Genomic DNA, 53,500 nt, shown 5'->3' on the forward strand with positions numbered 1-53,500 from the left:
TGCCCAAGGCCTCGCTGCACGCGCGCACGGCCGACCTGCGGGTCGTGGTCGTCGCGGGACGGGCCACCCATGCCGTCGTCCGCACCAACCGCTCCCCTCTGACGAACCTTCACCTCGGCGGCGCCCGCGGCGACCTGGCCGCCGCCGTCGAGGCGGCGGGCGACCGGTGGGCCCGGGCCCTGGAGATCTGCGAGCAGGCCGCCGCCTGCTTCCCCCGCACGCTCTGCGTGGGCGTCGACCTCCTGCCGGCCGTCGGCTGGCGGCGGTTCGCCGTCGGCGAGGTCAACGCCTTCGGCGATCTGCTGCCGGGACTCACGGGCCTGCCGGGCAGCGGGGCCGAGGGGCAGGACACATACGGGGCGCAGGTCGCGGCCTCTATTAGGAAACGGGCCCCTCGGGACCCGTCAGCACCACCGATCAAGGAACACGCATGAAGCAGCCTGACCCGTACGGCCCCGCGGAATCCGCCGATCCGCCCGGACCCGACCTCGGCGCGGACGGCCCCGACATGAACGAGGTCGTGGGCCGCGACGACATTCTGCTGCTCACCCTCGACACGCTCCGCCACGACATCGCCGTCGAGCTGGCCGCCGCGGGCCGGCTGCCGAATCTGGCCCGTCATCTCCCGGGCGGGCGCTGGGAGAAGCGGCACGCGCCCGGCAGTTTCACCTATGCCTCGCACCAGGCGATGTTCGCGGGGTTCCTGCCCACTCCCGCGGCGCCGGGGCCGCACCCGCGGCTGTTCGCCGCGCGGTTCGCGGGCAGTGAGACGACCGCGGGGCGCACGTTCGTCTTCGACACCCCCGACCTCGTGTCGGGGCTGGCCGCGGCGGGCCACCGCACGGTGTGCATCGGCGGTGTCGGCTTCTTCAACAAGCAGGGGGCGCTCGGCGGTGTGCTGCCGGGGCTGTTCCAGGAGAGCCACTGGGAGCCGGAGTTCGGGGTGGCGTCACCGGTCTCGTTCGAGGCGCAGGTCGAGCGCGCGGAGAAGGTGATCGCCGGGCTCCCGCACGAGCAGCGGCTGTTCCTGTTCGTCAACGCGTCCGCACTGCACCAGCCCAACTGGTTCCATCTGCCGGGTGCGACCCGCGAGGCGGGCGACAGCCGCGAGACGCACGCGGCGGCCCTGGAGTACATCGACCGGCACCTGCCGCGGCTGTTCACTGCGGTGAGCTCGCGGCGGCGCTGCTTCGCCGTCGTCTGTTCCGACCACGGCACGGCCTACGGCGACGACGGCTACACCGGCCACCGCATCGGCCACGAGGCCGTGTGGACGGTGCCCTACGCCCACTTCTTCCTGGAGCCGTCCGCATGAGCGCGCCCCGCCCGTATCAGAGTTACGTCTACGCGTACCCGCACAAGACGGCCTACCGCCCCCTCGACGACCGCCCCGCTCTGGAAGCCCTGTGGGAGCGGGAGCCGAAGGACGCCCTCTCGCTCTATCTCCACATACCGTTCTGCGAGGTGCGCTGCGGGTTCTGCAACCTCTTCACCCGCATCGGCGCGCCCGACGAGCTGACCGGCCGCTATCTGGACGCGCTCGACCGGCAGGCGACTGCCGTCCGTGACGCGCTCGGGGACGCGGCGCCCGTGCGCTTCGCCAATGCGGCGTTCGGCGGGGGCACGCCCACCTTTCTGGAGGCGGCCGAGCTGGAGCGGCTCTGCGACATCGCGGAGAAGCGGATGGGCGCGGAGCTGAGCGCGATACCGCTGTCCGTCGAGGCCTCCCCCGCGACCGCCACCGCCGACCGGCTCGCCGTCCTCGCCGGGCGGGGCGCGACGCGGCTGAGTCTGGGCGTGCAGAGCTTCGTCGACGCGGAGGCGCGCGCGGCCGTGCGCCCGCAGCGGCGCGCGGACGTCGAGGCGGCGCTGGGCCGGATCCGCGACGCCCGCATCCCGGTCCTCAACATCGACCTCATCTACGGCATCGACGGCCAGACCGCGGCCAGTTGGCGCCTCTCCCTGGACGCGGCGCTCGCCTGGCGTCCTGAGGAGGTCTACCTCTATCCGCTGTACGTACGACCGCTGACGGGCCTGGGCCGGCACGCGGATTCCTCCGCGTGCGCGGAGCGCGCCTGGGACGAGCAGCGTCTGCGGCTGTACCGGCAGGGCCGCGACCACCTCCTCGCGCACGGCTACGAGCAGGTGTCCATGCGGATGTTCCGCCGCTCGGACGCGCCGGCGCAGGGTCCCGACGACTACGCCTGTCAGACCGACGGCATGATCGGCCTCGGCTGCGGCGCCCGCTCCTACACCTCGGCGCTGCACTATTCCTTCGACTACGCGGTCGACATGCGCGAGATCCGCACGATCATCGACGACTACACCGCCACGGAGGACTTCACGCGCGCCGCGCACGGCCGGTACGTCGACGAGGACGAGGCCCGCCGCCGTCATCTGCTGCAGTCGCTGCTCCAGGCGGAGGGCATGCCGCTGGAGGACTACCGGCTGCGCTTCGGCACCGACCCGTACGGGGACTTCGCCGCCGAGCTCGACACCTTCGCGGCCCACGGCTGGCTCGCCGACGGCCCGTCCGGGCGGCTGCGGCTGTCCCCCGAGGGCCTCGCGCACTCGGACGCGCTCGGCCCCGCGCTGTTCTCCCCCGGGGTGCGGGCCGCGATGGCCGCGTACGAGTCGAGGTGAGCGCGCCGATGGACCTGACGATCCTCTACCGCGGGCCGCTCGCGTCCTGCGACTACGACTGTCCGTACTGCCCGTTCGCGAAGCGGCGGGACAGCACGGAGCGGCTGCGGGCCGACCGGGCGGCGCTCGAACGGTTCACGGGCTGGGCCGGGCGGCAGAGCGGTGACCGCCTCTCCGTCCTGTTCACCCCGTGGGGCGAGGGGCTGGTGCGCTCCTGGTACCGCGGCGCGCTCGTCGCGCTGTCGCATCAGCCGCACGTCGGGCGCGTGGCGATCCAGACCAATCTCAGCTGCCGCACGGACTGGCTGGCGGACGCCGACCTCGGCACGGTCGCCCTGTGGTGCACCTACCACCCGGGGCAGACCCCCTATGAGCGCTTCCTGGCGAAGGCGCACCGGCTCGCCGGTCTGGGCGTGCGATTCAGCGTCGGGATCGTCGGCCTCCCCGAGCACCTGGACGACGCGCGGCGGCTGCGCGCGGCCCTACCCGGCCACGTCTATCTGTGGGTGAACGCGGCCGAGGGCCGTACGTACACGGACGAGGAGGCCGGCCTCTGGACCGCGCTCGACCCGCTGTTCCCGTACAGCCGCCATCCCCACCGCTCGGCCGGGCTGCCGTGCCGCACCGGGGAGTCCGTCATCTCCGTGGACGGGGACGGCACGGTGCGCCGCTGCCACTTCGTCCGTGCCGAACTGGGCAATCTGTACGACGGGTCCTACCGTGCCGCCCTGTCGCCCCGCCCGTGTCCGCTGGCCGTGTGCGACTGCCACATCGGCTATGTGCATCTGGAGACGCTGCCGCTGTACGACGTGTTCGCGGGCGGGGTCCTGGAGCGCGTTCCCGCGGCGGCGTCCGGCTCAGGAGGCCTCGGCCGGGCGGGAGGCCTCCGGTAGGGGATCGGCGCGGCGGGCCAGGTCGAGGAGGGTGCGCAGGGGCCGCTCGGCGAGGCCGAGGCGGGGGTGCCACTGGGCGACGATGCTGACGGGGCGGGTGGGTTCGGCGAGCCGGAGTTCGACGAGTTCGCCCTCCTCCAGCTCCCGTGCGACCGCCAGTTCCGGCAGACCCTGCCGCTCACCTTCCCGGTGTGCGTGATGCCCTTCTTCACCGGCCGGCTGGTGGCCCGCCACGGTGCCCGCCCGGTGCTGCTGGCCGGGATGGGCGCATCGGTGGTGGCCGGAGTGCTGCTGGCGTCGTGCGCCGGCGGGCATCCGCCGCTCGCGCTGGTCGTCGCGGCCGAGCTCGCGCTCGCGGCCACGGGCACCCTCTCCATCCCGGGCGCCGCAGCGGAGATGGCGGCCTCCACCCCGCCGGAACTGGCCGCCACCGGGCAGGGCGCGCTCAACGGCGTCCGCCAGGCGGGCTCGGCGCTGGGCGTCGCGGTGCTCGGCACGCTGGGCTCGCTGCCGGGCGCGGGCGGAGTGCTGATCGTCATCGGGCTGATGGCGTTCGCGGCCGTCCTCGCCACCGGGACGAGGGGCGGGCGTTGAGGGTGCGGGGTCACGTCCGTCGGCGCTCCCCCGCCGGGGAAAGGCACCTGCGCGACTCTGCTACGGTGATCGGCATGAAGCGCGCTGCCATGATGACGACGACGCCGGAGAGTGTCCCGGCGCGCTGACTGTTGTCTTGAGTCCGAAGCCCCGGGGCGAGTGCCCCGGGGCTTCTGCTTGCGGTCACTCGCCCGTTACCCGCGAGGAGACCGACATGCACGACCACCGCAAGCTCGGCCGTGAGCTGGGCCTGTTCGACACCGACCCGCTGATCGGCGCGGGGCTGCCGTACTGGCTGCCCGACGGCGCGGCCGTGCGGCACGCCCTGGAGGAGTACATCCGCGCCGCCGAGCGGCGGGCGGGCTACCGGCACGTGTACTCGCCGGTGCTCGGCAAGCGGGAGCTGTACGAGATCTCGGGGCACTGGTCGCACTACAGCGACGACATGTTCCCCCCGATGGATCTCGGCGGCGAGCAGGTCGTGCTGCGGCCGAGCCTGTGTCCCCACCACGCGGTGATCTACCGGTCCCGTTCCCACAGCTACCGCGAGCTGCCCCTGCGCATGGCCGAGCTGGGCGGCATGTACCGCTCCGAGCTCTCGGGCGTGCTCGGCGGGCTGACCCGCGTACGGGCGATCCAGCTCAACGACGCGCACATCTTCTGCACCCTCGACCAGGTCGAGCAGGAGGCGGGGGCCGCCCTGGAGATGATCCGCCGGGCGTACGAGGCACTCGGCATCAGCCCGGCCCGCTACCGCCTCTCCCTCCCGGGTCCTGGCGGGAAGTACGTGGCCGCCCCCGAGATGTGGCAGCGCTCGACCGCCCTGCTGACCGATGTCCTCGACCGCTCGGGGCTGCCGTACGAGCGGGCGGAGGGAGAGGCCGCGTTCTACGGGCCGAAGATCGACGTCCAGGTCGCCGACGGTGCCGGGCGGGAGTCCACCCTGTCGACCGTCCAGGTCGACTTCCACCAGCCCGAGCGGTTCGATCTGCACTACATCGGCGCGGACGGCGCGAAGCACCGGCCGGTGATGGTCCACCGCAGCATCATCGGCAGTGTGGAGCGGGCCGTCGCCCACCTCGTCGAGAAGCACGGCGGCGCCTTCCCCGCCTGGCTCGCCCCCACCCAGCTGGTGGCGCTCCCGGTCTCGGAGGCCGAGGTGCCGGATGCCGTCGACTTCGCCCGGCGATGCGCCGAACTCGGGCTGCGGGCCGAGGTCGCGGGGCCGGAGCGCGGCAGTCTGGGCGCCCGTATCCGCCAGGCCCGGCTGGTCCCGTACCAAGCCGTCATAGGCGCTGCGGAGGCCGTCGACGGCCGCGTCGCCCTGCGGCTGCGGGACGGGCGGCGCCCGGCCCCGCTGCCCGCCGGCGAGGTCCTCACCCGCGTCGGCGCCCTCGTCGACGCGCACAGCACCGACCTGTGGGACCGCGCCGCCTCGTAGCGGCACGGCCTTTCCGCCACAGAAGGTGACGAAGGTCACGGGCGCCGGGGACGGCAGTGGATGCCTGCCGCACACGGGCAGGCGGGGTTCCCGGCGGCCGAATGACCTGCTCAACGCACATAAGGTGGGTGATCTGTCTTTGGTCACCCCGCAGTAGAACGGACAGCACAGCATGGATTTGAGCGCGGCCAACCGCAAAGGCCTCAGTCTCTTCGCCCTGATCATGATCGGGCTGGGGTCCATCTTCGGTTCGGGCTGGCTCTTCGGGGCCGGTCAGGCCGCCCAGGTCGCCGGCCCCGCCGCTCTGGTCGCCTGGGTGATCGGGGCCGTCTTCATCGGCCTGATCGCGATGTCGTACGCCGAGGTGGGCGCCGCCTACCCGATGCCGGGTGCCATGGCCAGGTTCGGCAGCATCTCGCACGGGCCGGTCCTGGGCTTCGTCAGCGGATGGGCGGTGTGGATCGCCACGGCCTCCCTGATCCCCATCGAGTCCATAGCCGGTACCCAGTACATGGCCTCCTGGAGCTTCGGCTGGGCCCAGGGGCTGGTCTCCGACGGCGCCCTGACCGGCACCGGCATGGCGATGGCCCTGCTCCTGACCGTCGTCCTGTGGCTGGCCTGCTACTGGTCGGTCGCACTGCTGGCCCGCGCGAACAACGTGCTGACGCTGGTGAAGTTCGCCATCCCGGTCCTCGCGGTCGCCGCGTTCATCGCCTCCGGCTTCCACACCGAGAACTTCACCAGCCACGGCGGGTTCGCCCCCAACGGCTGGTCCGCGGTCCTCACCGCCGTCACCGCCTCCGGTGTCGTCTTCGCCTTCAACGGCTTCCAGGCCGTCGTCAACCTCGGCGGCGCCGCCAAGAACCCGGGCCGCGCCATCCCGCTCGCCCTCGTCGGCGCGCTCTGCCTCGGCCTGGTCATCTACCTCGCCCTCCAGATCGCCTTCCTCGGCTCGGTCCCGCCGGAGCGCCTCGCGGAGGCAGGCGGCTGGAGCGGCATCAACTTCGCGTCGCCCTTCGCCGACCTCGCCAAGCTGCTGATGCTGCACTGGGTCGTCACGATGCTGCAGTTCGGCGCCTTCATCTCCCCCTCCGGCGCCAACATCGGCAACGTCGCCTCGGCCGCGTACCTGGCCCAGAACCTCGCCGAGACCGGCTTCTTCCCCAAGAAGATCGCCGAGGTGCACCCCCGCTACGGCACCGCCCGCCCGGCCATGTGGCTGAACCTGGGCTTCTCCGTCCTGCTGCTGCTCACCGTCGGCCACAGCTGGGAGGCCCTGGCCAGCGTCGTCTCGGCCGCCATGGTCGTCTCCTACCTCATCGGGCCGATCGCGGTAGGCGTCTTCCGGCAGACCAAGCCGCACCTGCCGCGCCCCTTCCGCCTCCCCGCCGCGAAGGTGCTCTGTCCGCTCACCTTCGCCTTCGCCGCCTGCGCCCTGTACTGGTCGAAGTGGCCCAACACCGGCAAGGTCGCCCTGCTCACGCTCCTCTCGGTGCCGATCGCCGCCGTCGTGCTGCGCCGCCGGGGCGAGACGAGCCTGCGCCGGCAGTTCGCGCCCGCCTGGTGGATGGCCGGATTCCTGCTGTGGCTGGCGCTGCTGTCCGCCCTGGGCAGCACCGAGTTCGGGGGCCACGGAGTGATCCCCGGCGGCCTCGACATCGCCCTGGTCGCCGTGTCCTCGACGGGCTTCTACTTCTGGGGCGTGCGCGCCGGTGTCAACGCCCACCGCGCCGGGCTCCCGGGCCCCGACCCCGTGCTCGACGCGGCACAGGTCCCCGCGCCCACGCGCGAGCCGCAGGACGCGCGGACGGCCGAGCCGGCCGTCTCCTGACGGCCTGACCGTACGCGCGCGGTACGCCGCCGCGGCGCTGCCCGGTCAGCCGGCCGGAACCGGTCCGCTCACGCGGACAGCAGCGCCGCGAAGCGCGCGAGATCGACGTTGCTACCGCTGACGATCACGCCGACCCGCTTCCCGCGCAGCCGGTCGGCCACGCGCCGCAGGGCGGCGAACCCCAGGCAGCCCGTGGGCTCGACCACCATCTTCATGACGGAGGCGAAGGTCCTCATGGCCTCGACGAGCTCGTCGTCGGTGGCGGTGAGGACCTCGGGGCGCTCGCGGTGGAGGACGGCGAACGTGAGCGCGCCGAGATGCTGGGTCTGCGCCCCGTCGGCGATGGTCCTGGGGACGTCGATGTGGACGACGCGGCCCTCGCGCAGCGACCGCCGGGCGTCGTCGCCCGCCTCCGGCTCGACACCGAACAGCTCACAGTCCGGGGACAGCGCCCGGGCCGCGAGCGCCGTACCGGACAGCAGCCCGCCGCCGCCCAGCGGCACGAAGAGGGCGTCGAGCTCCCCCGCCTCCTCGAAGAGCTCCGTCGCCGCGGTGCCCTGCCCGGCGATCACGTGGGCGTGGTCGTAGGGCGGGATCAGCGTGAGCCCGCGCTCGGCGGCCAGCGCACGGACGATCTCCTCCCGGTCCTCGGTGTAGCGGTCGTACGCGACGATCCGGCCGCCGTACCCCTCGGTGGCGGCCCGCTTCGCGGCCGGGGCGTCGTGCGGCATGAGGATCGTGGCCGGGGTGCCCAGCAGGCGGGCCGCCAGCGCGACCGCCTGGGCGTGATTGCCCGAGGAGTAGGCGACGACACCGGCCCGCCGCTGTTCGGGCGAGAACTGCGCCAGGGCGTTGTACGCGCCACGGAACTTGAAGGCGCCCATGCGCTGGAAGTTCTCGCACTTGAACACCACCCGCGCCCCGGTGCTCTCGTCGATCAGCCGGGAGCGCAGCACCGGGGTCCGGTGCGCGTGGCCCGCGAGGCGGTCCGCGGCGGCCAGGACGTCGTCGTAGGTCGGAAGCTCGGGCATCGCATGATCCTTTTCGACTGGGGCCACGGCACGGCGACGATGTCCGGTGCGGCCCGTGCCCCCCGGAATCGGTCGTTCGCCCTTGGCCTGGACGGAGCGGTCGTTGGCGCGTTCGGGAGGTCCGTCGGCGCCATGCGCCGGCCCTCGCGCCCGCCACTCACCGCCGATCTTCAACTCAGTCCAAACCCATCAGCGTTTACCTGCCATGTCAAGATCACATTCGCTGTTGACCTTCGATCCATGCGCCATCGGTGGCGTGAAACGCAACGCGTTCTCGCTTCCGCCGGGCGGCTGTTGATAGGCAGGAGGCACCGCGGCAGGAGGGGATTCCCGGGCATACCGCCGCGCACGGACACACCTCGGCCCTTAGGACGCACCCATGCTTCGGACCCGGTCAGGAAGAACTCTCGTCGGCAGCGACCCACTGCCCGCGGCCATCGTGGCGCTGACGGTCGTGGGCGGCATGGTGGACGCCATCAGCTTCCTGGGGCTCGGGAAGGTCTTCATCGGGATGATGACCGGCAATGTCATCGTGCTCGGCTTCGCCTTCGGCGGTGTGCCGGGCTTCTCCGAGCCGGGCCCGCTGGTGGCCATCGTCGGCTTCGTGGCGGGCATACTCCTGGCCGGGTGCGGCGAGCGGATGACGTCGCGGCGGGGGCGGCGGCACTGGTTCCGCCACGCCCTGGTCGTCGAGGTCGTCTTCCTCGTCGCCACCACCGCGCTCGCCTGGCTCGCCCCCGGCACCTCGCCGCTCGCCCGGGACACCATCACGGCTCTGCTCGCGACGGCGATGGGGGTGCGGTGCGCCACGATCCGCGGGCTCGCCGTGCCGGACCTCGTCGTGACGTTCGGCCTCACCGGCGCCCTGATCGGCCTGGTCCAGGACTCCGGCACCGCCGCGGGCCGGCAGTCGGCCCGGCGGCTGGGGGTCGTCCTGGCCCTGGGCCTCGGGGCCGCCTTCGGCGCGCTCCTCATGGAACACGCCGGCCTTCGCTGGTCCCTGCTGTCCGCCACTGCCATGGTGGGCGCCATCGCCGTCGCGGTCCGCGGCTCCGAGCTCCCGTGAACGCCGAAGGGCGGCGGCACCGTGTGGTGCCGCCGCCCTTCGGGCGCGTGAGGTTCCCGCCGTGCGTCAGTACGCGGAGTTGACGTTGTCCATCGAGCCGTACGTCTTGGCGGCGTAGTTGCAGGAGGCGACGATGTTGGCGACCGGGTCGTAGATGTCCCAGGACGTGCCCTCGACGTGGAACGCCTTGAACGTCGGGTCGATGATCTGCAGCAGGCCCTTCGACGGGATACCGGCGACGGCGTTGGAGTCCCAGTTGTTGATGGCCTGGGGGTTGCCGGTGGACTCGCGCATGATGTTGCGCTTGAGGCCGTCGTACGAGCCGGGGATGCCCTTGGCCTGCATGATGTCCAGGGCCTGGTTGATCCAGCCGTCGAGGTTGTCGCCGTAGGCCTTCGCCGGGGCGGGAGCGGCCTGGACGGGCTTGCGCTCCTCCGAGCGGCTCGCGGCCTGCGTGCCACGCTCGGTCTTCGTCTTCGCGGCCTCGGCGTCGGCCTTGGCCAGGGCGACCCCGGCGTGCTCGGCCTGCTGCGTCTCACCGGAGTCGTCGGAGGCGGTGGTGCTCCACGCGACGGGCTTCACGGCCACCGACTGGGTGTCGGAGGAGGCGGCGAAGGCGTTCGGGACGACGGCGAACGTCAGGACGGCGGCACCGGCCGCGGCGATGCCGACGGCGGAGAGCTTGTGGGCCTTGGGCAGACGGGTATAGCCGGAGATGGTGGAGCGCATGATGAGCTGAACCTCTTCCAATCGCGTGAGTCGCAGTGGCCCGGATCGGCGCGAACGAAAAGCGCCGCGTCTCGATCGACGGCGCCGTGCGACTCCGCAATTGTTAGCGGCGGCGGAACGCGCTGGCAAAGGTGTGACCTACTACCGCGCTTCATAGCGAGGGGGTCACCACAGGCGAAAGAAATGCCCGATTTAACCGCCTATGGAACCCACTAGCGGCGATCGTAAGTGATCTGGGTCCTATGCGGGGCCTCACACGGGAGGGCCGTCGCGCTCACCTGGAGTGAGCGCGCGTGTACGCGCCGGCCGGCGGGTGCGTGACGAAGGTGCCCAAGGGGCTGCCGGGACTCTGGTGTCCCATCGGGCCGTCCGCTACGTTCGCCTCGCGTACCGCGTCGCTTCACTCCGGCGACACCCGCCCCTCGCCGGCACTCGCTGCTCTTGGATCACACCGCAGGCTCCGTCCCACTCACCCCAAGGGGTCCCTGTCTCATGTCCGAACTCAATCGGCGGCGCTTTCTCCAGATCGCCGGCGCGACCGCCGGTTTCGCGGCCCTGTCGAGCAGCATCGAGCGCGCCGCCGCCATCCCCGCCAGGCGCCGCTCCGGCACGATCGAGGACGTCGAGCACATCGTCGTCCTGATGCAGGAGAACCGGTCCTTCGACCACTACTTCGGTTCGATGAAGGGGGTGCGCGGGTTCGGCGACCCCCGCCCGGCCTCGCCCTCCGGCGGCAGGTCGGTCTGGCACCAGTCGGACGGCACCAAGGACGTGCTGCCCTACCGCCCGGACGCCAAGGACCTCGGGATGCAGTTCATCGCGGGCCTCAACCACGACTGGGCGGGCGGTCACCAGGCGTGGAACGGGGGCAGGTACGACCAGTGGATCCCGGCCAAGGGCACGGGCACGATGGCGTACCTGACGCGCGAGGACATCCCCTTCCACTACGCGCTCGCCGACGCGTTCACCGTGTGCGACGCGTATCACTGCTCCTTCATCGGGGCCACCGACCCCAACCGCTACTACATGTGGACGGGTCACACCGGCAACGACGGCAAGGGCAGCGGCCCCGTCCTGGGCAACGAGGAGGCCGGTTACGACTGGACGACCTACCCGGAGCGGCTGGAGCAGGCCGGGGTCTCCTGGAAGGTCTACCAGGACACCGGTGACGGCCTGGACAAGGCCGGCTCCTGGGGCTGGCTCGACGACGCCTACCGCGGCAACTACGGCGACAACTCCCTCCTCTACTTCAACCGCTTCCGCGACGCCAAGCCCGGCGACCCGCTCTTCGAGAAGGCGCGCACCGGCACCAGCGTCAAGAAGGGCGACGGCTACTTCGACGTCCTGCGGGCCGACGTCAAGGCCGGGAAGCTGCCGAAGATCTCCTGGATAGCCGCCCCGGAGGCGTTCTCCGAGCACCCCAACTGGCCCGCGAACTACGGCGCCTGGTACATCTCCCAGGTCCTGGACGCCCTCACGTCGAACCCCGAGGTGTGGAGCAAGACGGCCCTGTTCATCACCTACGACGAGAACGACGGCTACTTCGACCACGTGCCGCCGCCGTTCCCGCCCGCCTCCGCCGCCCGCGGCGCCTCCACCGTGGACACCGCGCTCGACCTCTTCGCGGGCAACGCCCACTACGCCGCCGGCCCCTACGGCCTCGGCCAGCGCGTGCCGATGCTCGTGGTCTCCCCCTGGAGCACGGGCGGCTTCGTGTGCTCCGAGGTCTTCGACCACACCTCGATCATCCGGTTCATGGAGCGCCGCTTCGGTGTGCACGAGCCCCATGTCTCCCCCTGGCGGCGGGCCATCTGCGGCGACCTCACCTCGGCCTTCGACTTCCGGCTCCGGCACGCCGCGCCCGCGTCACTGCCGGACACGCGCGCCTACGCCCCGCAGGACCGGCTCCGGCACCCCAGCTATGTGCCGAAGCCGCCCGCCCACCCCTCGCTGCCGAAGCAGGAGGCGGGCTCGCGTCCCGCGCGCCCGCTGCCGTACGCCCCGGTGGTGGACGCGGCCGTCGCGCCCTCGACCGGGCGCGTCACGCTCACGTTCAGCGGGGGCCCGGCGGCGGGTGTGTGCTTCACCGTCACGTCCGCGAACCGCACGGACGGCCCGTGGACGTACACCGCCGCGGCCGGCGCCAAGCTCTCCGACACCTGGAACACGGCGTATTCCAAGGGCGCCTACGACCTGTCGGCGCACGGCCCGAACGGCTTCCTGCGCACCTTCAAGGGCTCCGGCAGCACCGCGGGCCCGGAGGTGACCGCCCGCCACGACGCCCACGGCGGCCGGATCGAGCTGACCTTCACGAACTCCGGCAAGGCGGACTGCCACCTGACCGTCACCAACGCGTACGGCGGGAAGAGCGAGAAGGTCCGGGTGCGCGCGGGCAAGCGGGTGGTGCGCAAACTGGATCTGCGGCACAGCGCGCGCTGGTACGACCTGTCCGTGGTCTGTGACACGGACAGCGCCTTCCTGCGCCGGTTCGCGGGGCACGTCGAGAACGGCGAGCCGGGCGTGAGCGACCCGGCGATCATCACGGTCTGACGCCCGGCGTCACCGAGCGGGGTCCGGCGCTGCGCCGGGCCCCGCTCGTGTCGGCACCGGCGGGAACCGGCCTCCGGCAACCGCCCCCATCGCAACGTGAGTTGCCGCGATCGTCCGGACGGAGCCCCTGCCACCACCGGGTCCTGCCATCGGCCCGGTCCGGTGGCGTACGCGGTCTCCCGTCGGAGGGCCGACCGCGGCTCGGGCACATCCGTCCGGGACACCTCCGAGGAACAGCGGCCGGACGTCGACGTTCCGCCCGTCGGGGCTCGCCGACGGGACCGTGCCGGACGGCGATGACGGCCTGAACCGGACCTGGACGCCGGGCCGTTCGCACCGGTCCGTGCACGCGGCCGCCTTCCGGGTCCGGCGCGGCCATCGACCGGAAAGCACCGTTCCGGCCCCGGCGCATCCGGCTCCCGGGTGGCGGAGAACCATGGCACGGACGACCGCGGCCAGTGGTTCGCCTCCCGGCCCATGCGGAGCCTCCGGTTCACCACCGAGAGCGGAATGTGCCGGTCCGAGCCGTGCCGGGCCCGGCCGGGCCGGCGGGACCCCCGGCTCGCCACCACCGACGTACGGGCGGGGCAAGGGCGTCTTCCGGCTGCCCGGTCCCCGCCCGCGCACCGGCCTGAAACGGCACTGTCCGCCGCGCCCCGTGCCGATGAGACTCCAGCGGTGCAAGCACATGAAGCGATCCGGTTCAAGAGAGGAGTGTGTCAATGTACGCAAGACTCACGGAGCTGGGCAGCCGGGTGCTCGGGCTGTTCGTGCCCGAGGTCGACGCGGCCGCGCTGGAGATTCTCTCCTGCGGCAACTACCCGGCCTGCTGGCAGTGCAGCGGGAAGTGCGGCTACAACGCCCCCTGCTGGGCCTGCTGCAACTCCAATGGCTGTCCGACCATCGTCTGCCAGTGCTGACAGCCACGGCATCGGTCGGGAGACGCCGCCGCTGAAGACCGCCCTGCCCGGGATCACCTGATCCGGGACCGGCGCTCCCCGACCCGTACGACCGCCCCGACCGGGAACACCGCTGAAGGAGGAATCCAGGTGGGCTTTCTGGCACTCGGGCTCCGCGCTCTGATCGGCGTGGTGTTCCTCGCCTCGTTCGTCGGCAAGGTGACGGGACGAGGAGCGTTCGACCGGTTCGTGTCCTCGGTACGGGACATGCGGGTGCTGCCCGCCCGGTCGGCCCGGTCGGTGGCGCTGTCCGTGGTGGGTGCCGAAGCCGCCGTGTGCATCATGCTCGCGACGCCGGTGCGGGCCGTCGCCGCAGGGGGATTCGTGCTCTCGGCAGTTCTCCTGACGGTGTTCGCCACCGGGATCCTGCTCTCCCTGCGCCGAGGCGTGCGGACGCCGTGCCGATGTTTCGGCGCGTCCGTGAGCCCGCTCGGCCCGGGACACGTCGCACGGAACCTCACCCTGACCGCCGCGGCAGTCGTCGGCGCGGTCGCCGTGCCCGCGGCCGGCGCGACCGCCCCGGGCGGGGCGGCCCTGTCGGTGCTCACGGGCCTGCTCCTGGGCGGGCTGGTGACCGCCCTCGACGACATTCTCGATCTGTTCCGGCCCGTCGACCGCGCTCCGGGCCTCGCCCGCGGCCGGTGAAGCCGGCCGGTGAAGCCAGAGGAGACGACTCCATGCCCGTCCTGATCGCGGCAGTGGTACTGGTGGGATCGCTCTGTACGTTGGACCTGCTCCTCACGCTCGGTGTGATCAAGCGGCTCAAGGAGCACACCGCGCTGTTGTCCAAGATGGCCGCCGACTCACCCGGCAGACCGCCCGTCGTCCCCGTGGGCCGGGAAGTGGGCGACTTCACCGCCGTCGCCGTCGGCGGCGAGGTCCTGACGCGTGAATCACTCGGCGGCGAAACGCTGGTGGCCTTCTTCTCGCCCAGCTGCGAGCCCTGCCACGAGATGCTGCCCAGGTTCGTGGAGCACGCGCGGACCGTGAGCGGCGGCCGGGACCGGGTTCTGGCCGTGGTGGTCGGCACCCCCGACCGCGCCGAGGAACAGGTCGCCGAACTGGCCCCGGTGGCCCGGGTCGTGGTCGAGAGCGGCAGCGATGCCAAGGTGTCCGACGCGTTCGGCATCAAGGGCTTCCCCACGCTGCTGGAGATCGCACGGAACGAGGACGGCCACCAGGTCGTCGCCGGGAACCAGGTGGACCTGGACTCCACCGCAGTCGTGGCATGAGCGGGCGGGAGCACCCCCCGAGCGGCCCGGGGCCGTCGGCGGCACAGCACGCGCCGCCGACCGCCGAGGGCCCCCCGGCACCGGATGCGGTCGGCGACTCCCCCGCGCCGACCGCCCGGTGCGCGGACGAGGCCGACCGGGCGCCCGTCCGGTCCACCGGCGCGACGGCCGTGCTGCGCCGGGTCGCGGCCGCCGGCGCGATGGTGGCCCGAGCGGCGCCCGGCGTCCTCGGCGGCTACGCGGTGCTCACGCTCACGGTCGGCGCGCTCCCCGTGGTCACCGCCTGGCTGACCAAGCTGCTGCTCGACGGGCTGAGCACCGGCGCCCCGGCGGCCCGGCTGATCGGCCTGGGCGCTGGGCTCGCCGCGTCGGGCGTGGTGGTCGGTGTGCTGCCGCAGGTCAGCCGGTATCTGCGGACGGAGCTCGACCGCAGGGTCGGACTGCTCGCCGAGGACCGGCTGTTCACCGCCGTGGAGGGCTTCGCGGGCCTGGGACGGTTCGAGAACCCCCGGTTCCTGGACCGGCTGCGGCTCGCGCAGAGTTCGGGCGGAGGCACACCCAACCAGGCCGTCGACGGGGCGATCGGGATCACCCGGTCGGCCATCACGATCGGGGGCTTCCTCGGTTCGCTGTCCCTGCTCAATCCGTTGCTGACCGCCCTGGTGCTGGGGGCCGCGGTCCCCACGCTGCTGTCCGAGGTCGCGCTGGCACGGCGGAAGGCGCGGACGCTCTGGGAGATCGGCCCGGTCGAGCGCAGGCAGATGTTCTACCGCGAGCTGCTGTCCAGCGTGGAGGCCGCCAAGGAGATCCGGCTGTTCGGCACCGGCGCCTTTCTCCGCGGGCGGATGCTGACGGACCTGCGGACCGCCAACGCGGCGAAACGGGCGGTGGACCGGAGGGAGGCCACCGTCCAGACGGGACTCGGCCTGCTGTCCGCGCTCGTCTCCGGTGGCGGCCTGATATGGGCGGTGAGCGCCGCTCGTTCCGGCGCCCTGTCCACCGGCGGTGTCGTCCTGTTCGTGGCGGCGGTGGCCGGGGTGCAGAGCGCTCTGGCCACGCTGGCCAGTGAAGTGGCCCGCGCGCACCAGGCGTTGCTGATGTTCGACCACTATCTCGTGGTCGCGCGGGCCGGGCCCGACCTGCCCGTTCCCGCGCTCCCCGGCGGACTGCCGCCCCTGTCGCGGGGCATCGAACTGCGCAACGTGTGGTTCCGGTACTCCGCGGACCACCCCTGGGTGCTGCGCGGCGTCGACCTCCACATCCGCCACGGTCGGGCCCTGGCGCTGGTCGGGCTCAACGGCGCGGGAAAATCGACGCTGGTGAAGCTGCTGTGCCGGTTCTACGACCCCGACCGCGGTGCGATCCTGTGGGACGGCGTGGACATCCGCGAGGTGGACGTCGCGGAGCTGCGGCGCCGGATCGGCGCGGTGTTCCAGGACTACATGCACTACGACATGACCGCGGCGGAGAACATCGCCCTCGGCGACCTGACCGCCCTCGACGACCATCCGCGGCTGCGGGCCGCCGCGGAGCGCGCCGGGATCCACGCGAGGCTCGCCGCGCTTCCGTACGGCTACGGCACACTGCTGTCGCGGAGGTTCTTCATGGAGTCCGACAAGGACAACCCCGAGACCGGTGTGGTGCTCTCCGGCGGCCAGCGCCAACGGCTCGCGCTCGCCCGCGCGTTCCTCCGGGACCGGCGCGACCTGATGATCCTCGACGAGCCGTCGGCCGGTCTGGACGCCGAGGCGGAGCACGAGATCCACACCGCGCTGCGCAAGCACCGCGGCGAGCGCACCAGCCTGCTCATCTCGCACCGGCTCGGGGCGGTGCGCGACGCCGACCTCATCGCCGTCCTGGAGGAGGGGCGCGTCGTGGAACAGGGCTCGCACACCGAGCTGATCGGGACCGGCGGCCGGTACGCGCGGCTCTTCACCCTGCAGGCCGAGGGCTACCGCGCCGGCGCGTTCACCGGAGACCCCTGATGACCTCGGGGTGGGCGGCGCTCGCCCTCGCGGCGCTGTCGCGCAAGCTGGTCGTGGTCACCGTCCGCGGTTCGAGCATGTCGCCGGCCTTCCACGACGGCGATCGCGTGCTGGTGCGGCGCGGTTCGCCGCCCGCCGTGGGGCAGGTGGTGGTGGCCGAGCGGCCGGTGCGAGGCGGTATGTGGCCGGGCGATCCCGTACGGTCCGCGGCCGGCGTACGGGGGCGGCAGTGGCTGATCAAGCGGGTGGAGGCGGTCCCCGGTGACCGGGTGCCGCACGCTCTGGCCCCGATGCCGCAGGAGCGCGTGCCCCCGGGCAGGCTGGTGCTCCTCGGGGACAACCGGGCGGTCAGCGTCGACTCGCGGGAGTTGGGGTACTTCCCGGCCGACCGGGTGCTGGGGGTGGTCCTGAGCCGGCCGGGTGCGGGGCCTCGGGGCTACCCGACGGAGTCGCGCGGGCGGTCCGCCGCCTCCCGTTCACCGGCGGTCGACAGCCAGAAGTAGAGCGGCGGCAGGGCGAGTTCGATGGCCATGAGGACCAGCTGGAACCAGTTCGGGCGGCCGACGTCGGCCCAGGACACGAGCCTGCTTGCGCCGCCGAGGAAGAGGATCCCGGCGAGCAGGCGCACCGCCTTCGACGGGATCGGCGACTGCCGGGCCACCCAGATCCAGGCCAGGCCGTAACCGAGGAAGATCGCGCCGAAGAAGCGCACCAGACTGTCGACGGTCGCACCGCCCGAGTCCCCGTCGGGCACCGGGGCCATGCCGGAGACGATGTGGACGGCGCCGATCGCCGCACAGGCGATTCCCATGATCCATGAAAGCCACTTGAGGAGCCCGGTCATGTCGAGTGGTCACCCCTTCGCCTTAGTAGGCAGGCGTCTACTAAGGCGAAGGTAGGAGCATTACTGGACACGCGTCAAGTAATCTGGGCCGCGTGACGACACGCCGCAGGCTCGACCCCGGTGAGCGCCGCGACCAGTTGCTCGACACCGGAGCCCGCCTGTTCGCGGCGAAGCCGTACCACGACGTGCTGATGGAGGACGTCGCCGAGCGGGCCGGGGTCTCCCGGGCCCTCCTCTACCGCTACTTCCCCAACAAGCGCGAGCTGTTCGCCGCGATCTACCGGCAGGCCGCGGACCGGCTGCTGACCGACACCCGGATCGATCCTTCGGGCCCCCTGCTGGAGCAGCTTTCCGCGGGGCTCGACATCCACTTCGACTACTTCGCCGCAAACCGGAACACGGTGCTCGCAGCGAACAGGGAGCTCGTGGGCGACCCCGTGATCCAGGCCGTCATCACCGACGAGCTGGCCGAGCTGAGACAGCGCGTGCTCGACGCCACCGGGCTCGACGGCAGGCCCAGGGACACGGTCTCCGCCGCGCTGACGAGCTGGCTGGTGTTCGTCCGCGCGCTGTGCGTGGAGTGGCTCACGAACGAGGCGTTCTCCCGCGCCGAGTTGCACGCCATGTCCGTCGGCGCCCTGCGCGGCGCGCTGGCCGCGGTCACGGACGTCGACCGGCTCCTGGGCGACACCGGCGCCTGACGGTTACTCAGGGCAGGCACCCCCTCACCGCACCTCTCAATTCCCGCCATTCTCGGCGGCGGTACGGGCATGCCGCGCCGCATCGGGAGGAGCCGGTGGCGGGAACTTCGACACCTACAGCCCGATATGCACCGTTCGAAGGCACCCATGGCCGTTGACGGCGTCCCGTCTTGATCCACTCTGTCGTCACCCCAGGTCAACGCCGCGCCTACGCACGGGTGGACATGATGTTGATCAAGACCGTCCGCCGGATCCCACGAGGAGAACTGACGTCATGTCACAGCAGCCCGGGAACACCGTCCTCCGCCGCGAGCTCAGCCCGGTGGAGCGCTGGTACTGGACGGCCGACCGGACCTCGCCGCTCAGCGGCCTCGTCCGCACCCGCGTCCACGGGTCCCTGCCGCTGCCGCTGCTGCGCCGCGCGCTGGACGTCCTCCAGGCCCGGCACCCGCTGCTGCGCGTCGCGATCACCTGTGACGAGAACGGCGAGCGGCCCGCCTTCCACCCGGTGGACGCACCGGTTCCGCTGCGCCATGTCGAGGTGGCGCCCGGGGACCCCGAGGGCGACACCCGGTGGGAACGCGAGGCGAACGAGTACGAGTTGACGGAGCGCATCGACTGGCGCACCGGTCCGCTGCTGCGCGCCGCGGTCATCACGCGGCCGGCGGGCGCCGGGCAGCCGGAGGACGTCCACGACCTGATCCTCACCGCTTCCCACTGCGTCGCCGACGGCATGACGGGCCTGTCCGTGCTCAGGGAGTGGCTGGAGACCACCGCCCGGCTGGCGGCGGGCGAGGAGCCGGACCGTACGCCGCGCCCGGCGCTGCCCGCCGCGGAGGACCTGCTCCCCCGCCGGCACCGGGGCGCCGAGGGCGCCCTCGCGCTCAAGGAGCTGATGGAGCGCGACGGACAGGAAGCCGAGCGACTGCGGCCGCGGCGGGTCCTGCCCAGCCGGGCGGTCCCCTTCGCGCAGCGGCGCACCCGGATGGTGCACCGGTCGCTGAGCGCGGAGCAGGTAGGGCTGCTCCAGCGGGCCTGCAAGCAGCACGGCACCACCGTCCACGGGGCCCTCGCCGCCGCGATGGTGGCCGCCGTCGCGCTGGAGGCGGGGACGGTGGAGCCCGCGTACTTCTCGATCGGCTCCCCGGTCGACTTCCGCCACGAGCTGGAGACGGCCGTCTCCTACGGCGACGCCGGGAGCTACGCCTCCACCCTCCCTTCCCGCGTCCGCTACGAGCCCGGCGCGGACCTGTGGTCCATGGCCCGCGCCGTGAGCCAGGACCTGACGGGCCGCCGGGGGCGCGAGGAGCACCTGACCATGCTGAACCTGATGGACCAGGCGGGGCCGAAGTCGCCCGCCGACAGCGAGGCGTTCATGCGGTACATGGACGAGCAGGGGCCGCTCAACCTCTGCCTGTCCAACATCGGCCGCTACGACTTCCCCGACCGGGTGGGCCCCTGGCGCGTCTCGGACACCCAGCTCGTCGCGGCCATCTCGGTGACGGGCGCCATCGTGGCGACCGCCAACACCAGCCACGGCGGCCTCGCCTGGAACTTCAGCCACGTCGACGGCATGGTCCCGGCGCCGCGCGCACGGCGGATAGCCGACGACTCCGTCCGCATCGTGCTGTCCGCGATCTCCGGGTGACCGGTCGTACGTGACGGCGGCGCGGCAGCTCAGGGTGCCTCTCCCAGGAGGGGTGCCATGCCGTCGAGGATGCGCTGCAGGCCGAACTCGAACAGGGCGTCGAGGTCGAAGTCGTACCCGCCCGTGGCGAGCCGCTCGAGGGTGGGGAACCGGTCGGTGGCCAGGATCGCCTGGAGTGCGGGTTCCTGAGTGTCCATCCACTCCTCGTTGTCCATGCCGGTGAGCGCTTCGGCCTCCGCCTCCATCTCGACGTTGACCGCGGTGCCGCGAATGTAGTTGAAGAGGGTGAGGTGCACGCTGAGGGCGGTCGGGAGGTCGAGACCGCTCCTGTCCAGGGTGGCGAGCACCCACTCGGTGTAGGGCATCGCGCCGGCGACCGGCTGCGGCCGGGTCACCGACAGGGCCGGTGCGAGCCACGGGTGGCGGCGGAACATGTCCCACAGCATCCGGGCGACGAGCGTGAGCCGCTCGCGCCAGCCCTCCGGCGGGCTTTCGGGGAGCGGCCATTGGGCGAAGGCCGCGTCCGTCATCCGCGTCACCAGGTCGTCCTTGTCGGCGACGTGCCGGTACAGCGCCATGGTCGACACCCCGAGCCCGGCGGCGACCCGGCGCATCGAGACGGAGGCCAGCCCTTCCACGTCGGCGACCGCGATCGCCGCGGCGACGATCCGCCCGAGGGTGAGCGCCTGTTCCGGGGCGCTGTCGCGGCGGGTGGGCACCGCCGGGGCCGGGGGTGCGACCGGGCGCGCCGCCGCCGGGGGGCGGCCGGTGCGTACCGGCCGCCGCTCGGCGACGACCGTCCCCACGCCCGGGACCGCGCGGACCAGGCCCTCACGGCGGAGTTCGGTGAGCGCTTTCGTCGCGGTGGCCATCGCGACGTTCCACTGCCGGGTGATCTCGCGGGTGGACGGCACGCGATCGCCCGGCGCGAGCTCGCCCGTCTCGATCCGCTGCCGCAGTTCGGCGACGATCCGGCTGTAGCGCGGCCCTCTTCCCTGGTTCACCGACATCCCCCTCCGCACTAGTGCACCATCGGCGCACCACCCTAGCCGAATCTCCGCGGAAACTCCCCCCGCTACCGCTCCAGCACTAGTGCACTATGCGTCAACTCCCCTTTGAATACTGGCCTTGAGCGCTTGCCCGATCGCTGCGTACGTCGTACATTCCTCACTATGCAGAACACCGACGTACTCATCTCCGGCGGCGGCATCGCCGGTCCCGCCCTTGCGTACTGGCTACGCACCGCAGGCTTCACCGTCACGGTCGTCGAGCGCGCGCCGTCCCCCCGGCCGGGGGGACAGACCGTGGATCTGCGCGGCGCGGGCCGCACCGTGGTCGAGCGGATGGGCCTGATGGACCGGGCCCGGGAGCTGAGCGTCGACCAGCGTGGCCTCGCGTTCGTCGACGCGTCCGGCCGCGTCACCGCCCGGATGCCGGCGGACAGCTTCGGCGGCGAGGGGATCGTCTCCGAGATCGAGATCCTGCGTGGTGACCTCGGCCGCCTGATGTACGAATCCACCCTGCCGGGCACCGAGTACCTCTTCGACGACACCGTCACCGGGCTCGTCCAGGACGACGACGGGGTCGACGTCACCTTCGAGAAGGCCGCACCGCGCCGCTTCGGGCTGGTCGTCGGCGCGGACGGGCTGCACTCCGTGGTGCGCGCGCTGGCCTTCGGCCCGGAGTCGGCGTGCGTCCGTCCCCTGGACCTCTACACCGCCTGGTTCACGGTCACCGAGGAGATGGAACTCGACGGCTGGTTCCAGATGCACAACGCGCCGGGCGGGCTCGTCGCGTCGGCCCGGCCGGGCCGCCTCCCCGGCGAGGTCAAGGCCGGTCTCAGCTTCCGGTCGGGGCCGCTTCGCTATGACCGCCGCGATGCCGCCGCACAGCAGCAGTTGATCGCCCAGCGCTTCGCCGACGCCGGGTGGGAGGTGCCGCGCCTGCTGAGGGCGATGCGCACGGCGCCCGACTTCTTCTTCGACTCGATGGGTCAGGTCCGTCTCGACCACTGGTCCCAAGGCCGGGTCGTCCTGCTCGGCGACGCCGGCTACTGCCCGACGCCCCTCACCGGCCTGGGCACCAGCCTGGCCCTGGTCGGCGCCTACGTACTGGCCGGTGAACTCGCCACCGCCGACGGCGACCACCACGTCGCCTTCCCGAACTACGACCGGGTCATGCGCCCCTATGTCACCCAGGCCCAGCAGCTGCCGCCCGGCGGCGCCTCGGGATACGCACCCGCCGGCGCGCTCGCCATCCGGCTGCGGGACCTCTCGATGCGCTCGATGAACCGCTGGCCGATGCGGAACCTGATGGCCGCCCAGTTCGCCAAGGCCGACGACATCGCCCTGCCCGACTACGACCGCACAGCGGTGCGGCAGTTGGAGGACGGCGGCCGGTGATCCCCGGCCGGCCCTCGATGCGGGCACGGCCGAAATCCCTCCCCCGCCTCCCGTCTCCCATTGATGCGGCGGCGCATCACCGCTTGCATGGCTCCGCTCGGACATGTCCCGGCCGTCGGCCATGACCGGTCGGACATACGCGGAGGGGGAGACCTTGCATCAGCCCACGGCACGTGCGAGAAGACCGAGAGCATCCGGAGCACGGAGCGGCATATCCGGTGCGGCGGCGCTGATCAGCGCCGCCGCACTTGTCGTTTCCGCGGTGCCCGCCCACGCGGCGACGCCGCCGCCACCCGGTCCCGGGGAGGTGCTCCCGGGACGGGACACCGCGACGCCCACCTTGGTGGAGGGCATCCGGGAGCCGGTGAAGGCGACGCAGAGCGCGGCGGACGCGGCGCGCGGGCATCTGGCGGACAAGGCAGGCCGCTACCGCATCGCGAACCCCGGCCGTGACCTGAGGCCCTTGCAGTCCACCGCCGTCGGCGGGTCGGAGACCGTACGGTTCCAGCAGCAGCACCGCGGGGTGGACGTGCTGGGCGGCCAGTACGTCGTCCGCATGGAGAACAAGAACGGCAAGCGGGTCGTCACCGGCACGTCCGGCAAGTACTTCACCGGGCTGAAGGCGGACACCACCCCCGCGATCGACGAGGCGCTGGCCGTCGAGCGGGCGGTCGACGCGACCGTGGCGCAGCTCGGCGCGAAGAGGCCCGGCAGGAACGACGGCGGGGAGGACGGCTCGGCGCCACGGCTGACCGGCACCGACCGCGGGCTGGTGGTCCTGCCCAGGGGTCCGGGCGTGCTCACCCGGCATGTGACGGTGCGGGGTTCGGACCCGGCCACCGGTGAGCCGGTGCTGCACGAGGTGTACGTCGACGCGCAGGCCGGCTATCCGGTCCTCCAGTACAGCGGGATCAGGACATTCACAGGCCCCGGACAGGTTTCCGGGAGCGGGAGTCCGGCCGCGGCGGACGCTTCCCAAGGTCCAGGTGAGGAACCGGGTGTGCGGGGCTCGGGCGTCAAGCTCGACGGGAGGACCGTGGAGCTGGATCTGGTGCGGGACGAGGCGCGCAAGGAGTACGTCATGCGCGACGGCTCCCGGATGCAGGACAGCAGCAAGAACGTCCTCGCCACCTGGGACGCGCGCGGCATGAGCGTCGGCGATACGCAGGGGACGTGGCCGTCCGGCATCCGGGAGTTCGGCTCGGCGGGCCCGAACTTCGGCAAGGAGGCCACCGAGGCCGGCGCCGTCGACGCCCACTGGGCGGCGGGCAAGGTCTACGACTACTACAAGAAGGTCCACGGCCGGAACAGCCTGGACGGCCGCGGCATGACCATCAACTCCCTGGTCGGTGTCGTGGGTTTCGGCGGCACGCCGTACGTCAACGCCTTCTGGGACGGCACCAAGATGGTGTACGGCGGCGGTGACGCGGAGTTCCGGCCGCTCTCCGCCGGTCTGGACGTGGTCGGTCACGAGATGACCCACGGCGTCGTCGAGAACACCGCGAACCTCGTCTACGCCGGTCAGTCCGGCGCCCTCGACGAGGCGATCGCCGACTACTTCGGCAACGCCATCAAGACCGATGCCTACGGCGTCCCCATGGACAGCCCCGACTCGGGTCTGCTGGGCGACACGCTGTGTCGCACGAAGACCCCGCGCGCGTGCGCCATCCGCGACCTGAACGACGGGAGGACCACCTCCAAGTCCTTCCTCGGCGTGGCGTTTGCGACCGACAGCGGCGGTGTGCACCTCAACTCCACGATCTTCTCGGGCGCCCTGTGGGACATCCGCAAGGACCTCGACCGCACGCTCGCCGACAGGATCGTCTACAAGGCGCTCACCGAGTACATGACCCCGCTCGACGGCTTCACCGAGGCCCGCGCGGCGGTCATCGCCGCGGCGAAGGACCTCAAGGCCACGGACAAGGACCTCAGGTCCGTCGAGCGCGCCTTCAGCGCCCACGGCATCGTGCCCGGCTGGGAACTGGCGACGGGCGTGGACTCCGACCAGCTGCTCGGCAGGGTGAACACCACCGGTTCTGCCGTGGGCGCGGGCGGCGGCTGGTGGGCCGCGTCGAAGTCCGACGAGGTCGGGGCCGAGCCGTACTCGGTGTGGGCCGGACGCCTGGACGGCACCGGCGAGAAGAAGCTGATCAGCCCCAACGACGGCCGCTACCACGTCAACCCGGCCACCGACGGCAAAACCGTGGTGTGGCAGGCGTACGGCCGCCGGTCCGTGACGATCCTGGCGCGGCCGCTCGCCGGCGGACCGGTCAAGACCCTGTGGTCGAGCCGCCGCGGCGCGAACGAGGTGCGCGTCGAGGGCGACGTCGTCGTCCTGGAGACCGCGCCGTCCCCCTCCCGCCGTCATGTGGCGTACATGCGGCTGAGCGACCCGACCCGGACCCCGGTCCAGGTGTCGGAGGAACCCGGTTTCACGACGGGCTTCCCGTCGATCAGCCACGGCCGCATCGCCTACGCGAAGTTCTCCCGCGGGAGCCGCGTGCGGACGTACGCCACCGAGGTGTTCGACCTCGCCACGGGCAAGAGGACGCCGATGCCACAGCTCGGCACGCCCGCGGGCATCGGCGGGACCGCCATCAACGGCTCGAGCGTCTTCTGGCTGGCAGAGGAGGACCAGGCGACGAACCGGGCAGCGGTGCGCCGCGCGAACCTGGACGGCACGGGCGTGGTGGACATCAGCCCGGCATCGGGCCCGGGCGCCCTGCCCGCCTACGACCTGTCGGCCTCCGAGGACGCGGTGACGGTCACCGCGGGGCTGCCCGGCGGCCGGAACAGCAACGAGGCACTGACCAAGCTGTGGCAGCTCTCGGCCGACGGCACATACCGGGGCCGGGTCTCCTGCAACCGCGGCGAACAGCTCTCGGCGGCCGCGACCGGCGGCAAGCAGGTCGTATGGATCGACGCCACGACCGGCTACAGCGACCTGGTGACCCGCACCCGCCCGGCCGGCAACTGCGGCTGAGCGGAGGGCGGGCCGTCACCGCGCGACGGCTCGCCCGGCGGGTCCGCGAAGTGCCGGGCCGGGTGGCGCCGTGGCTGCGACCGCCACCCGGCCCGGAGCGTCACGCCGCGTGCTCGTGCTCGCAGGCGGCGTCGGTCCCGTAGGTCTCCCAGGCGGGGAACTCGTCCTCGGCGGGCGCGGGTTCGCCCTCGGCCAGCAGGCAGGCTTCGAGGGCCGCCCGCAGCGCGTCGGCGCGCAGGTCGGTGCCGATGAAGACGAGTTCCTGGCCCTGGGCGGTGTCCGGGCCGCGGACGCCGGAGGGCTCGAAGCGGGCCACCGCCCCCGCCTGTGACCACAGGCCGGTCACCCGGGGGCGGCTGGCCAGCCGGAAGAAGCCCTTGGAGCGCAGGATCCGGCCGAACGCGCCGCTGTCGAGCGCCTCGGTGACGAACGTCCACAGCCGCCCGGGGTGGAACGGCAGGTGCGAGCGGAAGACAGTGGAGGAGATGCCGTACTCCTCCGTCTCCGGCACATGGTCGCCGTTGATCTCCCTGACCCAGCCGGGGGCCTGCTGGGCGCGTTCGAGGTCGAAGAGGTTGGTGCCCAGGACCTCGCGCAGGGCCACGCGTCCACGGGTGGCGGGCACGATCCGGGCGGCCGGGTTGAGCCGGGAGAGCATCGCCCCGAGCCGGCCGGCCGCGGCCGCGTCGACCAGGTCGAGCTTGTTGAGGACGATGACGTCGGCGAACTCGACCTGGTCCATCAGCAGGTCGCTGACGGTGCGTTCGTCGTCCTCGTACTGGTCGAGCCCGCGTTCGGCGAGTTCGTCCCCGCTCGCGAGTTCGGGCAGGAAGCCCGCGGCGTCGACGACGGTGACCATCGTGTCGAGACGGGCGAGGTCGCCGAGGGTGGCGCCGTCGTCGCGGGGGAAGGAGAACGTGGCGGCGACGGGCATCGGCTCGGAGATGCCGCTCGACTCGATGAGCAAGTGGTCGAAGCGGCCCTCGCGGGCCAGTCGGCCGACCTCTTCCAGCAGGTCGTCGCGCAGCGTGCAGCAGATACAGCCGTTGGTCATCTCGACCAGCCGCTCCTCGGTGCGGGAGAGTGCGGCCTCGCCGCCGCGCACGAGCGCGGCGTCGATGTTGACCTCGCTCATGTCGTTGACGATCACCGCGACCCGCAGCCCCTCGCGGTTGGCGAGCACGTGGTTGAGCAGGGTGGTCTTCCCCGCGCCGAGGAACCCGGACAGGACGGTCACGGGCAGGCGGGCGTGTGCCATCGCGGTTCAGCCCTCGGGGTGCAGCAGGCCGCGTTCGTACGCCTTCACGAGCCGCTGCGGGACCTGGTACACCGATCCGTCGATCGTCACGGGGACGAGCTGCGGGGTGGCGGCCTTCCATTGGGCGCGGCGGTGGCGGGTGTTGCTGCGGGACATCTTGCGCTTCGGGACGGCCATGGGGCGCTCCTGGGTGAGGTGGGCGTCGTCCCGCAGAGGCTATATGGAAATGGATCCCATTTCCAACTCAACGTCTACCGGACGAGCCGGGCTGCCTTGGTGGCGCCGTTCAGGAGGTATTCCAGTGGTCCCCGCCGGAAGTGGCGCGACCAGGCGAGGGCCAGGAGGGCGGCGGCCGCGATGAAGCCGAGCAGCACGGGCAGCGGCGAGCCGGGCACGTCCTCGATGCCGAGGGCCCAGATGCCGACGATGTTGAGCACGTAGGCGGTCAGCGACATGGCACCGATCGCGATGACCGGCCTGGCCAGCCGGCGGACGCGGGGCAGCCCGTCGGCGGCCGCGAGGCAGGCCGCGAGGCAGGCGACGGCGACGCCGGTGCTGCCCAGGATCGACAGAGTCGTCTCGCTGTGAGGTGAGGCCACCAGCAGCCACGCGGGCGTGCCACCTGACGGGTCGCCCGCGGTGTCGGACCACCAGAGCGACATGACGGAGCCTGTGGTCCCGGTCGCGCCGATGGCGTCGGCGGCCCCGGGGAGGAGGTGCAGGGCCAGCCAGGAACCCCCGTAGCCGAGGACGGCGAGGGCGCCGCCGGTGAGGGCGAGCCGGAGCCGGACGGCGGCCGAGGCGAGGTCGAGCCGGGCGACGGCCATCCCGGCGATGACGAAGGGCATCCAGGTCAGCACCGGATAGGCGCCGGTGAAGAGGAGTTCGAGGAAACCGCCCGTGCCGCTGATCCGGGCGAGCGGGTCGTGGTGGAGCACGGCCGGCGCCCAGCCGCCCGTGCGGATCGAGCGCTGTATCAGGTAGAGCACCTGCGGCAGGACGAGCGCGCCGGCGGCGGCGATGACGGCGAGCGTCCCGGCGCGCAGCCCGCGCAGCGGGAGGGCGAGCACGAAGTACAGCGCGTAGAAGGCCAGGATCACGTCGACCGGGGTGCCGGTCATCGTGAGCGCGGTGCCCAGCGTGAGCAGGACGGCGGAGCGGATCAGGATCCTGGTGACCGCCTGCCGGCCGGCGCGCCCGGTGCGGGGCGTGCGGCGGCCGGTGATGAGCAGGAGCGAGAACCCGGCGAGGAAGGCGAAGAGCGCCGAGGCCCGGCCGTGGGACAACTCCATGAGGAAGCCGACGGGCCCGCCGTCCGAGGGGTCGGGGCCGACGTGGGCGGCGTACATCCCGAGGACCGCCAGGCCGCGCGCGAGGTCCACCCCGGCCAGCCGGGCCGTGGACGGCGGCGCGGCCCGGTCCTGCGGCGGGTCCGTGGGAGGGGCCTGGGCCGTCCGTCCGGCGGGGGAAGCGTTCTGTGTCATGGCTCCAGCGTCGGTCGGAGGGGCGTCCGGAGGGCAACGCTTCCCGGTTGATTTGAGGGCGAGTTGGGGGACCGATGACCTCTTCGTGGGCGGGCCCGCGCGGCGCGGTTCCCCGCTGCGGGAGGGGGCGGATCGAGGGTCCCGGAGGCGCCTTCCACGGCCCCATTGACAAGGGAACAGCAAGGTGCGGGAAAGCAGAGGGGTAATCGAGAGCCAGACTTTGCACGGCTGAAACGCCCCACGAAGGCATCGGGCGAAGCCACGACGGCGCTGAATGGCCGGTTTTCCGGCTTGACTTGTCGTCGGGGCGGTGGCTGTGCGTCGCCGCAGGGGGCCCGCTCCGCCGCTCTCCGGTCTCCCGTGTCCGGTCGCCGCGGTGTCCGCATGGGGCCCGTGGGCGACCGGCCGGCCGGGCAGTGGTATACGGACGCCGGGTCGCGGCATTCGGACGGAAGGCCGCGTCGGGAGGGGGCCGGAGTCCGCTGCCGGAGTGGCGCGTTCACATTGGTCCAGCGGGCGCGACTACGCCGGGAGCCGAAGGGGAAGAGATGCTTCCGAGGGGCTGAGCGGTGGTCGTCCTCCCGACCCGTCCCACCGTGCTGCGGTGACGTTCCGTGGGCACGGGCCGATGGCAACGGGCCAGCCCACGTTGGCGCATATGCAGCTGTTCGCCTCGGCTGGCCGAACCTAGTTTTCGTTTCGCCTAAACGTGTGGCCTACGCGAAAAGGGCATGGCCGGAACGTCGTAACAGGCAGGAGAGCGTGATGCTCTGAGTCGGAATGATCACGACGCCCGCCGGTGTTCGCCGGGCCCTTTTTCATCGGGATATCCGGACATCGGCGCAAGACCGAGGCGAATGACCGTTGCCGGACCGCGAGCGCGGCCCGGCCGTCACCGACGGCGACTTGTCGAGCGGGGGAATTCATCTGCTCCGCACCACTTCGGAGGCCTGATGATGCCTGCTCACCGCCGTTCACCGTCGTTCGCCGCGGAGCAGCAATAAAGCAACCACATTGCAGAAGTTTTGGAACAGGGAGAGGTTATGCCAGAGGTGAGATCGGCTCCCGGCGCCGCGCGGCCGGACGATTTTCCGGGAGTATCGCCGCCCGCCTCCGCGAACGACGAGCCGCCCGTCCGGACGTTGTCGCAATATTTCGAACGGACTTGTGACAGACAGCCGGACCGTACGGCCGTCGTCTGCGAAGGCGAGCAGCTCGGTTATGCGGAGCTCGACCGCCGCGCCAACCGGCTGGCGCACCTGCTGCGCTCACGCGGCGTGACCCAGGGCAGCACGGTGGGAATCCTGCTCGAACGGTCCGTCGAGACGTATGTCGCCCTGCTCGGGGTGCTCAAGACCGGGGCCGCCTACGTCCCGCTCGACCCGTCGTTTCCCGCCGAGCGGCTGGCCTTCATCGCCCGGGACGCGGAGCTGAGCGATCTCGTGACGGCGTCGGGGATGCGCGGACGCACCCGGCAGTTGCCCTGCCCCGTCCTGGAACTCGACCGGAGCCAACCGGAACTGGCCATTCAGTCCGTCGGCCGCCTCGATGTCGACATCCCGCCATCATCGGTCGTCTATGTCATCTACACCTCCGGCACCACCGGCCGGCCCAAGGGCGTCGCGGTCTCCCACGCCAACATCGCCAACTTCCTGCGCGTGGCCACCCCGATCTACCAAGTGCGCGGCGAGGACCGCGTCTACCAGGGGCTCTCGATCGCCTTCGACTTCTCGGTCGAGGAGATCTGGCCGGCCTGGATCGCGGGCGCGACCCTGGTGGCGGGGCCGACCGACGCCCGCCGCGTCGGGCAGGGGCTCAGCGACTTCCTCATCGAGCAGGCGATCACCGTCCTGTGCTGCGTGCCGACCCTGCTGACGACGCTGGAGGCCGAAGTGCCCTCCCTGCGGAGCCTGCTCGTCAGCGGTGAGGCATGCCCGCCCGACCTGGTGCGCCGCTGGTCCCGCCCGGGCCGCCGCATCCTCAACGCCTACGGACCCACCGAGACGACCGTCACCGCCACCTGTGGCGAGCTGCTCCCCCACCGGCCCGTCACCATCGGCACCCCCCTGCCCAGCTATCGCGTCTACATCCTCGACGACCGGCTGCGCCCCGTCGCCGAGGGCGAGAGCGGCGAGATCTGCGTCGGCGGCCCGGGCGTCGCGATCGGCTACGTCAACCGCCCCGACCTCACCACGGAACGGTTCGTGCCCAACCCGGTCGAGGCGGACCGCGAGGAGGTCCCGCGCGTCTACCGCACGGGCGACCTGGGGAAGTTCACCGCCACGGGTGAGATCGAGTACCTCGGCCGCGTCGACACCCAGGTCAAGATCCGCGGCTATCGCATCGAGCTCGCCGAGATCGAGGAGGTGCTCCGGGAGGACGACGCGGTCGAGAACGCGGTCGTCACGCCGCTCGAACGCGACGGTGTGGTGCAGGATCTCGTCGGCTACGTCACCCTCGCCGACCGCGCGGCGCGAGGCGCCGAGGACGACCTGCGCGACCGGCTGCGTGCCGGGCTGCAGCGCAGGCTGCCCGACTACATGATCCCCTCCTTCGTCGAGGTGCTCCCCGCCTTCCCGATGCTGGCCGCCGACAAGGTCGACCGCGCCGCCCTGCCCGCGCCGGTGTCGCCGCCCCTCACCCGGCGCTCGCGGCAGCACGTACCCCCGCGTACGCCGCTGGAGCGGCAATTGGCCGCGGAGTGGCGGGAAGTCCTCGGTGGCGAGGAGATCTCCGTCGAGGACGACTTCTTCTGCGACCTGGGAGGCCACTCCATGGCGGCCGCCCGGCTGATGTCGCGGCTGCGGCGCCAACCGCGCTTCGAGGGCCTGGCCATGGGCGACCTCTATGCCCGGCCCACCGTCCGTGGCCTCGCCGCCTGTGTCGAGGCCGGTGCCACGGCACCCGCGGCACAGCGGACCGGCGACCCGTCACCGCCGGTCCGGCGGCACTCCACCGGCCGGGTCCTGGCCTGCGGCGTCGCTCAACTCGGCGCCCTGTACGCCTGGCTGCTCCTGCTCGGCCTCCCCGCGATCGTCCTGCTCTACCGGTTCCTCCTCGCCTGGCACGTCCCGGTGCGCGGCCTCGCACCCGGCGGCGCCCTGGACCGCCTCGCGCACCTGAACCTGCCCGGCTTCGTCGTCATGGAAGTCGTCTGGCTGATGGTGAGCCTCGGGCCGCTGCCGCTGCTGGCAGGCCGGCTGCTGATGCTCGGAGTCCGGCCGGGGTGGTATCCGCTGTGGGGCGCCACGTATCTGCGGTTCTGGCTCCACGGGAAGGTGGTCGCCTTCTCCCCGCTGGCGGTGCTGACCGGCTCACCGCTGCTCGCCCCCTGCCTGCGGCTGCTCGGCGCCCGGGTCGGCCGGGGCTGCCACCTGTCCGCCGTCCTCGGCCTCCCGCCCTTCGTGGAGATCGGCGAGGGCACGAGCATCGGCTACGGCGTGCGGATCCAGCCGTACGTGGTCGAAGGCGGCCACATCCGGCTGGCACCCGTACGGATCGGTTCCGGCGCCTTCGTCGGCACCAACAGCGTCGTCATGGCCGGTGCCGTCATAGGCGACCGGGCCTCGGTGGGCGAGCAGTCCCTCGTACCCGCCGACCAGGCCGTTCCCGCGGACGAGCACTGGGCCGGGTCGCCCGCCGCCCGCTGCCCCGCCGTGCCACCGCTCCTGGAGAGCATGGCCGCGGACGCCGACGACCGGCCCTGGACCGCCCGCCTGCTGGCCGGGTACGCGGCGGGGGCGCTGCTCCTCACGCTCGTCCCGCTGCTGGTGGCCACGGTCGGTTCGGCGCCGGTGGCGTATGCGGTGTGGCGGTACGGCTTCGGCTGGGCGATCGTGGCCACGGCGGCGGCCGGGCCGCTCGTGGTGCTGACCACCTGTGCGCTGGTGCTGTTCGTCAAGCGCGCCGTCCTGCCGCGCGTGCGCGCCGGGATCCACCCGGAGCGCAGCGGCTTCGGGGTCCGCAAGTGGATCGGCGACGGCATGATGACCACGAGTCTGACGCTGACGCACTCCCTCTACTCCACGCTCTACCTCGTCCCGTTCCTGCGGCTGCTCGGCGCGCGCACCGGCCGCTGGTCCGAGGTGGCGACCGTCAGCTTCGTCGACCCCGACATGCTGATCATCGGCGAGGGCAGCTTCGTCGCGGACGTCTGTGTCGTGGGCCCCGCCGTCTTCCACCGCGGGCGCGTCGCCCTCGCGCCCGCCGAGGTCGGCCGGCGCAGCTTCGTCGGCAACGGCGCGCTGGTCCCCGGCTCGTGCAGTCTGGGCGAGAACAGCCTGCTCGGTGTCCACTCCCTGGCGCCGACCCGCCCGATCGACCCCGAGACGACCTGGCTCGGCTCACCGGCGATCTTCCTGCCGCGCCGCGAGGCCAGCCAGGACTTCCCCGCCAAGTTCACCTACAGCCCCAGCCGCGGGCTGATCGCGGCGCGGCTGGCCATCGAGTACTTCCGGGTGACGCTGCCCGGGACGCTCGCCGCGCTCGGGGCGCTCGGCAGCCTCTGGGCCTCGGTCCGGCTCGCCGAGGACCTGCCGCCGTGGGCGCTGCTGCTCCTGGGGCCGGCCCTCTTCCTCGCGGTCGGCGTCTCCTGCACGGCGGCCGTCGCCCTGCTCAAGTGGCTGGTCATCGGCCGCTACCGGCCGCGCGTGGAGCCCCTGTGGGGCGTGTGGGTGCGGCGTACGGAGCTCATCACCGGCCTGTTCGAGAACCTCGTCGTCCCGGCGCTGGTGAACTTCCTGACCGGCACCCCCTGGATGGCCCCGGTCCTCCGCCTCTTCGGTGCCCGGATCGGCCGGAGGGTGTGGCTGTCCACGACGTACCTCACCGAGTTCGACCTGGTCGAGATCGGCGACGACGCGGCCGTCGCCGAGGTGACGTCGGTGCAGACCCACCTGTTCGAGGACCGGGTGATGAAGATGTCCGACGTCAGGGTCGGCGCGTCGAGTTCGGTCGGCACCCGCTCCGTCGTGCTCTATGACGCGGAGGTCGGCGACGGTGCCTGTCTGGACGCGCTGTCCCTGGTCATGAAGGGCGAACGCCTGCCCGACCGCTCCCGGTGGCGCGGCATCCCCGCCCGCCCCTGCTGACACCACGGGGCGGCGCCCCGCCGCCCCTGTCCCCCTCACCCCTTTTCGGAGACAGTCATGGCACCCCTCGTACAGCGTGGTACGTGGACCGAGCCGCACGTCGACGGCGCTCTTCCCGGCCCCTGCTCCACCGAACTGCTCGACCGGCAGCAGCGGTGGGAGTCCAACGCCCGTACCTACTCACGGCACTTGCCCATCGCCCTCGCGGAGGGATCCGGCAGCTTCGTCGAGGACGTGGACGGCAATGTCTTCATCGACTTCCTCACCGGCGCCGGAGTCCTCTCGCTCGGCCACAACCACCCCGAGCTCGTCCGGGCCGTGACCACGCAGCTGGGCCTGCTCACCCACGGCCTCGACTTCCCCACCCCGGCGAAGGACGCCTTCATCGAGGCCCAGCTGTCGATGCTGCCCGCCCCGATGCGCGACAGGGTGAAGATGCACTTCTGCGGGCCGACGGGGGCCAACGCGGTGGAGGCGGCGATCAAGCTCTGCAAGATCGCGACCGGCCGCGGCGACATCGTCTCCTTCCAGGGCGGATTCCACGGCAGCACCCACGCCACCCTGTCCCTCAGCGGGCTCCTGGCACAGAAGCGCAACGTCCCCAACAGCATGCCCGGCGTCCACTTCTTCCCGTACTCCTCCTGCGCCAGGTGCCCGGTCGGCCTGGCGCCGGACACCTGCGCGACCAACTGCGTCGAATACCTGGAGCGTTCGCTGAACGACAGCAACGGCGGCGTCCCGCTGCCGGCCGCGGTGCTGCTGGAGATGGTCCAGGGCGAGGGCGGCATCGTGCCCGCCCGCGCGGACTTCGTCCGGCGCGTGCGGGAGCTGACCCGCGAGCTGGACATCCCCCTCGTCGTCGACGAGGTGCAGACCGGCTGCGGGCGCACCGGCACATGGTTCGCCTTCGAGCAGTACGGCATCGAGCCGGACGTGATCGTCGCTTCCAAGGCGCTGAGCGGGATCGGCACCCCGATCGCCGTCATCATCTACGACGCGAAGCTCGACACCTGGGCGCCGGGCGCGCACATCGGCACGTTCCGCGGCAACCAACTGGCCTTCGCCGCGGGCACGGAGGCGGTGCGCATCGTCCGCCGCGACGACATCCTCGGCAACGTGCGCCGGCGGGGCGAGCAGATCGCGGACCGGCTCACCGCGCTGCTGGTCAACCCCTGGGTGCACGAGGTGCGCGGCCGTGGCCTGATGTGGGGCATCGAGCTGGCCGACCCCACGACCGGACAGCCCGCCTCCGCCTTCGCGGCCGAGGTCCAGAGCCGCGCGCTGCGCAGCGGTCTGATCGTCGAGCTCGGCGGGCGCGACGACTGCGTGGTGCGGATCATGCCGCCGCTCAACGTCGAGGCCGACGTCGTGGACACCGCCTGCTCGATCCTCGTCGACGCCGTCGAGGCCGGTCACCCGTAGCCCTGGTCCGCCCCGGGGCGGCCGGCACCGGCCGCCCCACACCGAGCGGCCGCCCACAGCCGGGGCGGCCGCTGGAGGAGGCCCACCCCTCATGGCTCTCATCGTCCAGAAGTACGGCGGCTCCTCGGTGCGGTCCACCGAACGCATCAAGCGTGTCGCCGAACGCGTCGTCGCCACCCGCGGGGAGGGCCACGACGTCGTGGTCGTCCTCTCCGCCATGGGCGACACCACCGACCGACTGCTCGAACTGGCCCGGCAGGTCAGCGACCTGCCCTCGCCCCGCGAACTGGACATGCTGCTCACGTCGGGCGAGCGCATGGCGAACGCGCTGGCCGCGATGGCGATCCACAGCCTGGGCGCCGACGCGTGCTCCCTCTCGGGCCCGCAGGCCGGGGTGATCACCACCTCGGCGTACGGCAAGGCCCGGATCGTCGACGTCACACCGCGGCGGGTCCGGCAGGCGCTGGACCGCGGGGCGATCGTCCTGGTCGCCGGCTTCCAGGGGCTCAGCCCGGAGACGGAGGACATCACCACACTCGGCCGCGGCGGATCCGACACCACGGCCATCGCGCTCGCCGCCGCGCTCAAGGCCGACGTCTGCGAGATCTGCACCGACGTCGACGGCGTCTACACCGCCGACCCCAGGATCGTGCCGGAGGCCCGGCGCCTCGAACACATCACCTTCGAGTCGATGGAGGAGATGGCGGCGAGCGGTGCGAAGGTCCTGGCGCTGCGCAGCGTGGAGTACGCGCGGCGGTGCGGCGTGACCGTGCTCGTCCGCTCCTCCTGCCACACCGGGCCCGGCACCACGGTCTCCGGCTCGGCGGACGACGACCGCGGGGAGCACGGGGACCACGGCGCGATCACCGGTGTCGCCCATGACGTGTCGTGCGCGAAGGTCGCCGTGACGGGCGTGCCGGACCGTCCCGGCACCGTCGCGCGCGTCTTCCGGGCCGTGGCCGACGCCGGGTGCGAGGTCGACACGGCCGTGCAGAACGTGCCGGGGCCGGCCGGCGGGGTCAGGGACATCACCTTCCTGCTGCCCGGGGACGGCGCGCCCGCCGCGGTGGCCGCCCTCCGGGAGATCCGCGCCGGGACCGGCTTCGCCGAGGTGCACCAGGACGACGACGTCGCCAAGGTCTCCGTCATCGGCGGTGGCATGCGCGCACGCCCCGGCGCGACGGCGACCTTCTGCGAGGCGCTGGCCGAGGCGGGGGTGAACATCGAGATCATGTCGACGTCGGAGATACGGATCTCCGCCGTCTGCCGCACCGCGCGCCTGCACGACGCGATACGCGCGCTGCACCGGGCCTTCGGCCTCGACAGGACGCCCGGCACGACGCCCGACAAGACCCTCGACCATACGGAGGCGGTACCGCAGACATGAGCACACAGGCGGCCGCGGCGTCCCTCCGGTTCCGGGAGGTGCCCGAGGCACACCTCGGCCGCGCCCTCGACCACGCGTCCCTCGTCTTCCACGAGAACTACGAGGACGAGCTGCGCGAACGCCACCGCCGGACCCTCCTGCGCTGCGACCGCCTCGGCGCCTACGAGGAGGGCCGGCTCGTGGGCCTGCTCGCCGCGCACCGCCTCCGGCTGTCCGTGCCTGGCGGCCAACTCCCCTGCGCCGGGCTGACCTTCATCTCCGTGGCGCCGACCCACCGCCGCCGCGGGGTCCTCTCAGGACTGCTGGAACAGCTGTGGCGGCACTGCGCCGCGACCGGGCGCCCACTCGCCGCCCTGTGGGCCTCCGAAGCCGCCATCTACGGCCGCCACGGCTTCGGGGCGGCGACGGCCCTGTCCACCGTCGAGATCGACTCGCGGCGGCCGCTCGGCCTCCGCGTCGCCCCCGACCCCCGCCCGCTGCGCCTCGTCGACCCGGCTTCGGCGCCCGCCCTCCTGGCCCCTCTCCACGAGAGCGGCCGGGCCCGCCGGGCCGGGCGCCCCGCCCGCGACCGGCGCTGGTGGCGCGAGCAGATCCTGCCCGAGGAGGACGAGGACGACGACGAGCTCGGCCCGCCACGCGTCGTCGTCCTCGGCGACGACGCACCCGCGGGCTACGCGGTCTACCGCACCCGCGGCGGTGACGACGACGGAACACCCGGCCTCGTCCAGGTCGCCGAGCTGGAGGCCGATACGGCGCCCGTGGCCGCGGCCCTGTGGAGCTACCTCGCCTCCATCGACCTCACCGGCAGGGTGCGGGCCTGGGGGCGCCCCGCCGACGACCCGCTGCTGCTGATGGCGGCGGACCGCGACCAGGTGCGCGTCACCGGGCAGTTCCCGGCGCTGTGGCTGCGCCTGGCGGACGTACGGGCCGCGCTGACCGCCCGCTCCTGGGCGGCCCCCGCCGACCTCGTCCTCGATGTGCGCGACACCCGGATCGCCGCCAACCACGGCCGGTTCCGCCTGGCCGTGGCCCCGGGCCACTGCACGTACGAGGCGACCGCCGGCCCCGCCGACCTGACCCTCGACGTGTGCGACCTGGCCGCCTGCTATCTGGGCGGCACCCTTCCCACCGACCTGGTGCGCGCGGGGCTCGCCGCCGAGCACACGGCGGGCGCCGCCGGCGCGCTCGACGCCGCGCTGCGCACGGCGTATCTGCCGTTCACCGACGACGAGTTCTGAAAACCGTGCGCCCCGATCTCACGCTCCCGGGTCCCGCGCCGGGGGGAAGCGGACGCGGACCGTGAGGCCGCCGTCCGGGGCCGGGTTCGCCTCGGTCAGGAGGTCTGCGCCGTGGGCGCGGGCTATCGACGCCACGATCGACAGGCCGAGCCCCGCGCCCTCGCCCGGGGTGTGCTGCCGTTCGGCCCGCCGGCCGAACGGCTCCAGCAGGCGCGGTACGTCGGCGGGCGGCACGACGGGGCCGGTGTTGACGACCACGAGCTCGCGGCCGTCCGTACGGAGGTCGACCCGGCCGCCGTCCCGGTTGTGCCGCAAGGCGTTGGCCAGCAGATTGCGTACGAGGTGCCCCAGCAGCACCGGTTCGCCGGGCACCGTCACCGGCGACAGGTCACGGTGCACGGTCACACCGCCCGCGTCGGCCTCCTCCGCGCAGGCGTCCGCTTCCGTCGTCACGACGCGGTCCAGCTCCACCGCTTCCGTCGCCTCGAGACCCTGGCCGGAGACCGCGAGCAGCAGCAGGCCCTCGATGAGCCGTTCGCTGTCGTCCGCGACCCCGATCAGCTTGGCGCGGATCCGGCCGACCCGTTCGGGGCCGGGCTCACCGGCGAGGCCGATCTCGGCGGCGGCGCGCTGCACGGCGAGCGGTGTGCGCAGTTCGTGGGCGGCGTTGGCGGCGAACCGGCGCTGGGCGCAGACGAGGTCCTCCATGCGGCCGAGCATGCCGTCGAAGGTGTCGGCGAGCCGCTTGAGCTCGCCCGGCGGCGCCTTCAGGCCGATCCGCTCGTGGAGGTTCTCGCCGGAAAGGCGCCGGGCCGTCTCGGTGATCACGCCGACCGGGCGCAGCACCCGCCCCGCCATCCACCACGCGAGCAGGATCGAGAGCACGGCGAAGACGGCGAGCGCGACGAGGGAGACCCACAGCAGTCTGCTCAGCATGGCGTCGGTGACGGCGGTGGAGAGGTTCTGGGTGAAGGCGTAGCGCTTGACGTCCCCGAGGTCGGGCACCTGGTCGGGCGGCAGTTGCCGCGCCGGTTCCGCGAGCCCGGGGACGTCGATGTCGGCGCCCCGGCCCGGGACCTGGTAGCCGGGGCTGACGGTCTGCACGGCGCCGCTGACGCGTGCAAACAGGCCCTCGCGCACGAGGGTGTACACGAGGGCGACCAGCCCGCCGCCGGCGAGCAGCAGCAGGGCGCCGTAGAGGGCGGTGAGCCGGGCGCGCTCGCTCCCGGGCAGCAGGCGCAAGCGGGGGCGCGGCATCAGCCGCCGCCCTCGGCGAGGGCGGCGATGCGGTAGCCCGCGCCGGGGACGGTCTCGACGGCCTGCGGTTCCCCCAGTTTGGCGCGCAGCTTGCTGAGGGTGACGCGGACGGCGTTGGTGGAGTAGCTGGTGTCCTCCTCCCAGACCTGTTCGATGAGGTCGTCGTTGCTGACGACGGCGCCTTCGGCGCGCAGCAGTGCCTCCAGTACGGCGAACTCCTTGCGGGACAGCGCCAGCCGGTGGCCGTCGCGGGTGGCGCTGCGCCGGGCGGTGTCGACGACGATCCCGGCCCGTTCGAGCACCGGCGGCAGCGCGGGGCGGGCGCGGCGGCCGAGCGCGAGGACCCGGGCGAGCAGCTCGTCGTAGGCGAAGGGCTTGGTGAGGTAGTCGTCGGCGCCGAGGGCGAGTCCTTCGACGCGTTCGCGGACCGTTCCGGAGGCGGTGAGCATCAGGACGCGGGTGAGCAGGCGCTCGCGTACGACGTGGCGGCACACCTCGTCGCCGTGCAGGCCGGGCAGGTCCCGGTCGAGCACGAGCACGTCGTATTCACCGAGGCCCAGCCGCCGGAGCGCCTCCAGGCCGTCGCCCGCCTCGTCGACGGCGAGGGCGTCGCGGCGCAGCCCCTCGGCGATCATTTCCCGGAGGAATTCCTCGTCCTCCACCACCAGAACTCGCATGTGCCCCTCTCTACCGGAAGCCGGGGTTTCGGCGTTGTAAAGGTCCGCGGTTAGGGAGAGGAAATCGCGCTTTCCCGCAGGATCGGCGCCGGGCGGCAGCCGTGCCGCCGTCCTTTCCGCTGCGTGCCGAGGAGAGACCGATGAAACGCCCGATCACCATGACCACCGCGGCGGCCCTGGCGGGCCTCGCGCTTTTCGTCACCGCCTGCACGAACGGCGGCGGCGGCGAGAAGAAGAACGACGCGAGCGAGCAGAAGTCGGGCGGTGGCGACAAGGACAAGTCCAGTGGCAAGGACATGGACGACGCGATCAAGATGCGCCAGTGCCTGCGCAAGCAGGGCATAGACGCGCCCGACCCGAAGCCGGGCGAGGACCCGCGCGGGATGACGGTGGGCGGCGGCAAGGACCCGGAGAAGATGCAGAAGGCGCTGGAGGCGTGCGGCGGCGGGGCCAAGGGCGGCAAGGGGGTGACGCAGGAGATGAAGGACAAGGCCCTCAAGAACGCCCAGTGCCTGCGCGCGAAGGGATTCAACGTGCCCGATCCGAAATTCGAGGGCGGCATGATGACCGGCCTCGCGGTCCCGGACGGCGCGGACCAGAAGGCGTTCATGGAAGCGGCCGACAAGTGCTCCGAAGGCTGATCCGGTGCCGGAGGAAGAGACGGAGCATGCGCCGAAGCCGGGAAAACCGGTGAGGAAGAAATGGCTGCTGGGTGCCGCGGCCGCCGTCGTGGTCGTCTCGGGCGGCGGCTACGCGGTCACTGATCGGCCCCAGTCCGACAAGGGTGGCGCCATGGATCGGAACGACCGGCTGCCGCCGGACACGGCCCCCGTCACGCGCGGCGACCTCAGCAGCGGCACCCAGGTCGACGGCACGCTCGGGTACGCGAAGGAGCGCAAGCTGAACGCGGCCGGGCCGGGGACCGTGACCTGGGTGGCGGGCGAGGGCACCTCGGTGGGCCGCGACGAGAAGCTGTACGAGATCAACGGCAGCCCGGTCCGCCTGATGTACGGGTCGATACCGATGTACCGCGCGCTGAAGTCCGGTGACAAGGGCGAGGACGTCAAGCAGCTCAAGCGCAACCTCCAGGCGCTGGGCCACGGCACGGGGCTCGACCCGGAGGACGGCACGTTCACCGACGGCACGGTCACGGCCGTCAAGCGGTGGCAGAAGTCGCACAAGCTGAAGGAGACCGGCCGGCTCGCGAAGGAGGACATCGCCTTCGCCCCGGGCCCGCAGCGGGTGAAGTCCGCGGACGCGGCCGTCGGCGACGAGCCGGGGCCGGGCAAGCCGGTGCTGACGCTGACCGGCACGGACCGGATCGTGCGCATGAAGCTGGACCCGTCCAAGGCGGGCGCGGCCAAGGTCGGCGACAGGGTGACGGTGAACCTGCCGGACGGCTCGACCGCCGCGGGCCGCATCGATGCGATCGGCACGGCCAAGGACGACAAGGGCGGCGGTTCCGGAGGCTCCGGCGGCCCGGGTGGCAGCGGGGGTGGCGGGGGCGGTGACAAGCCGAAGGTCGAGGTGGACGTGGTCTTCGACAACCCCGGCTCCGTCAAGGCCCCGGACCAGTCGCCGGTGACGGTCGGGCTGACCGGGGAGACCAGCAAGGGCGTGCTGTCCGTACCGGTGAACTCGCTGCTGGCGCTGTCGGGCGGCGGCTTCGGCGTGCAGGTCGTGGAGAACGGCAAGGTGCGCGACGTCCGGGTGGAGCTGGGCATGTTCGGCCAGGGGCGCGTCGAGGTGAAGGACGGCGCCCTCGAGGAAGGCATGAAGGTCGGGGTCCCGAAGACATGACGGACACCATCGTCGAAACGGTCCGTACGCGGATGCCGGCCCGCGTCGTCGAGCTGAAGGGGGTGACGAAGGAGTACCCGGGCGGCGTGACGGCCCTGCGCGGCGTCGGCCTGACCGTCATGGAGGGCGAACTGCTGGGCATCGTGGGCCCGTCCGGCTCCGGCAAGTCCACCCTGCTGCACATCGTGGGCACCCTCGACCGCCCGACGGCGGGGACGGTCGCGATCGCCGGACACGACGTGTCGAAGCTCTCCGACCGGGCCCTGTCGGCGCTGCGGTCGCGGCACATCGGCTTCGTCTTCCAGTCCTTCCACCTCGTGCCGGGCATCAGCGCGCGCGACAACGTCGCCGAGGGGCTGCTCTACTCCGGGCTCCCGCGCGGCGAACGCAGGCGGCGGGCGGCCGAGGCGCTCGGCCGCGTCGGCCTCGGCGACCGCGTCCACCACAAGCCGCACGAGCTGTCCGGCGGCCAGAAGCAGCGGGTCGCCATCGCGCGGGCCGTGGTCGGCGAGCCGGACCTGCTGCTCGCCGACGAGCCCACGGGGGCGCTGGACACGGCGTCCGGCGAGGCGGTGATGGAGCTGCTGCACGACCTCAACGCGGACGGCGCGACCATCGCCGTCATCACGCACGACCACGAGATCGCGGCGAGCCTGCCCCGGCAGGTCCGGATCCGGGACGGCGAGGTCGTGGCCGATGTGTGGAACACCGGGAGGAGGCCGCGGTGACGAGCAGCAGAGAGCAGCGCCTCTCCCCCGCCCGGCTCGCCCCGCGCGACGTCCTGCACGTCGGCTCGGCCGGTCTGCGCTCCCGCCCCGTGCGGGTGTTCCTGTCCGCGCTCGGCATCGCCATCGGCATCGCCACGATGATCGCGGTGGTCGGCATCTCGGCCTCCAGCCAGGCCAAGCTGCTCAAGGAGCTCGACAAGCTGGGCACCAACATGCTGGTGGTCACCCCCGGCCAGTCCATGTTCTCGGGCCAGGACACCAAGCTGCCCGAGGAGTCCCCGGGGATGATCGGCCGTATCCCGGGCGTCGAGCGGGTCGGTACGACCGGGGACGTCCCGGAGACGGTCCGCCGCAGCGAGAAGATCTCCCCGGACGAGAGCGGGGGCATCGTGCCCAAGGCGGTCCGGGGCGATCTCCTGGGTACCCTGCGCGCGAAGATGCGCAGCGGCAGCTGGCTCAACGACGCCACCGCCCGCTATCCGTCCGTCGTGCTCGGCGATGTCGCGGCCCAGCGCCTGGGCATCAGCGAACCGGGCCGCCAAGTGTTCATCGGCGGCCGTTACTTCACGGTCGTGGGCATCCTGGACCCGGTCCCGCTGGCGCCCGAGATCGAGCGCTCGGCGCTGATCGGCTGGGAGGCGGCGCAGCGACTGCTGGCGTTCGACGGGCACCCGACGGCGGTCTACGAGCGCTCGGCCGACGCCTCCGTGCAGGACGTCCGCAACCTCATCCCGCGGACCGCCAACCCGCGCAGCCCCGGCGCGGTCGAGGTGACGGACCCCTCGGCGGCCCTGCAGGCCAAGGCCGCCACCGAGGGCGCCTTCAGCACCCTCCTCCTGGGCCTGGGCGGCATCGCCCTGCTGGTGGGAGGCGTCGGCGTGGCCAACACCATGATCATCTCGGTGCTGGAGCGCCGCCACGAGATCGGCCTGCGGCGCTCGCTGGGCGCCACGAAGGGCCAGATCCGCGTCCAGTTCGTGACGGAGTCGCTGCTCCTGTCGGGTCTGGGGGGACTGGCGGGCATCGCCCTGGGCGCGGCGGCGACGGCGGTCTACGCCGCCTCGGGCGGTCTGCCGTGGGTGGTCCCGCCGTGGGCGGTGACCGGTGGCTTCTGCGCCACCCTGGTGATCGGTACGGTCGCGGGCCTCTATCCCGCGGTCCGCGCGGCGCGCCTCTCGCCGACGCTGGCGCTGCACGCGGCCTGACCCGCCGCGCGGGGGCCGTGTCCGGCGGACGCGGCCCCCGCGGGTGCCGGTTCAGGCGACCGCCAGCCCGCTGGGTGAGGTCGCCAGGCCCAGCGGGGTGCTGCCGACGACCTTCAAGGTCTTCGCGTCGATCGCCTCGAGGGTGCTGGAGGCGTTCGTGGACACCCAGACGGTGTCGCCGACCGCGATGACGGCGGTCGGAATGTGCTTCACCCGCACGGTGGCGATCCGCTTGCCGGTGGCGTCGAGCACGGTGACGGTGTCGTCGTTGGCGCAGGTGACGTAGACGCGTGTGCCGTCCGGACTGACCGCGACCTGCCAGGGGTTCCTGCCGACGCGGACCCGTTCGCCGACCCGCAGGGTGCGGCCGTCGATGACCGACAGGGTGTTCTGCCGGGTGTCGGCCACGTAGACGCGTCTGCCGTCGGGGTGCACCGCGACGCCGCCCGCCCGGCCCAGGCCCGCCAGGGTCCGTCTGGTGCCGCCGTCCTCGGTGTCGAGGACGGACAGGCCGTCGGTGCAGGTGACGTAGAGGGTCCTGCCGTCGGGGCCCGGTGCGACGCAGCGCGGGGCGAGGCCGGTCCGCCAGGTGTCGCAGACCTTGTCGGCCGCGGTGTCGATCACCGACAGGGACCGCGACCCGTCGGGGCCGGGGTCCGGGCCGGTGTCGGCCACGTAGACGTACGCGCCGTCGGGTGCCGTCGCCACGCCGTGCGGGTAGACGCCGACGGTGACGGCGGTGACGATGCGGCCCTTGGTGGTGTCGAACACCGAGACGTCGCCCGCCCCGGAGTTGCTGATGTAGAGCTTGCGGCCGTCGGGGGTCCGGGCGATGCCGAAGGGGTTGATCCCCGCGTCGACGCTCGCGACCAGGGTGTGGGCCTGAGGATCGACGACGGAGATGGTGTTGCTGACGATCCCCGCCGCGTAGACGTGCGTGCCGGTGAGGGGGCCCGTCTTCGGGGCGGAGTCCTGGATGCCGGGGAAGTTCGTACCGGCGGTGCCGTGCGGGAAGTCGCCCTTGTGGGTGGTGTCGTTCTCGATGATGCGGCTTCTGGCGTACGGGCGGGAGCCGCCCTGCGCGCCCGGTCCCACAGGCGCCGCGGTGGCCGGGCCGCGGGCCGCCCGGGAGTCCTGGTGCGGCGGGCTCTGGTCCGCGCCCGGGAACGCGGCCGGCGGCAGGGTGGCGACGTCGTGCTCCGCTCTCCACAACTCGTCCCTGGTGCCGGGCAGTTCCGGGAAGGGCCGGGGGCTCGGGAGGCCGAGTGCCGAGGTGAGGTCGCCGAAGGCCTTGCGTCTCCAGGCGCTGATGTTGGGCTCGCGCACTCCGGTGACCACTTCCAGGAACCGCAGGACCGAGGTGTGGTCGAAGGGCTCGCTCGCCACGAAGCCGCCCTGGGTCCAGGGCGAGACGATGAAGCACGGCACGCGGATGCCGCCGCCGATCGGGAGGCCGCCGACGAACTCGTCCGCGGTGCCCGGGGGCGGCATCGGCGGTACGACGTGGTCGAACAGCCCGTCGTTCTCGTCGTAGTTGACAATGAAGACGGTCTTTCGCCAGACGTCCGGGTTCGCGGCGACCGCGTCCAGCTGCTGTGCGAGGAAGTCGGCACCGGACGCCGGGAGGTAGTCGGGGTGCTCGCACTGCGGGGAGGTCGGGATGATCCAGGAGACGGTGGGCAGGCGGCCCTCGCGGGCGTCGCGCGCGAACTGGTCCGCCGGGGCGATCGTCAGGCCGTGTTCGTAGAGCGGGTCGCCGGGCGAGGCGTCCTGGAAGGACTTGAAGAACTCCAGCGGATTGCAGCCGTAGTCGTCCTCCTGCTGGTACACGTGCCAGGAGACGCCCGCCTTGGTCAGGCGCTCGGGGTAGGTCGTCCAGCGGTACGGCTCCGGGATCACATTGCTGATGATGGGTCCGCCGAACCGGCCGCCCGGGTCGACCGTGCCGGTCCAGTGGTAGAGCCGGTTGGGCCAGGTCGGCCCGAGGACGGAGCAGTGGTACGCGTCGCAGAGCGTGAAGGACTCGGCGAGCGCGAAGTGGAAGGGGATGTCGTCGCGTTCGTAGTAGCCCATGGTGTACGGGCCGTGCTGCTCGCCGTCGGCCTTGCGGTGCGCGGGGACCCAGTTGTCCATCCGGCCGCCGTTCACCGCCGCGTGCTGCACCTTCCAGGCGTGGCTGGTGGACGGGATGGCCTGGGAGCTCGTGGTGAGGGTGTCGAGGTGGAACGGGAGGAGGTAGCCGTCGGGGTTGGCCGGGTCCGGCTGGTAGAAGACCGGGCGGCCGCCTGGCAGGGTCACCGCGTGCGGGTCGTCGAACCCGCGCACCCCGCGCATGGTGCCGAAGTAGTGGTCGAAGGAGCGGTTCTCCTGCATCAGGATCACCACGTGCTCGATGTCGCGCAGGCCCCCGGGGTCCCGGACCGGCTCCGCGATCGCGCGCCGCAGGTTCGGCGGCAGCAAGGACGCCGCGGCGGTGAGTCCGCCGATTCCCAGCGCCGATCCGAGCAGTCGCCGACGGGAGAGCTCAGTCATGGTCCACCTCGGTGCCGAAGGGAGGGAACGCGCGCCAGCACACACCATGCGGCCCCCGGGCACAAGGGAGAACACGCTTCCCATAGGTCCCCCGGCGGCAATTCGGCCGGAAGACAGCGGGGTTCGGCGCTACCGTGGGCGGTCCGCCGCCCGGCCCAGCAGGAGCTCCAGTACGCCGACGGCCGAACGGAGCGTCTCACGCTGTTCGTCGGTGAGGCACGCGATGCGTCCGGCCAGCAGCTCCGAGCGCTCCCGGCGCAGCCTGGCGAGCAGCTCACGCCCCTCGGGGGTGACGGTGACCAGGTGGGAGCGCCGGTCCTTCGGGTCGCGCTGCTTGGCGACCAGGCCCTTGCGCGTCAGGACGGCGAGGGTGCGGGTCATCGAGGGCGCGGCCACGGACTCCCTGGCGGCCAGCGCCCCGAGGCGCAGCGGGCCGTGCTCCTCGGTCCTGGCCAGGGCGGACAGCTGCGAGAAGGTGAGGTCCTGGCCGCTGGACGCCTGGGCCATCTGCCGGTAGAGGCGGGCGATGACCAGCCGCAGCCGGGTGACTTCGGCCGCTTGCGCGTCCGGGGGCGAGGTCACGGCTTCGATGCCTCCTTCGTGTGCCGGCCGCGGATCAGCGACGCGGCGGCCGCCACCAGGGACATCACGATGGCGAGGGAGAACACCACGACGAGGCCGTCGTGGAAGGGGCCGGCGATCAGGTGGGGGAAGAACTGCCGCCCGGTGAGGGTCGCTTGGTGGTCCGCCGGGAGCTGCGCGAGGACGTGCGGGCCCAGCAGCTGGCGGATCGGGTTGTAGCCGAGGAAGGCGGCGAAGAGCGTGCCGACGGGCGGCAGGGAGGCGATGGAGTGCGCGGAGGCGGGCGGTACGCCCTGCGCGGTGAGGCCGGAGCCGAGGGAACCCGGGAGCGAGCCGGCCAGCCCGGCCACCATCAGGGAGAAGAAGATGCCGATGGAGAGCACCATGCCGGCGTTCTGGAAGGTGGCGCGCATCCCGGAGGCGGCGCCCCGGGCGTCGGCGGGCACGCTCGACATGATGACCGAGGTGTTCGGCGCGGCGAACAGCCCGCCGCCGAGCCCGTTGAGGAAGACCAGCAGGGCGAACGCCCAGTAGGCGAAGTCGGTCGGCAGGAAGAGCAGCCCGGCGAAGGACACGGCCATGACGACGAAGCCCGCGGCCGCGAACGGCCGGGCCCCGAAGCGGTCGGAGAGGTGTCCGGCCAGGGGGGCGGCGGCGAGGAAGCCCACGGTCAGCGGTATCAGGTAGATGCCCGACCACAGCGGGGTGTCGGCGTAGTCGTAGCCGTGCAGGGGCAGCCAGATCCCCTGGAGCCAGATGATCAGCATGAACTGCAGACCGCCGCGGGCGATCGAGCCGAGGAGCGCCGCGGCGTTGCCGCCCGCGAAGGCCGCGTCGCGGAAGAGCCGGAGCGCGAACATGGGCTCGGCGACGCGGGTTTCGACCAGGCAGAAGGCGACCAGCAGCAGGGCCCCGCCGATCAGCCCGGCCAGCACCCAGGGGTTCGTCCAGCCCATGGTGTGGCCCCCGTAGGGCTGGATGCCGTAGGTGATGCCCGCCAGCAGCGCGGTGAGGCCGAACCCGAAGGTGACGTTGCCCCACCAGTCGACGCGGGCGCGCCGCCGCACTCCGCTCTCGTGCAGGGAGCGGTAGGCCCAGACGGTCCCGAACAGGCCGATCGGCACATTCACCCAGAAGATGCTGCGCCAGTCCCACTCGGCCAGCAGGCCGCCGAGCACCAGGCCGATGAAGGAGCCTGCGATGCCGGCCACCATGTTGACCCCCAGTGCCATGCCGCGCCGGTGGGCCGGGAACGCGTCGGTGATGATGGCCGCGGAGTTGGCCATCAGCATGGCGCCGCCGACCGCCTGGACCACGCGCCAGCCGATCAGCCACAGCGCCCCGGCCCCGCCGTGCAGCGGATCGACCGAGAGGATCACCGAGGTCACGGTAAAGACCAGGAATCCGGCGTTGTAGATCCGCACGCGCCCCCAGATGTCGCCCATCCGCCCGAGCGACACCACCAGCACGGCCGTGATGAGCATGTAGCCCATCAGCATCCACAGCAGATAGCTGACATTCCCCGGTTTCAGGGGGTCGAGCCGGATGCCGTTGAAGATCGCGGGCAGTGAGATCAGCACGATGGAGGCGTTGATCGTCGCGATCAGCGTGCCCAGCGTGGTGTTGGAGAGCGCCACCCACTTGTAGCGCGGATGCTCCGTGTCGAGCCACTGCGCGTGCCCTGCCCCGCGCTGTTCCGTCCCGTTCTCCGTCCCGTTCCTCGCGGTCATGACAGGCCGCCTCCCGCCCCCGAGATACTTAGCCTTTGTCAACTAATTATCCCGCGGCGCGCCGCGGCCGTCCATGTGAAAAACCTGTGTATCCGCAGGCCGGAGCGGAGCCCAGGGCTCCGCTCGCCGGCCGTCAGCCCGTGTCCCAGTTCCGGGCGGCCACTCCTCGGTGGGCGCTGACGGCGCGGTCGAGGTTGGTGGCGGCGCTGATCAGGGCGAGGTGGGTGAAGGCCTGCGGGAAGTTGCCCAGGGCCTCGCCCGCGGGGCCGATCTCCTCGGCGTAGAGGCCCACGTGGTTGGCGTGCGAGATCATCTTCTCGAAGATGTAGCGGGCCTCGCCGACCCGCCCGGCGCGGGCCAGGGCCTCGACGTACCAGAAGGAGCACAGGTTGAACGTGCCCTCCTGGCCGGACAGTCCGTCGGAGCCGTCCGACTGGTAACGGTGCACGAGGCTGTCGCTGACGAGCTCGTCGGAGATGCGGCGCACGGTGGAAAGGAACCGCGGGTCCTTGGGCCCGGTGAACTTCACCAGCGGCATCACCAGCAGCGAGGCGTCGAGCACGGAGCTGTCCGGGTACTGGCAGTACGCCCCGAGGTCCGGCGCGTAGCAGTGTTCCTGGACGTAGCGGTAGGCAGCGGCGGCGGTGTCGCGCCAGCGCTCGATCGGGGCGGGCATGCCGCGGTGGCGGGCGATGCGGATCGCCCGCTCGAAGGCAACCCACGTCATCAGCGCGGAGTAGGTGAAGCGCTGCCGGCCGCCGCGGGTCTCCCAGATCCCGTCGTCCGGGTCCTCCCAGTGCTTCTCCAGCCATTCCAGCTGCCGGGCCAGCGCCTCCCACAGCTCATAGGAGATGGGCTCGCCGTGCTTGTTGTAGAGGTACACGGAGTCCATCAGCTCGCCGTGGATGTCGAGTTGGACCTGCTGGGCGGCGGCGTTGCCGATGCGGACCGGGCGGGCGCCGCAGTAGCCCGACAGGTGGCCGAGCACGGTCTCGGGCAGGTCGGGCCTGCCGTCGATGCCGTACAGCACCTGCAGACCGGTGCCCGGCGGGGCGTCCGCGCAGCGCTGGTGCAGCCAGTCGACGAACGCGGCGGCCTCCTCGGTGAAGCCCAGGCGCATCAGCGCGTAGAGGGTGAAGGCCGCGTCGCGGATCCAGGTGTAGCGGTAGTCCCAGTTGCGGCCGCCGCCGGGGGACTCGGGCAGTGATGTGGTGGCCGCGGCGACGAGGGCGCCGGTGGGCTGGTAGACGAGGAGTTTCAGGGCGAGCGCCGAGCGTTCGACCATTTCCCGGTAGCGGCCCTGGTAGTGGGAGTGGCGCAGCCAGCCGTCCCAGTAGCGCAGGGTGTCGTAGAGCAGCCGGGTCGCCTCGACGCAGCCGATGGGCCGCAGGGCGTCCCCGCCGAGGGTGCCGTCGCCGTCCCACTGGACCGCGAGCTCCAGCGACTGCCCGGCGTCCAGGGTCACGGTCGCGCGGGCCGCGCCGTCATCGGCGCGCAGGGGGACGGACGAGCGCAGCGCCAGGCCCCCGGCGGAGCTGGCGAAGACGGCTCCCGCGCCCTCCACCACGGTCACCTCGTGCGGGGCGCGGGCGTAGTCGAACGCCGGGCGGCAGTACACGTCGACGGTGGCCCGGCCGCGCAGCACGCGCACCTGCCGGACGATCTGCCGGATGCCCGCGGCCGGGCAGGACTCGTGGTCGGGCACCATGAAGTCGTACAGCTCCGCGACCGACTGCTGGGCCAGGAACCGGGTCAGCAGCACGTTGGAGTCCGGCATGTACAGCTGCTTGGTGTGTTCCACCTCGCGGACCGCGACGGAGAACGTGCCGCCGTGCTCGGCGTCGAGGAGGGAGCCGAAGACCGAGGGCGCGTCGAAGCGCGGCAGACAGCACCAGTCGATCGTGCCGTCGACCCCCACGAGCGCCACCGTGTGCAGGTCGCCGATGATCCCGTGGTCCTCGATCGGCAGGTAGGCGGAGCGCTGCGATCCGGCTTCGTGCTTCATCTGTCCCTCCTCGCCGGGACACCACCCACCACACCACCCGTTATACCTCCGCCACGGCGCGACCGCTCAGGGCGGCCGCACCGGCCGGGTGGGCGGCGGGCGTGATGTCGCGCGCCACGGAACGGGATTCACGTACCGCGATTCCGCAAATACCGTGAGTGCCCGACGCCTGGCGTGTTCCTCAGCCGCATCACCGATATCCGCCGTTAACGTGATCCCCGCGCGGTCACCTCGCGCCCCACAGCCCCCACGCCTTGAATCAACGGGGTGTATCGCCCATGGCGGACCTGGCATTCATCGGTCTCACCGTCGTCGCGTTCGTCCTCCTCCACCTGGCGGTCAAGGGGGTCGAGCGGCTGTGAGCGTGGAAAACATCGTGGGACTGGTCGTGGCCGTGTGCCTGGTGGTCTATCTGGTGCTCTGCCTGCTCTTCCCCGAGAGATTCTGATGAACGGGACCCTCGCGGGCTGGCTGCAGATCCTCGCCCTCGTCGGAGCGCTCGCGCTCTCCCACCGCCCCCTGGGCGACCACATCGCCCGCTGCCTGACCACGACCCGGCACCTGCGCCCCGAGCGGCTCGCCTACCGCGCGGGCGGTGTCGGCGCGGACGCCGAACAGACGTGGGCCGCCTATCTCCGCAGCATGCTGGCGTTCTCGCTGGTCTCGATGGTGTTCCTCTACGTGTTCCAGCGCGTGCAGAACCACCTGCTGCTGTCGCTGGGCATGAAGCCCGTCCCGCCCGACCAGGCGTTCGACATCGCGGCCTCGTTCGTCACCAACACCGACTGGCAGTCGTACTCGGGCGAGCAGACCATGGGCCACCTGGTGCAGATGGCCGGTCTGGCCGTGCAGAACTTCGTCTCGGCGGCCGTGGGGATCGCGGTCGCCGCGGCCCTGATCCGTGGGTTCACCCGCGAGCGGACCGACCGCGTCGGCAATTTCTGGGTCGATCTGACCCGCGTCGTCCTGCGCGTCCTGCTCCCGCTCTCCTTCGTCTTCGCGATCGCCCTGGTGGCCGCCGGGGTGATCCAGAACTTCCACGGCGTCCGGACGGTCGTCACGATCGCCGGTGGCCACCAGGGCATCACCGGCGGCCCGGTCGCCTCGCAGGAGGCCATCAAGGAACTGGGCACCAACGGCGGCGGCTTCTACAACGCCAACTCCGCGCACCCGTTCGAGAATCCCACCGCCTTCACCAATCTCCTGGAGACCTATCTGCTGCTGGTGATCCCCTTCGCGCTGCCCCGCACCTTCGGCACGATGGTCGGGGACCGGCGGCAGGGGTACGCGGTCCTGGCCGTCATGGGACTGGTCTGGGCGGCCTCGGTGGCCGTCGTGACGGCGAACGAGCTGCACAGCGTGAGCAGTTCGGCGGACCACGCGGCCGGCGGGATGCTGGAGGGCAAGGAGCAGCGCCTGGGGATCTGGGCCTCGGCGCTGTTCGCCGCGTCCACCACGCTCACCTCGTGCGGCGCGGCCGACTCCGCCCACGACTCGTACACACCGGGTGGCGGTGGTCTGCTGATCTTCAACATGATGCTCGGTGAGATCGCTCCCGGCGGCACCGGCTCCGGCTTGTACGGCATCCTGGTCCTCGCGGTCGTCGCCGTGTTCGTGGCCGGGCTGATGGTGGGCCGTACGCCCGAGTACCTGGGCAAGAAGCTCGGCGGCCGGGAGATGAAGTTCGCGTCGCTGTACATCCTCACCACGCCGGCCGTCGTCCTGGTCGGTTCGGGCATCGCGATGGCGCTGCCCGGGGAGCGGGCGGCGATGGCCAACCCCGGGCCGCACGGCTTCTCGGAGGTGCTCTACGCCTTCACCTCGGCGGCCAACAACAACGGCTCCGCCTTCGCGGGGCTGCAGGCGAACACCGTCTGGTACAACACGGGACTCGGCCTGGCGATGATCTTCGGCCGCTTCCTGCCGATGGTGTTCGTCCTGGCCCTGGCCGGGGCCCTGGCCCGGCAGCGCCCGGTTCCGGTCACGGCGGGCACGCTGCCCACCCACCGGCCGCAGTTCGTCGGTCTGCTGACCGGGGTGGTCATCGTCGTCGTGGGCCTGACCTACTTCCCGGCGCTGGCGCTGGGGCCGCTCGCGGAAGGACTGCGCTGATGTCCACCGCCACTCCGGTCCCCTCCCCCGCCTCTCCCGAGGGCGGCCCGTCCACCCGGCGCAGGCCCCACCGGGTCTCCGGCGGCCTCCTGGACCGCGGGCAGCTCGTGACCGCCTTGCCCGGCGCCCTGCGCAAGCTCGATCCGCGTCTGATGGTCCACAACCCGGTCATGTTCGTCGTCGAGACCGGGGCGGTCCTCACCACCCTGTCGGCGCTGAAGGACCCCGGCGTCTTCCCCTGGGTGATCGCCGTCTGGCTCTGGCTGACCACGGTGTTCGCCAACCTCGCCGAGGCGGTGGCCGAGGGGCGCGGCAAGGCCCAGGCGGAGACCCTGCGCCGGACCCGCACCCGGACGACGGCACGGCGCCTCACCGACTGGCGGCCGGGGGCGGGCGACGTCCACGTGGAGGAGGTGCCGGCCGCGGAGCTGCGGCTGGGCGATCGCGTCCTCGTCGAGGCCGGGCAGATCATCCCCGGTGACGGCGATGTCGTCGAGGGCGTCGCGAGTGTCGACGAGTCCGCGATCACGGGTGAGTCGGCCCCGGTCATCCGCGAGTCCGGCGGTGACCGGTCGGCGGTCACGGGCGGCACGAAGGTGCTCTCCGACCGCATCGTCGTCAAGATCACCTCCAGGCCGGGCGAGACCTTCATCGACCGGATGATCGCGCTGGTGGAGGGCGCGGCCCGGCAGCGGACGCCGAACGAGATCGCGCTGAACATCCTGCTCGCCTCGCTGACCATCGTGTTCCTGATCGCGGTCGTCACCCTCCAGCCGTTCGCGGTCTTCGCGGGTGCCGAGCAGAGCATCGTCGTCCTGGTCGCCCTCGTGGTCGCCCTCATCCCGACCACCATCGGCGCGCTGCTCTCGGCGATCGGCATCGCCGGCATGGACCGTCTGGTCCAGCGCAACGTCCTGGCCATGTCCGGCCGTGCCGTCGAGGCCGCGGGCGACGTCAACACCCTCCTCCTCGACAAGACGGGGACCATCACGCTCGGCAACCGCCAGGCCGCCGAGTTCCTCCCCGCCGGCCGGGTGGGCGTCGATGAACTCGCCGACGCGGCCCAGCTGTCCTCGCTCGCGGACGAGACGCCCGAGGGCCGCTCGATCGTCGTCCTCGCGAAGGAGAGGTACGCCCTGCGGGCCCGCACGGAAGGGGAGTTGGCGCGGGCCACGTTCGTCCCCTTCTCCGCGCAGACCCGCATGAGCGGGGTCGACGTGGGCGGGCGCCGCGTCCGCAAGGGTGCGGCGGGCGCCGTCACCGGGTGGGTGACGGCGGCCGGCGGCGAGGTGGGCGACGAGGTGCACGAGAGCGTCGGGCGGATCTCGCAGAGCGGCGGCACCCCGCTGGTGGTGGCGGTCCACGACCGCGACGGCGCGCGCGTCCTGGGTGTCGTCCACCTCAAGGATGTCGTCAAGGAGGGCATGCGGGAGCGGTTCGACGAGCTGCGCCGCATGGGCA

42 protein-coding genes and 1 pseudogene (1 of these 43 cut by a window edge) are annotated in these 53,500 nt (G+C 72.3%); 29 read left to right on the forward strand and 14 right to left on the reverse strand.

Annotation, left to right across the window (positions count from 1 at the left end):
- The 7 genes from ABD269_RS34125 to ABD269_RS34155 all read left to right on the forward strand — a co-directional run.
- A protein-coding gene (locus ABD269_RS34125; protein ID WP_344124370.1) for an STM4014 family protein crosses the window boundary here: on the forward strand, positions 1 to 434 show its final stretch. 703 nt of this gene lie to the left of the window's left edge; the window shows 434 of its 1,137 coding nt (coding positions 704-1,137); the start codon falls outside the window, past its left edge; the stop codon is at positions 432 to 434.
- Positions 435 to 508: 74 nt separating this feature from the next.
- Positions 509 to 1,315 (forward strand): STM4013/SEN3800 family hydrolase, encoded by an 807-nt coding sequence (locus tag ABD269_RS34130; RefSeq protein WP_344124448.1) that lies wholly within the window; start codon positions 509 to 511, stop codon positions 1,313 to 1,315.
- Complete coding sequence (locus ABD269_RS34135; protein ID WP_344124372.1) at positions 1,312 to 2,643, forward strand: STM4012 family radical SAM protein; 1,332 nt, start codon at positions 1,312 to 1,314, stop codon at positions 2,641 to 2,643. The genes ABD269_RS34130 and ABD269_RS34135 overlap by 4 nt, the downstream gene beginning before the upstream one ends.
- 8 nt (positions 2,644 to 2,651) lie before the next feature.
- Positions 2,652 to 3,536, forward strand: a complete 885-nt coding sequence (locus ABD269_RS34140) for an STM4011 family radical SAM protein (RefSeq protein WP_344124374.1) — start codon at positions 2,652 to 2,654, stop codon at positions 3,534 to 3,536.
- Positions 3,537 to 3,602: 66 nt separating this feature from the next.
- Positions 3,603 to 4,130, forward strand: a complete 528-nt coding sequence (locus ABD269_RS34145; protein ID WP_344124376.1) for an MFS transporter — start codon at positions 3,603 to 3,605, stop codon at positions 4,128 to 4,130.
- 124 nt (positions 4,131 to 4,254) lie between these two features.
- On the forward strand, positions 4,255 to 5,571 hold the full coding sequence (thrS, locus tag ABD269_RS34150; protein WP_425573043.1) for a threonine--tRNA ligase: 1,317 nt from the start codon (positions 4,255 to 4,257) through the stop codon (positions 5,569 to 5,571).
- A 172-nt stretch (positions 5,572 to 5,743) separates the two neighbouring features.
- On the forward strand, positions 5,744 to 7,402 hold the full coding sequence (locus tag ABD269_RS34155; RefSeq protein WP_344124380.1) for an APC family permease: 1,659 nt from the start codon (positions 5,744 to 5,746) through the stop codon (positions 7,400 to 7,402).
- A gap of 68 nt (positions 7,403 to 7,470) precedes the next feature.
- Here ABD269_RS34155 and ABD269_RS34160 read toward each other — a convergent pair whose 3' ends face one another.
- Positions 7,471 to 8,433, reverse strand: a complete 963-nt coding sequence (locus ABD269_RS34160; RefSeq protein ID WP_344124382.1) for a threo-3-hydroxy-L-aspartate ammonia-lyase — start codon at positions 8,431 to 8,433, stop codon at positions 7,471 to 7,473.
- 379 nt (positions 8,434 to 8,812) lie between these two features.
- On the opposite strand from ABD269_RS34160, the gene ABD269_RS34165 reads away from it, so the two are divergent.
- A complete protein-coding gene (locus ABD269_RS34165) occupies positions 8,813 to 9,499 on the forward strand; it encodes a YoaK family protein (protein WP_301890806.1) in 687 nt (228 codons plus the stop codon).
- A gap of 66 nt (positions 9,500 to 9,565) precedes the next feature.
- On the opposite strand, the gene ABD269_RS34170 is transcribed toward ABD269_RS34165, so the two are convergent.
- On the reverse strand, positions 9,566 to 10,228 hold the full coding sequence (locus tag ABD269_RS34170) for a transglycosylase SLT domain-containing protein (protein ID WP_344124385.1): 663 nt from the start codon (positions 10,226 to 10,228) through the stop codon (positions 9,566 to 9,568).
- A 492-nt stretch (positions 10,229 to 10,720) separates the two neighbouring features.
- Between ABD269_RS34170 and ABD269_RS34175 the strand changes: the two genes are divergently transcribed.
- The 6 genes from ABD269_RS34175 (at position 10,721) to ABD269_RS34200 (ending at position 17,457) form a co-directional block, all read left to right on the forward strand.
- Positions 10,721 to 12,778, forward strand: a complete 2,058-nt coding sequence (locus ABD269_RS34175) for a phosphocholine-specific phospholipase C (RefSeq protein WP_344124387.1) — start codon at positions 10,721 to 10,723, stop codon at positions 12,776 to 12,778.
- 722 nt (positions 12,779 to 13,500) lie between these two features.
- Positions 13,501 to 13,698: a hypothetical protein gene (locus tag ABD269_RS34180; protein WP_116215183.1), complete on the forward strand. Its 198-nt coding sequence runs from the start codon at positions 13,501 to 13,503 to the stop codon at positions 13,696 to 13,698.
- A gap of 129 nt (positions 13,699 to 13,827) precedes the next feature.
- On the forward strand, positions 13,828 to 14,382 hold the full coding sequence (locus tag ABD269_RS34185) for a MauE/DoxX family redox-associated membrane protein (protein WP_344124393.1): 555 nt from the start codon (positions 13,828 to 13,830) through the stop codon (positions 14,380 to 14,382).
- Positions 14,383 to 14,414: 32 nt separating this feature from the next.
- Positions 14,415 to 14,969, forward strand: coding sequence for a redoxin domain-containing protein (locus tag ABD269_RS34190; protein WP_344124395.1), 555 nt, complete (start codon positions 14,415 to 14,417; stop codon positions 14,967 to 14,969).
- A complete protein-coding gene (locus tag ABD269_RS34195; RefSeq protein WP_344124397.1) occupies positions 14,966 to 16,954 on the forward strand; it encodes an ABC transporter ATP-binding protein in 1,989 nt (662 codons plus the stop codon). Before ABD269_RS34190 ends, ABD269_RS34195 begins: the two co-directional genes overlap by 4 nt.
- On the forward strand, positions 16,954 to 17,457 hold the full coding sequence (locus tag ABD269_RS34200; RefSeq protein WP_344124399.1) for a S26 family signal peptidase: 504 nt from the start codon (positions 16,954 to 16,956) through the stop codon (positions 17,455 to 17,457). The genes ABD269_RS34195 and ABD269_RS34200 overlap by 1 nt, the downstream gene beginning before the upstream one ends.
- Here the strand turns inward: ABD269_RS34200 and ABD269_RS34205 are convergent.
- Positions 17,391 to 17,798, reverse strand: coding sequence for a DUF4345 domain-containing protein (locus tag ABD269_RS34205; RefSeq protein WP_344124401.1), 408 nt, complete (start codon positions 17,796 to 17,798; stop codon positions 17,391 to 17,393). The two genes, ABD269_RS34200 and ABD269_RS34205, sit on opposite strands and share 67 nt — an antisense overlap.
- 92 nt (positions 17,799 to 17,890) lie before the next feature.
- Between ABD269_RS34205 and ABD269_RS34210 the strand changes: the two genes are divergently transcribed.
- Entirely contained in the window at positions 17,891 to 18,499 is a 609-nt protein-coding gene (locus tag ABD269_RS34210; RefSeq protein ID WP_344124403.1) for a TetR/AcrR family transcriptional regulator, read from the forward strand.
- A 274-nt stretch (positions 18,500 to 18,773) separates the two neighbouring features.
- The gene (locus tag ABD269_RS34215; protein WP_344124404.1) at positions 18,774 to 20,147 is read left to right on the forward strand and encodes a phthiocerol/phthiodiolone dimycocerosyl transferase family protein; all 1,374 of its coding nucleotides are present in this window, start codon (positions 18,774 to 18,776) and stop codon (positions 20,145 to 20,147) included.
- A 29-nt stretch (positions 20,148 to 20,176) separates the two neighbouring features.
- On the opposite strand, the gene ABD269_RS34220 is transcribed toward ABD269_RS34215, so the two are convergent.
- Positions 20,177 to 21,151: a TetR/AcrR family transcriptional regulator C-terminal domain-containing protein gene (locus ABD269_RS34220; RefSeq protein ID WP_344124405.1), complete on the reverse strand. Its 975-nt coding sequence runs from the start codon at positions 21,149 to 21,151 to the stop codon at positions 20,177 to 20,179.
- A gap of 168 nt (positions 21,152 to 21,319) precedes the next feature.
- Here ABD269_RS34220 and ABD269_RS34225 point away from each other — a divergent pair, with 168 nt between their 5' ends.
- Positions 21,320 to 22,549 carry an FAD-dependent monooxygenase gene (locus ABD269_RS34225; RefSeq protein WP_344124407.1) on the forward strand — a complete coding sequence of 410 codons (1,230 nt, stop codon included), beginning with the start codon at positions 21,320 to 21,322 and terminating at the stop codon, positions 22,547 to 22,549.
- Between the two features lie 121 nt (positions 22,550 to 22,670).
- Entirely contained in the window at positions 22,671 to 25,532 is a 2,862-nt protein-coding gene (locus ABD269_RS34230; protein WP_425573040.1) for a M4 family metallopeptidase, read from the forward strand.
- 100 nt (positions 25,533 to 25,632) lie between these two features.
- Here ABD269_RS34230 and ABD269_RS34235 read toward each other — a convergent pair whose 3' ends face one another.
- The 3 genes from ABD269_RS34235 to ABD269_RS34245 form a co-directional block, all read right to left on the reverse strand.
- Positions 25,633 to 26,790 carry a GTP-binding protein gene (locus tag ABD269_RS34235; protein ID WP_344124411.1) on the reverse strand — a complete coding sequence of 386 codons (1,158 nt, stop codon included), beginning with the start codon at positions 26,788 to 26,790 and terminating at the stop codon, positions 25,633 to 25,635.
- Positions 26,791 to 26,796: 6 nt separating this feature from the next.
- Positions 26,797 to 26,967, reverse strand: coding sequence for a 50S ribosomal protein L32 (gene rpmF / locus ABD269_RS34240; RefSeq protein WP_301890821.1), 171 nt, complete (start codon positions 26,965 to 26,967; stop codon positions 26,797 to 26,799).
- A gap of 74 nt (positions 26,968 to 27,041) precedes the next feature.
- Positions 27,042 to 28,274, reverse strand: coding sequence for a DUF418 domain-containing protein (locus ABD269_RS34245; RefSeq protein ID WP_344124414.1), 1,233 nt, complete (start codon positions 28,272 to 28,274; stop codon positions 27,042 to 27,044).
- Between the two features lie 1,043 nt (positions 28,275 to 29,317).
- Between ABD269_RS34245 and ABD269_RS34250 the strand changes: the two genes are divergently transcribed.
- The 4 genes from ABD269_RS34250 to ABD269_RS34265 all read left to right on the forward strand — a co-directional run bounded on the left by ABD269_RS34250 (position 29,318) and on the right by ABD269_RS34265 (position 37,411).
- Positions 29,318 to 33,364, forward strand: a complete 4,047-nt coding sequence (locus ABD269_RS34250) for a Pls/PosA family non-ribosomal peptide synthetase (protein WP_344124416.1) — start codon at positions 29,318 to 29,320, stop codon at positions 33,362 to 33,364.
- 57 nt (positions 33,365 to 33,421) lie between these two features.
- The gene (locus ABD269_RS34255) at positions 33,422 to 34,786 is read left to right on the forward strand and encodes an aspartate aminotransferase family protein (protein WP_301890825.1); all 1,365 of its coding nucleotides are present in this window, start codon (positions 33,422 to 33,424) and stop codon (positions 34,784 to 34,786) included.
- Positions 34,787 to 34,877: 91 nt separating this feature from the next.
- On the forward strand, positions 34,878 to 36,173 hold the full coding sequence (locus ABD269_RS34260; protein WP_344124419.1) for an aspartate kinase: 1,296 nt from the start codon (positions 34,878 to 34,880) through the stop codon (positions 36,171 to 36,173).
- Positions 36,170 to 37,411, forward strand: a complete 1,242-nt coding sequence (locus ABD269_RS34265; RefSeq protein ID WP_344124421.1) for a GNAT family N-acetyltransferase — start codon at positions 36,170 to 36,172, stop codon at positions 37,409 to 37,411. The genes ABD269_RS34260 and ABD269_RS34265 overlap by 4 nt, the downstream gene beginning before the upstream one ends.
- A gap of 18 nt (positions 37,412 to 37,429) precedes the next feature.
- Here ABD269_RS34265 and ABD269_RS34270 read toward each other — a convergent pair whose 3' ends face one another.
- Positions 37,430 to 38,668: an ATP-binding protein gene (locus tag ABD269_RS34270; RefSeq protein ID WP_344124423.1), complete on the reverse strand. Its 1,239-nt coding sequence runs from the start codon at positions 38,666 to 38,668 to the stop codon at positions 37,430 to 37,432.
- Positions 38,668 to 39,345 (reverse strand): response regulator transcription factor, encoded by a 678-nt coding sequence (locus ABD269_RS34275; protein WP_301890829.1) that lies wholly within the window; start codon positions 39,343 to 39,345, stop codon positions 38,668 to 38,670. Before ABD269_RS34275 ends, ABD269_RS34270 begins: the two co-directional genes overlap by 1 nt.
- Before the next feature lie 140 nt (positions 39,346 to 39,485).
- On the opposite strand from ABD269_RS34275, the gene ABD269_RS34280 reads away from it, so the two are divergent.
- Genes ABD269_RS34280 through ABD269_RS34295 form a run of 4 tightly spaced genes read left to right on the forward strand, consistent with a single transcriptional unit; the run spans position 39,486 to position 43,078 of the window.
- Complete coding sequence (locus ABD269_RS34280) at positions 39,486 to 39,986, forward strand: hypothetical protein (RefSeq protein ID WP_344124425.1); 501 nt, start codon at positions 39,486 to 39,488, stop codon at positions 39,984 to 39,986.
- 49 nt (positions 39,987 to 40,035) lie between these two features.
- A complete protein-coding gene (locus ABD269_RS34285; RefSeq protein ID WP_344124427.1) occupies positions 40,036 to 41,145 on the forward strand; it encodes a peptidoglycan-binding protein in 1,110 nt (369 codons plus the stop codon).
- Positions 41,142 to 41,873 (forward strand): ABC transporter ATP-binding protein, encoded by a 732-nt coding sequence (locus ABD269_RS34290; RefSeq protein WP_425573041.1) that lies wholly within the window; start codon positions 41,142 to 41,144, stop codon positions 41,871 to 41,873. The genes ABD269_RS34285 and ABD269_RS34290 overlap by 4 nt, the downstream gene beginning before the upstream one ends.
- Positions 41,870 to 43,078 carry an ABC transporter permease gene (locus ABD269_RS34295; RefSeq protein WP_301890832.1) on the forward strand — a complete coding sequence of 403 codons (1,209 nt, stop codon included), beginning with the start codon at positions 41,870 to 41,872 and terminating at the stop codon, positions 43,076 to 43,078. The genes ABD269_RS34290 and ABD269_RS34295 overlap by 4 nt, the downstream gene beginning before the upstream one ends.
- A 51-nt stretch (positions 43,079 to 43,129) precedes the next feature.
- On the opposite strand, the gene ABD269_RS34300 is transcribed toward ABD269_RS34295, so the two are convergent.
- From ABD269_RS34300 to ABD269_RS34320, 5 genes and pseudogenes are all read right to left on the reverse strand, one after another.
- On the reverse strand, positions 43,130 to 44,173 hold the full coding sequence (locus ABD269_RS34300; protein ID WP_344124450.1) for an SMP-30/gluconolactonase/LRE family protein: 1,044 nt from the start codon (positions 44,171 to 44,173) through the stop codon (positions 43,130 to 43,132).
- Positions 44,174 to 44,209: 36 nt separating this feature from the next.
- Positions 44,210 to 45,610: pseudogene (locus ABD269_RS34305) on the reverse strand (alkaline phosphatase family protein); the annotation flags it as partial.
- 129 nt (positions 45,611 to 45,739) lie between these two features.
- Positions 45,740 to 46,192, reverse strand: a complete 453-nt coding sequence (locus tag ABD269_RS34310) for a MarR family winged helix-turn-helix transcriptional regulator (protein WP_344124429.1) — start codon at positions 46,190 to 46,192, stop codon at positions 45,740 to 45,742.
- Complete coding sequence (locus tag ABD269_RS34315; RefSeq protein ID WP_344124431.1) at positions 46,189 to 47,922, reverse strand: MFS transporter; 1,734 nt, start codon at positions 47,920 to 47,922, stop codon at positions 46,189 to 46,191. The genes ABD269_RS34310 and ABD269_RS34315 overlap by 4 nt, the downstream gene beginning before the upstream one ends.
- Positions 47,923 to 48,055: 133 nt before the next feature.
- A complete protein-coding gene (locus tag ABD269_RS34320; protein WP_344124434.1) occupies positions 48,056 to 49,927 on the reverse strand; it encodes a glycoside hydrolase family 15 protein in 1,872 nt (623 codons plus the stop codon).
- Positions 49,928 to 50,285: 358 nt separating this feature from the next.
- Between ABD269_RS34320 and kdpF the strand changes: the two genes are divergently transcribed.
- From kdpF to kdpB, 3 genes are all read left to right on the forward strand, one after another.
- The gene (gene kdpF, locus ABD269_RS34325) at positions 50,286 to 50,375 is read left to right on the forward strand and encodes a K(+)-transporting ATPase subunit F (protein WP_344124437.1); all 90 of its coding nucleotides are present in this window, start codon (positions 50,286 to 50,288) and stop codon (positions 50,373 to 50,375) included.
- Positions 50,375 to 52,039: a potassium-transporting ATPase subunit KdpA gene (gene kdpA / locus ABD269_RS34330; protein ID WP_344124439.1), complete on the forward strand. Its 1,665-nt coding sequence runs from the start codon at positions 50,375 to 50,377 to the stop codon at positions 52,037 to 52,039. The genes kdpF and kdpA overlap by 1 nt, the downstream gene beginning before the upstream one ends.
- The coding region (gene kdpB / locus ABD269_RS34335) for a potassium-transporting ATPase subunit KdpB (RefSeq protein ID WP_344124441.1) at positions 52,039 to 53,500 on the forward strand (1,462 nt) is incomplete at its 3' end. The genes kdpA and kdpB, both read left to right, overlap by 1 nt.

This window comes from Streptomyces blastmyceticus (assembly GCF_039521185.1).
GTDB classification, from domain to species: domain Bacteria; phylum Actinomycetota; class Actinomycetes; order Streptomycetales; family Streptomycetaceae; genus Streptomyces; species Streptomyces blastmyceticus.

Bases quoted from the DNA above. Each gene is read 5' to 3' on its own strand.
- ABD269_RS34130 (WP_344124448.1), top strand. From the start codon at position 509: ATGAACGAGGTCGTGGGCCGCGACGACATTCTGCTGCTCACCCTCGAC.
- ABD269_RS34135 (WP_344124372.1), top strand. From the start codon at position 1,312: ATGAGCGCGCCCCGCCCGTATCAGAGTTACGTCTACGCGTACCCGCAC.
- ABD269_RS34140 (WP_344124374.1), top strand. From the start codon at position 2,652: ATGGACCTGACGATCCTCTACCGCGGGCCGCTCGCGTCCTGCGACTAC.
- ABD269_RS34155 (WP_344124380.1), top strand. From the start codon at position 5,744: ATGGATTTGAGCGCGGCCAACCGCAAAGGCCTCAGTCTCTTCGCCCTG.
- ABD269_RS34160 (WP_344124382.1), bottom strand. From the start codon at position 8,433: ATGCCCGAGCTTCCGACCTACGACGACGTCCTGGCCGCCGCGGACCGC.
- ABD269_RS34165 (WP_301890806.1), top strand. From the start codon at position 8,813: ATGCTTCGGACCCGGTCAGGAAGAACTCTCGTCGGCAGCGACCCACTG.
- ABD269_RS34170 (WP_344124385.1), bottom strand. From the start codon at position 10,228: ATGCGCTCCACCATCTCCGGCTATACCCGTCTGCCCAAGGCCCACAAG.
- ABD269_RS34175 (WP_344124387.1), top strand. From the start codon at position 10,721: ATGTCCGAACTCAATCGGCGGCGCTTTCTCCAGATCGCCGGCGCGACC.
- ABD269_RS34180 (WP_116215183.1), top strand. From the start codon at position 13,501: ATGTACGCAAGACTCACGGAGCTGGGCAGCCGGGTGCTCGGGCTGTTC.
- ABD269_RS34190 (WP_344124395.1), top strand. From the start codon at position 14,415: ATGCCCGTCCTGATCGCGGCAGTGGTACTGGTGGGATCGCTCTGTACG.
- ABD269_RS34195 (WP_344124397.1), top strand. From the start codon at position 14,966: ATGAGCGGGCGGGAGCACCCCCCGAGCGGCCCGGGGCCGTCGGCGGCA.
- ABD269_RS34200 (WP_344124399.1), top strand. From the start codon at position 16,954: ATGACCTCGGGGTGGGCGGCGCTCGCCCTCGCGGCGCTGTCGCGCAAG.
- ABD269_RS34205 (WP_344124401.1), bottom strand. From the start codon at position 17,798: ATGACCGGGCTCCTCAAGTGGCTTTCATGGATCATGGGAATCGCCTGT.
- ABD269_RS34215 (WP_344124404.1), top strand. From the start codon at position 18,774: ATGTCACAGCAGCCCGGGAACACCGTCCTCCGCCGCGAGCTCAGCCCG.
- ABD269_RS34225 (WP_344124407.1), top strand. From the start codon at position 21,320: ATGCAGAACACCGACGTACTCATCTCCGGCGGCGGCATCGCCGGTCCC.
- ABD269_RS34230 (WP_425573040.1), top strand. From the start codon at position 22,671: ATGACCGGTCGGACATACGCGGAGGGGGAGACCTTGCATCAGCCCACG.
- ABD269_RS34235 (WP_344124411.1), bottom strand. From the start codon at position 26,790: ATGGCACACGCCCGCCTGCCCGTGACCGTCCTGTCCGGGTTCCTCGGC.
- rpmF (WP_301890821.1), bottom strand. From the start codon at position 26,967: ATGGCCGTCCCGAAGCGCAAGATGTCCCGCAGCAACACCCGCCACCGC.
- ABD269_RS34245 (WP_344124414.1), bottom strand. From the start codon at position 28,274: ATGACACAGAACGCTTCCCCCGCCGGACGGACGGCCCAGGCCCCTCCC.
- ABD269_RS34250 (WP_344124416.1), top strand. From the start codon at position 29,318: ATGCCAGAGGTGAGATCGGCTCCCGGCGCCGCGCGGCCGGACGATTTT.
- ABD269_RS34255 (WP_301890825.1), top strand. From the start codon at position 33,422: ATGGCACCCCTCGTACAGCGTGGTACGTGGACCGAGCCGCACGTCGAC.
- ABD269_RS34260 (WP_344124419.1), top strand. From the start codon at position 34,878: ATGGCTCTCATCGTCCAGAAGTACGGCGGCTCCTCGGTGCGGTCCACC.
- ABD269_RS34265 (WP_344124421.1), top strand. From the start codon at position 36,170: ATGAGCACACAGGCGGCCGCGGCGTCCCTCCGGTTCCGGGAGGTGCCC.
- ABD269_RS34270 (WP_344124423.1), bottom strand. From the start codon at position 38,668: ATGCCGCGCCCCCGCTTGCGCCTGCTGCCCGGGAGCGAGCGCGCCCGG.
- ABD269_RS34275 (WP_301890829.1), bottom strand. From the start codon at position 39,345: ATGCGAGTTCTGGTGGTGGAGGACGAGGAATTCCTCCGGGAAATGATC.
- ABD269_RS34280 (WP_344124425.1), top strand. From the start codon at position 39,486: ATGAAACGCCCGATCACCATGACCACCGCGGCGGCCCTGGCGGGCCTC.
- ABD269_RS34290 (WP_425573041.1), top strand. From the start codon at position 41,142: ATGACGGACACCATCGTCGAAACGGTCCGTACGCGGATGCCGGCCCGC.
- ABD269_RS34315 (WP_344124431.1), bottom strand. From the start codon at position 47,922: ATGACCGCGAGGAACGGGACGGAGAACGGGACGGAACAGCGCGGGGCA.
- ABD269_RS34320 (WP_344124434.1), bottom strand. From the start codon at position 49,927: ATGAAGCACGAAGCCGGATCGCAGCGCTCCGCCTACCTGCCGATCGAG.
- kdpA (WP_344124439.1), top strand. From the start codon at position 50,375: ATGAACGGGACCCTCGCGGGCTGGCTGCAGATCCTCGCCCTCGTCGGA.